Origin of the sequence: Pseudacidovorax intermedius (assembly GCF_003350475.1) — a bacterium.
Lineage (GTDB): Bacteria > Pseudomonadota > Gammaproteobacteria > Burkholderiales > Burkholderiaceae_C > Xenophilus > Xenophilus intermedius.
The window spans coordinates 205,892-260,598 of the sequence record NZ_QQAV01000003.1 but is presented as its reverse complement, the minus strand read 5'-3'; the positions used below and the strand labels follow the sequence as shown (position 1 = coordinate 260,598).

Genomic DNA, 54,707 nt, shown 5'->3' with positions numbered 1-54,707 from the left:
GGCACGGTGCCGCCATCGCTCTCGGTGCGCAGGGCGACCCGGCGGCGCAGGTCGGCAAAGAGGCGGCCACTGTCGAGGGCCGACTGGGCCAGGGTGAGGGCATCGTTTCGGTGCATGGGTGATCCTGTGCCGGCGATGCATGCAAGGGGAAGGCCGGAAACCCGTTGCCTGGCCTATCGTTTTGTCGCGGGCGTATTGCCTGGCAGGCAATGGTGGCAGGCGCAGAATCGGGCGCCATGGCCCGTGCTCCCCAACTGCTCAGCATCCCGATGCGCCACTTCCTGGAGGTGGCGCAGACCGGCTCGGTCAACCAGGCGGCCGCGCGCCTGCATGTGGCGCCCTCGGCCGTGAGCCGGCAGATCGCCCGGCTGGAGGACGAGATGGGCACGCCACTCTTCGAGCGCCGCACCCGCGGCATGACGCCCACCGCCGCCGGCGAGCGCCTGGCCGCCTACCTGCGCCATGCGGTGGCCGACGGCCTGCAGGCGCTGGAGCAGGCGAGCGCGCTGGGCCGCGTGCAGGCGCAGCGGGTGTGCGTGGCCTGCACGGAAGGCTTCGCGCCGCAGTTCATGCCGGGCGTGATGCAGTCGTTTCGCGATGCGTACGGGGATGCGCGCCTGGAGCTGCGCGTCGGCTCGCCCGACGAGGTGGCACGCTGGCTGCTGCGGGGCGAGGCGGACCTGGGCCTCAAGTACAGCGTCGCGCCCGAAGCGGAACTGCATGTGGAATACGAGGCGCCCGCGCCGGTCTATGCCGTGCTGGCGCCCGAGCATCCGCTGGCGCGCCACATGGCGGTGGAGGTGGCGCAGGTGGTGGCCTTTCCGCTCTACCTGGGCAGTCGCGGCATGACCACGCGCCAGCTCTTCGACCAGGCCTGCAGCCTGCAGGGGCTGCGCTACGTGGCGGCCTTCGAGAGCAATTTCTCGTCGGTGCTGCTGCCCTTGCTGCGCATGCCGGGCATCGTGCTGTCGGGGCATCTGACGGTGGCGCACCTGATCGCCGACGGCACGGTGGTGGCGCGGCCCTTTGCCGAGGCGCCTCTGCAGCAGCGGCGGCTGCGGCTGCTGTCTTTGCCCGGCCGCACGCCCACCGAGCCGGTGCGGGCCTTTGCCACCCACCTGGCGCAGGCCATCCAGGCGGTCGGGCGGCGCAAGCTGGGGCGGGCGAGGCGGGCGGCGTCGGCGCGAGTCTCGGTCTCATCCAACCGGTCAGGCTGAGCGCGTGGAGGCCCCGGGGCCGGCGCTTCGACAGGCTCAGCGCGAACGGGTGTGGGGGCATCAGGCCCGCGCGGATCGCTCTGGCATCGGGCTCACCGCCGCCAACCTGCAAGGCTATGCTCGCCGCTCCTCGTCCCGCCCTCTTGCCCATGGCCCTGCACGTCTGGCTCGTCTACACCCTCGCCGCCCTCGGCCTGTCGCTCTCGCCCGGTCCCAACAGCCTGCTGGCGCTGACCCATGGCGCCCTGCATGGACGCCGCCGCACGCTCTACACGCTCTTCGGCGGCAGCGCCGGGTTCCTGCTCGTCATCGCGCTGTCGATGTTCGGCATCGGCGCGCTGCTGAAGGCATCGCTGGTGTGGCTGACGGTGCTCAAGTGGCTCGGCGGCGCCTACCTGGTGTGGCTGGGCGTGCAGGTGTGGCGATCGCCGCCCATCCAGATGGCACGGCCGGCGGGCGCGGTGCAGGCGCGGGGCGCCACGCTGTTCCGCCAGGGCTTCCTGGCGGCGGCGACCAACCCCAAGGGCATCCTGTTCTTCGCCGCCTTCCTGCCGCAGTTCGTGGACCCGGCCCGCAACGTGGCCGTTCAGTTCGCGGTGATGGCGGGCACCTTCCTGCTGATCGAGTTCCTGACCGAACTGGTGCTGGCCAGTCTGGCCCAGCGCATCACCGCCTGGCTGGCGCGTGTGGGCCGCGGCTTCAACCGGGCCTGCGGCGCGCTGTTCGCGGCCATCGGCGTTCTGCTGCCGTTGCGCGGCTGAGCGCTTTCAGGCCAGCAGGTCGGCCAGCGTGCGCGCGATCACCTTGGTGGCGCGGCGCAGGTCTTCCAGCTCCAGGCGCTCGTCGGCGCGCTTGGCGTGGGACTCCAGCACGGTGCGCGGCCCGGCACCGTAGATCACGCCGGGAATGCCCGCCTCGCCGTACAGCCGCACGTCGGTGTAGAGCGGCGTGCCCATGGCCGGAATCGGCTGGCCGAAGAGCTGTTCGCCATGCTTCTGGATGGCCTCGACCAGCGGCTGGTTGCCCGCCAGCGGCTTCATCGAATTGGCCAGCAGCAGGCGCTTGACTTCGACCTCGATGCCGCCCGCCGGCGTCTTGAACTCGGCCGCGGCCTTGGCGATCACGTCGCGGATGGCGGCCTCGACCTCGGCCGGGTTCTCCTCCGGGATCATTCGGCGGTCGAGCTTGAACACCACCTTGCCGGGCACGACGTTGGTGTTGGTGCCGCCTTCGATGCGGCCCACGTTGAGGTACGGATGGCTGATGCCTTCCACCTTCGACGTGACCTGCTGGTAGAGGGTGTTCTGCGCATAGAGCGCGTTGAGGATGTGCACCGCGCCCTGCAGCGCATCCACGCCGGTAGTGGGAATGGCCGCATGGGCCATCTTGCCGTGCACCGTCACTTCCATCTGCAGGCAGCCGTTGTGGGCCGTGACCACCTCGTAGCTGAAGCCGGCGGCGATCATCAGGTCGGGCTTGGTCAGGCCGTTCTTCAGCAGCCAGCCGGGGCCCTGGATGCCGCCGAACTCCTCGTCGTAGGTGAAGTGCAGCTCGACCCCACCCTTGGCCGGCTTGGCCACCGCCTCCAGCGCGCGCACGGCGAAGGTGAAGCTGGCGAAGTCGCTCTTGCTCACGGCCGCAGCGCGGGCGTAGAGCTTGCCGTCCACGATCTCGCCGCCGTACGGGTCATGCGTCCAGCCTTCGCCGGGCGGCACCACGTCGCCGTGCGCATTGAGCGCCACGGTGCGGCCGCCGTCGCCATAGCGGCGGCGCACGATCAGGTTGGTGATCGACTCCAGGCCGTAGTCCTTGACCTCCTGCGCGGGCACGGCGTGCTTCTCGGCCTCGAAGCCGAAGCCGGCGATCAGCTCGGCGGTGCGCTCGGCATGCGGCGCGTTGTTGCCCGGGGGGGTGTCGGTGGGCACGCGCACCATCTCCTGAAGGAACTTCACCTCCTCGTCGAAATGGGCGTCGATCCAGGCGTCGAGCTGGGCGTAGTGGGTCATCGTTGTTCTTTCGCGAGGTTGTCCAGCAGCTTCTGCGTGGCGAGCACGGCCAGTTGCATGTCGTCGCTGGTGGTGGATTCGAGCGGGTTGTGGCTGATGCCGCCGTTGAGGCCCCGCACGAAGAGCATGGCCTGCGGCATGACCTCGTGCAGCTTCATGGCGTCGTGGCCGGCGCCGCTGGGCATGCGGAAGAGCGGCACGCCGAGCGATTCGACAGCGGTCTCCCAGCGGGCCTGCCAGTCGGGATGGCTGGGCGCGGCGGCGGCGCGCATGGCTTCTTCGAGCGTGTAGCGCAGGCCGCGGCGGGTGCAGATCTCTTCCAGTGCGGCCAGCACGTCGGCGATGACGGCATTGCGCTGGTCGTCGCGCGGCGCGCGGATGTCCAGGCTGAACTTGGCCAGGCCCGGCACCACGTTGATCGAGCCGCCCGGCACATTCAGCATGCCCACGGTGGCGACCGAGTCGGCGTCCTGGCGGGCGCGCTTCTCGGCCGCGAGGATCAGCTCGGCCACGGCACAGGCCGCATCGCGGCGGCGGTCCATGGGCGTGGTGCCCGCATGGCTGGCCATGCCGTGGATCTCGCCCACGTAGCGCACGCCGCCGTTGATGGAGGTGACGATGCCCAGCGGCAGGTTCAGCTCATTGAGCACCGGGCCCTGCTCGATATGCACCTCGATGAAGCCCAGGTATCTGGCCGGGTCGCGCTGGATCTTCGGGATGTCCTCGATCTTGAGGCCTGCCTGCTGCATGGCCTCGCGCATGGTGATGCCGTCGGCATCGGCCTGGTCCAGCCAGGCCGGGTTGAAGTGGCCGGTGAGCGCGCCCGAGCCGATGAAGGTGGCCTTGTAGCGCTGGCCTTCCTCTTCCGCGAAGCCCACCACCTCGAAGGCGAAGGGCAGCCGGCGGCCCTGGCGGGCCAGTTCCTTCACACACGCCATGGGCACGAAGATGCCCAGCCGGCCGTCGTACTTGCCGCCGTTGCGCACCGTGTCGTAGTGCGAGCCGGTGAGCAGCGTGGGCGCGCCGGGCACGGCACCGCCGCTGGTGACGAAGCCCTCGGCCTCGTAACGGCCAATGACGTTGCCGACCGCATCGATCTCCACCGAGTCGAAGCCAACCTCGTGCATCCAGGTGCTGATCTGCAGCGCGCAGGCGCGGTGTGCCTGGGTGAGGTAGGTGACGGTGAGCTGGCCCTGTTCTGCGAAGCCGGGGTCGCTGTGCACGGCCAGCTGTTCCTGCCAGTCCCACACCTGGTTGCCCAGTTCGGGCGAGACGCCGAACTTGTCGTTCAGGCGGATCTCGGCAATGCGGTGGATGTTGCGCAGCGCCTCGGCCCGCTCGTAGTCCGGATGGTTGTTCAGCCGCCGCGCGAAGGTGGTCAGGATCTCGGCCTTGGGCAGGCCGGTGCCGCGCGGGCCGCGCACGGCCAGGATGAAGGGAAAGCCGAACTTCTGGCCGTAGGCGGCGTTGAGTTCGCGGATGCGCGCCAGCTCTTCCGGCGTGCAGGCGGTGAGGCCCGCCTTGCTCTGTTCGTTGGTCGATTCGGCGGTGAGCGCGTTGCTCTCCATCGCCTTGCCGGCCAGCTCCGGGTGCATGCGGATCAGGGCGAGCTGCTGCTCGGCCGGTGCGCGCGTCACGACCTGGGCCATGGCGGCCTTGAGGTGTTGCAGCGAGCGGAAGGGCCGCTCCGCCAGTGCGCCTTCGGCCACCCAGGGCGAATGCTCGTAGGTGCCGTCGAGCAGTGCGACGGCATCGGTGGCGGAGGCGGCGTTGAGTTGTTCGATGGTCAGGGCCATGGTCGTGTCTCCTCAGGCCGCGTCGGTGAAGGAGTGTGTCTGGCGCCAGTGGCGCGCGATGTCCACCCGGCGGCACACCCACACCTTGTCGTGGCGGCCGATGTGGTCCAGAAAGCGCTGCAGCGCCGTGATGCGGCCCGGGCGGCCCAGCAGCCGGCAGTGCATGCCGATGCTCAGCATCTTGGGCCGGTCCAGCCCCGCTGGATCGCCTTCGGCATAGAGCGCGTCGAAGCTGTCCTTCATGTACTGGAAGAAGGGGTCGGCATGCGAATAGCCCTGCGGCAGCGCGAAGCGCATGTCGTTGCAGTCCAGCGTGTAGGGCACGATCAGCTGTGGCACCACGCTGCCGTCGGTCTTCTGCACCTTCATCCAGAAGGGCAGGTCGTCGCCGTAGTAGTCGCTGTCGTATTCGAAGCCGCCGTCGTCGGCCACCAGGCGGTGGGTGCGCGGGCTGTCGCGGCCGGTGTACCAGCCGACCGGGCGCTCGCCGGTGAGCTTTTCGATCGCTTCCATGCCAAGGCGCATGTGCTCGCGCTCCAGCGACTCGTCGGCGCTCTGGTAATGGATCCAGCGCCAGCCGTGGCAGGCGATCTCGTGGCCCAGCTCCTTGAAGGCGATGGCCAGCTCGGGGTAGCGCTGCAGCGCCATGCCCACGCCGAAGACGGTGAGCGGCAGGCCGCGCTGCTCGAACTCGCGCAGGATGCGCCACACGCCGGCGCGCGAGCCGTATTCGTAGATGCCGTCCATGCTCATGTGCCGGTCGGGATAGCTCGCCGGGTTGAACATCTCGGACAGGAACTGCTCCGAGCCCGGATCGCCGTGCAGCACGTTGTTCTCGCCGCCCTCTTCATAGTTGAGGACGAACTGCACCGCGATGCGGGCACCGCCCGGCCAGCGGGCATGTGGCACGTCGCGGCCATAGCCGACGAGGTCGCGCGGATAGGGAAGGGTGGCGTCGTAGACGGTGGGCATGGGGGTCTCAGGAAAGCGCCAGCGTGATGTCGCTGGTGGGAACCTTGCGGTCCAGGGTGAGGTTGTCCTCGACGTGCTGCAGGTGCTCGGTCATCAGCCGGGCGGCCTTGTCGCCCTCGCGCGCCGCCAGGGCGCGGACGATGTCGGCATGCTCGTCGTTGGAATGCGCAGCCTCGGCGGCGCTCTGGTACATGAGCGTGATCAGGGCGCAACGCGAGATCAGATCGCTCAGGATCTGCGCCAACACCTGATTGCCCATCAGCTCCGCCATGCGCACATGGAAGTCGCCGAGCAGCTCGGTTCGACCTTCCACGTCCTCCCCGGCCACGGCGGCCTTCTCTTGTGCAACGTGTTCCTTCAGGGCCTTGATCTGCGCGGTGGTGGCCTGGCGCGCGAACTCGCGCGCCATCTCGGCCTCCAGCATGCGGCGCACGCCGAACACCTGGCGGGCCTCGTCGGCCGAGGGCGCGGCCACGAAGGCACCGCGTGCCGGCTCCAGGCGGATCAGCCCATTCTGCGAGAGCTGGAACAAAGCTTGCCTCACCAGCGTGCGCGAGACGCCGAAATGGTCGGCCAGCTTCTGTTCGGCCAGCTTGCTGCCCGGCTGCAGCCGGTGTTCGACGATGGCCCGAGTCAGGGCATCGACGATCGCGCGTGTCGTGGTCGGCTCCATGATGGCAGGCATGATAGCTTCACGGCACAAATGTGTATACACTTTTGTGGACGGATCGCCCGGTCCTGCCCCGGTCCCACCCCGGTGCGTTTTGCCGTCCATTTCAACGACTCGCAAGGAGATGCCCCATGGGCTTGAGCACCCACGTACTGGACACGATGCACGGCTGCCCCGCCGCCGGCATGGAAGTGGCGCTCTACACCACGGACGGCGAGGCGGCCACGCTGGTGCGGCGCTTTACGCTCAACCACGACGGCCGCAGCGACGGGCCGCTGTATGACAACAGCAGCCTCAAGGTCGGCACCTATCGCCTGGTGTTCGATGTGGCGGGCTATTTCAAGGCGCGCGGTGTCGATCTGCCGCAGCCCAACTTCCTCAACCGCGTGGCGCTGGACTTCGGCGTGGCCCACACCGACCAGCACTACCACGTGCCCTTGTTGGTGAGTCCGTGGAGCTACTCCACGTACCGGGGTTCCTGAATGCATCGCCCGCCCCTGCATGACTGCGGGGCGAAAGCCCCTCTCCCCTTGCGGGAGAGGGGTTGGGGAGAGGGGTGTGCGCGCATAGGACCCAATGGGGCTGCACAGGCCGCTGCCCCCTCTTCCCGACCCTCTCCCGCGAGGGGAGAGGGAGAAAGACCCTGGCTACTGCTGCAACTGGCCTTCGCTCAGCGTGTCCAGCTGGAAGCGGCCGCTCCGGTCCCAGAGCCAGGTGTCGGTCCACACGACGGACCCGAGCCGCGTGGCAACCGGATAAGGCGCGGCGGCCAGCACGGTGCGCTCGATGCCGGCGATGGCGTCGGGCGCGTGCTTCGGCGCCCGCAGCCAGTGCATGCCGGTGACCTGGCCGCGCGCGTCGAGCTTCACTTCCAGCACGCCGACGGCGTAGAGCATGGGCGGCAGCTTGCCCGCGTAGATGCGATCCGCGTTGCGCGCATAGACATGACGGGCGGCATCCTGCCGGTACTCGCGCGGTGTGCGGGCGCGGGAACTGCCCGCCGGCTCGGCAGCAGCCACCGCTTCGCGCGGCGCCGTGGCGTCGGAGATCTGGCCCGGCACCGTGGAGCCGGTGCTGCCGCAGCCGGCCAGCCATGCAGCGGCCATGGTGCAGGCGGCCAGCAGGCCCAGGCGCGAGAAGGTGTTCTTGATCATGGCGCGGCTTTATACCTGCGCGCTGCCGTGGCCGTGTTTCCATCCATGACGGCGTCTGAGCGCGGCAGTGGGCGGGACCCATATCGTGCCGGACGGCCGCAGGGGGACACGCCGCGCGCATCGCCGGCAGAACTCGAAGGATGCCTATGAGCATCGGCACCCTCGACGACGCACTGGCCCGCCTGGCCCATGAAGACGGCGTGCTGGTGCGCGTCGAGGCCACCGAAGGCTCGGCCCCGCGCGAGGCCGGCACCTGGATGCTGGTCTGGGCGCAGGGCCTCACGGCCACCATCGGCGGCGGCCAGCTCGAATTCCAGGCCATCGACGAGGCCCGCGGGCTGCTCAAGTCACCGGCCGCCGAGCCGCTGCGCAAGCGCTACCCGCTCGGCCCCAGCCTGGGCCAGTGCTGCGGCGGCGTGGTGCACCTGTCGATGCGCCGCGTGGGCGCGGCCGATGCCGCCGAGCTGCGACGGCAGCTCACCGAGCACCTGGCCCCGGTCGCAATCTTCGGCGGCGGCCATGTGGGCCTGGCGCTGGCGCGGCTGCTGGCCACGCTGCCTTATTCGGTGCGCTGGATCGACAGCCGGGACGGCGTCTTTCCCGATGCCCTGCCGGCCCAGGTGCACACCGAGCACAGCGAGCCGGTGCAGGACGCCGTCGCCACGCTGCTGCCCGGCACGCATGTGCTCATCATGAGCTTCAGCCATGCGGAAGACCTGGACATCGTCATTGCCTGCCTCAGGCGCCTGCGCGAGCGTGGCGATCTGCCTTATGTCGGCCTGATCGGCAGCAAGACCAAGTGGGCCACCTTCCGGCATCGGCTGGAAGCGCGCGGCTTCGCCGAGGCCGAGATGGCGCGCATCACCTGCCCCATCGGCGTGCCGGGTGTGACGGGCAAGGAGCCCGAGGTGATCGCCGTCGCCGTGGCGGCGCAGCTGCTGCAGCGGCGCGCGGCCGCGGGCTGAACGCCGCTGGCGTCGGGCACTGGCCGCATGACCCAACGCCACCCAACGCCAAGGCCGGGAGCCCCCGCTCAGGCCGCGCGTTCGGCGGTTTCCCGCGCCACCGAATAGCGCTCCAGCGTCTGCTGCCGCGCCTCGCCGTGGTCGACCACCGGGGCCGGATAGTCGTGGCCGATGCGCAGCCCGGCGGCTTCGAGTTCCACCGGCTTGGCGAGCCACGGCGCATGGATCATCTTGTTGGACAGCCTGGCGAGCTCGGGCACGTAGCGGCGGATGAACTTGCCCTCCGGGTCGAAGCGCTCGCTCTGCGTCACCGGGTTGAAGATGCGGAAGTAGGGCTGCGCGTCGCAGCCGCTCGAACTGGCCCACTGCCAGCCGCCGTTGTTGGACGCAAACTCGAAGTCGTTCAGGTGCTCGGCGAAAAAGGCCTCGCCCCGGCGCCAGTCCAGGCCCAGGTCCTTGCACAGGAAGCTGGCCGTCACCATGCGCAGCCGGTTGTGCATGTAGCCCGACTGCACCAGCTGGCGCATGCCGGCGTCCACCAGCGGATAGCCCGTGCGGCCCTCGCACCAGGCGGCGAAGAGCTGGTCGGCATGCTTGCCGTGGTGCCAGCGGATGCGGTCGTACTCGGGCTTGTAGCTCTTGCCCTCGGCCAGGTCGGGACGATGCGCCATCACCTGGGCATAGAAGTCGCGCCAGATCAGCTCGCCCAGCCAGGTGGCGGCGCCGCGGCTGCCGTTGCCGGCCAGCGCATGGGCGGTGGCCGCCGCCTCGCGGATGGAGAGCGTGCCGAAGCGCAGGTGCACGCCCAGGTAGCTGGGCCCGCGCACGGCGGGAAAGTCCCGCGTGCTGTCGTAGCGGTCGATGCGACCGACGAATTCATCGAACAACTGGCGCGCGCCGGCCATGCCGCCGCCCAGGCCCAGCTCGTGCAGGTTGGTGGGCTCGAAGCCCAGCTCGGCCAGCGTGGGCACTTCGGTGCGGTGCTCGGCCGGCGTGGGGATGAGGGCGTCGGCGTAGCGCTCCACCGGGTAGGGGCTCAGGTAGAAGGCGTCTTCGGCCTTGGCCATCCAGGCGCGCTTGTAGGGCGTGAACACCGAATAGACGCCGCCGGCCTGGGTCAGTACCTCGTCCCGCTCGAAGACCACATGGTCCTTGAAGGTCTGGAAGCTCACGCCCGCATTGGCCAGCGCGCCCAGCACCTGGGCGTCGCGGTCCAGCGCGGCGGGCTCGTCGTCACGGTTGGCGAAGACGGCCTGCACCTCCAGCTGCCGGGCGAGGGGGGCGATCTCTTCCTCGGCCACGGCATGGCGCACCACCAGGTCGCCGCCCATGCCGCGCAGGGCGGCCTGCAACTGCAGCACCGACTCCTGGATGAACTCGACGCGGCGGTCGCGCTGGGGCAGGGCGTCGAGGATCGCCCGGTCGAACACGAAGGCGCAGACCACCTCACGGCAGCTGCGCAGTGCGTGGTAGAGCGCCGCGTTGTCCTGCACCCGCAGGTCACGCCGGAACCACATGAGCCCTCGGGCGAAGGGCTTGTCGACGGCCACTAAAATTGGAGGCATATGTCCGTCGATTCTGCCCTGACCAATCTCACGCATCACTTCCTCATCGCGATGCCGGGCATGCAGGACCAGGCCTTCAGCCGCAGCGTCGTCTACCTGTGCGAGCACGGCGAACGCGGCGCGCTGGGGTTGATCATCAACAAGCCGAGCGACATCGACCTCAAGGGCCTGTTCCAGAAGATCGAACTGCGTCTGGCGCGCCCCGACCTCGACGATGCCCCCGTCTTCCAGGGCGGACCGGTGCAGACCGAACGCGGCTTCGTGCTGCACGAGCCCGTCGTGGGCGAGGACACCACCGGCGCCCCGCCGGCCGACGACGGCAAGCCGCACTCGGTCTACGCCTCCACCATGACCATCCCCGGCGGCCTGGAGATGACCACCTCCAAGGACGTGCTGGAGGCCATGGCCACCGGTGCCGGCCCACGCAAGGTGCTGGTCACCCTGGGCTATTCGTCGTGGGAGCAGGGCCAGCTCGAATCCGAGATCGCCGAGAACGCCTGGCTCACCGTGGGCGCCGACCCGGCCGTCATCTTCGACACGCCGGTGGAGCAGCGCTATGACAAGGCGCTGTCGCTGCTCGGCCTGGCCGCCTGGACCCTGTCGCCGGAAGCCGGCCATGCCTGAGAACGTTGACGTCCCCGCGCACTTCCAGAGCTTCCTCGCCTTCGACTTCGGCCTCAAGCGCACCGGCGTGGCCAGCGGCAACCGCCTGCTGCGCAGCGCCACGCCGCAGGCGACGATCAAGGCCGAGGGCGATGCCCGCTTCGCGCAGATCCAGGCCCGCATCCGCGAATGGCAACCCGACGCGCTGGTGGTGGGCGTGCCTTACCACCCGGACGGCGCCGCGCACGACAACACCCGCGCCGCCCAGCGCTTTGCCCGCCAGCTGCATGGCCGCTTCGGCCTGACGGTCTACCAGGTGGACGAGCGCTACAGCACCACCGAGGCCATCTCTTCCGGCGCGCGCGACGCCGACGCGGCGAGCGCCTGCATCATCCTTGAACAATTCCTGAGGAACCTTCCGTGAACGCATTGCCCGATGCCGAGGGGCTCTACCAGACGCTGCTGGCCGGCGTGAAGCCGCTGATGCGCGAGCACACCCGCCTGGTGGGCGTGACCTCCGGCGGCGCCTGGCTGGTCGAGCGGCTGCAGAAAGACCTGGGCCTGCCTGGCACGCCCGGCGTCATCTCCTCCGCGATGCACCGCGACGACTTCGCCCGCCGCGGCATGGCCGCCAGCGCGCAGACGCAACTGCCCTTCGACGTCGACGGCAGCGATGTGCTGCTGCTGGACGACGTGCTCTACACCGGCCGCACCATCCGCGCGGTGCTCAACGAGCTGTTCGACTTCGGCCGTCCGGCCTGCGTGCGGCTCGCGGTGATGGTGGACCGGGGCGGGCGCGAGCTGCCGGTGGCGGCGGACTTCGCGGCGGCCCATCTCACGCTGCCCGACACGCAACTGCTGGCGCTCGCCCGGGGCAACGATGGCAGCCTGCGTTTCAACGTCGAGGAGCAGGCCTGATGCTCTACAAACGCAACCCCCAGCTCAACAAGAACGGCGAGCTGATCCACCTGCTGTCCATCGAGGGCCTGCCCAAGTCCATCGTCACGCAGATCCTGGACACCGCCGCCAACTTCGTCAGCGTGAGCGACCGCGAGGTCAAGAAGGTGCCGCTGCTGCGCGGCAAGAGCGTGTTCAACCTCTTCTTCGAGAACAGCACGCGCACCCGCACCACCTTCGAGATCGCGGCCAAGCGGCTGTCGGCCGACGTCATCAACCTCGACATCGCCCGCAGCTCCACCGCCAAGGGCGAGACGCTGCTGGACACCATCGCCAACCTGAGCGCGATGGCGGCCGACCTGTTCGTGGTGCGGCACAGCGAATCGGGCGCGCCCTACCTGATCGCGCAGCATGTGGCGCCGCATGTGCACGTCATCAATGCGGGCGACGGCCGGCATGCGCACCCCACGCAGGGGCTGCTCGACATGTACACCATCCGCCACTACAAGAAGGACTTCTCCAACCTCACGGTGGCCATCGTGGGCGACGTGCTGCATTCGCGCGTGGCCCGCTCCGACATCCATGCGCTGACCACGCTGGGCGTCGCCGAGGTGCGCGTGGTTGGCCCGCGCACCCTGGTGCCGGGCGACCTGGCGCCGATGGGCGTCAAGGTCTTCCACAAGCTCGAAGAGGGCATCAAGGACTGCGACGTGGTCATCATGCTGCGCCTTCAGAATGAGCGCATGAGCGGCGCACTGCTGCCGTCGAGCCAGGAGTACTTCAAGACCTACGGCCTCACGCCCGAGAAGCTGCAGCTGGCCAAGCCCGACGCCATCGTGATGCATCCGGGGCCCATCAACCGCGGCGTGGAGATCGCCTCCGAGGTGGTGGACGGCAAGCAGAGCGTGATCCTGCCGCAGGTGACCTTCGGCATCGCGGTCCGCATGGCCGTCATGAGCATCGTGGCAGGTAACGAAGCATGAAATGGCGCCCGCTCGGCTACTGCGCGCGCCGATCTTGCGCCTGCGCTGCTCGCCGTACGTGAGTACGGCTGCGCTGCTCGGCACAAGCTCGACGCGCTCGCTACGCCGCTCGGACGCCATTTGCTGATGGGAAGAATGATGAATACGTTGATCCAAAACGGCCGGGTGATCGACCCCGCCTCCGGCTTCGATGGGGTGGCTGCCGTGGCCATCGCGGACGGCCGTATCGCCGCCATCGGTGACCTGCCCTCCGACTTCACGGCCGAGCGCACCATCGACGCCACCGGCTGCCTGGTGCTGCCCGGTCTGGTCGACTTGGCCGCGCGTCTGCGCGAGCCCGGCTACGAGCACGAGGGCATGCTCGAAAGCGAAATGGCCGCGGCCGTGGCCGGTGGCGTGACCAGCCTGGTCTGCCCGCCCGACACCGACCCGGTGCTCGACGAGCCCGGCCTGGTCGAGATGCTCAAGTTCCGCGCCGAGAAGCTGCAGAAGGCGCGCCTCTTTCCGCAGGGCGCGCTCACGCGCGGCCTCAAGAGCGAGGTGCTGACCGAGATGGCCGAGCTGACCGAGGCCGGCTGCATCGGCTTCGGCCAGGCGGAGGTGCCGCTGTCCGGCAACGTGGTGCTGCAGCGCTCGCTGCAGTACGCCAGCACCTTCGGCTACACCGTGTGGCTGCGCCCGCAGGACCGCGACCTGGGCAAGGGCGTGGCCGCCAGCGGGGCCCTGGCCACGCGCATGGGCCTGTCGGGCGTGCCCGTGGCCGCCGAGACCATCGCCCTGTTCACCATCTTCGAGATGATGAAGACCACCGGCGCCCGCGTGCACCTGTGCCGCCTGTCCAGCGCGGCCGGCGTGCAGCTGGTGCGCGAGGCCAAGGCCGCGGGCCTGCCGGTGAGCTGTGACGTCAGCATCAACTCGCTGCACCTGGCCGACACCGACATCGGCTTCTTCGACAGCCGTGCGCGCCTGACGCCACCGCTGCGGCAGCAGCGCGACCGCGATGCGCTGTCGGCCGCGCTGGCCGACGGCACCATCGACGCGCTGGTCTCCGACCACACGCCGGTCGAGGCCGATGCCAAGACCCTGCCCTTCGCCGAGAGCGAGCCCGGCGCCACCGGCCTGGAGCTGCTGCTGCCCCTGGCCCTGCTGTGGGCGGAGCGCAGCGGCGCCGGACTGTCGCGCGCCGTGCAGGCCATCACCCAGGCGCCGGCACGCCTGCTGGGCGAGACCGGCGCGCAACTCGGCCGCCTGGCCGTGGGCGGCCCTGCTGACGTGGTGGTGGCCGACCCGCGCCGCGAATGGCAGGTGCTGCCCGAGGCGCTGCGCAGCCAGGGCAAGCACACGCCCTTCGCCGGCCACGCGCTGGTGGGCGCCGTGCGCGCGACCTTCGTGGGCGGACAGCTGGTGCACGAGGCCGCCTGAGCGGCCCGCCGGCCTCCTTCGCGTTCGTCGACACCCATGCCCCGATCCCTTGTCGCGCTTGGCCGCCTCGTGCGGCTGCTGGCCCATGCCCTGCGGGGCTGGTGGATCATCCGCCGCCGCTTCGACGCGCTGGACGCGCCGACGCGGGCCGATCATGTGGAGCGCTGGGCCCAGCACGCGCTGCAACTGCTGGGCATCCGGCTGGTGGTGCGCGGGCCCGTGCCCCAGACGGGGCCGGTGCTCGTGGTGGCCAACCATGTGTCGTGGCTGGACATCATGACCTTGCATGCCGCCCGCCATGTGCGCTTCGTCTCCAAGTCGGCCGTGCGGCACTGGCCGCTGATCGGCACGCTGGCCACCGGCGCCGGCACGCTCTACATCGAGCGCGAAAAGCGCCGCGACGCGCTGCGGGTGGCTCACCACATGGCCGAGGCGCTGCGCGCGGGCGACCGCATCGCCGTCTTCCCCGAGGGCACCACCAGCGACGGCCGCGGCCTGCTGCCCTTCCATGCCAACCTGCTGCAGTCGGCCATCTCGGCCGATGCGCCGGTGCAGCCGGTGGCGCTTCGTTTCCTGGATGCCGCCACCGGCGAAGTGAGCTTCGCGCCCGTCTACGTCGACGACGACACCCTGATCAGCTCGCTGTGGCGCACCCTGCGCGCGCCACCGCTGGTGGCCGTCGTGCAGTTCGGCGAGCCCCAGAGCCCCGAGGGCCGCGACCGCCGCGGCTGGGCCCAGAGCCTGCATGCGGACGTGCTGGCCCTGCGCGGCGAGGCCGGCCGCTTGGGTTAAAGTCGCGGGCCTGCCGCCGGCCTCCCACGGCCCGCGGCCAGTGCCCCGGTCCCTATAGTTCAATGGATAGAACGGCCCCCTCCTAAGGGGCAGATGCAGGTTCGATTCCTGCTGGGGGCACCACCTTCAAGCCCGCACATGCCCACGCGTGTGCGGGCTTTCTCTTTGGGGTCGGCATTGCGCGATGCAAGCTTGTAAAGCCGTTGACATACACCCCCCAGCCGCGTTCCTAGACTGGCTGCGCCGCCCCCGGGCGTCTACAGCTTCGGCGCCAGTCGCCGCAACCCCTGCATGTCGCGGATCACGCAATGGGACTTCGCCATCTCGATCAGCCCCTGGCCCTGCAGCTGGCTCATCACGTTCGAGGTCATCACGCGGCTCAGGCCGGTGATGTTGGCCATCTCCTGGTGCGTGAAGGAGACGCCGATCGCCATGCCCGTGGCCTGCGTCTCGCCATAGGTGTCGGCCAGCTGCAGCAGGTGGTGCACGACGCGTTCGGCCGCGCTGGTCTGGCTCAGCAGCAGGTTCTGCTGCGCCAGCACGCGCAGCTTGGTGCCCATGAGCCACAGCACCTGCCGCAGACAGGTGGCGTCGGCCTGCATGCAGCGCAGCAGATGCGTGCGCTCGATCTGGCGTGCCACGCCGTCGCACGAGGCCACGGCCGTCATCGACTGCCGGCCGTCCAGGAAGGCGCTGCACTCGCCCACCAGGCCGTGGCGGCCGACGATGGCCAGGTGTTTCTCATGACCGGATTCGGACCACAGCATCAGCCGGACGCGCCCCTGCTCGATGAGCTGCACATGGGTGGCGGCATCCCCCTGCGAGAACAGCGTCTGGCCCTTGCGGAACGCCACCGCAGGCAGGGCGCCGGCTGCCGTCAGTGCCTGCCAGTCGAACTGCGGCACCTCGATCCAGGCCGAGGGCGAAGCCGCCGCGCCGGCGTGCGGATTCATCGCTTCAAGCACCCCAAGGCCTCCACAACAACAGCGTCATGACTCATCCATTTTCTTCATACCGAAAGCTTTTCCCCATCCTGGAGAACACCGTCCAGTTGTCGAGCTGCTCGCAGAGTGCGATGAGCCTGCCGGTCAGGCAGGCCATCGACGACTACCTGGCGGTGTGGACCACACGTGGCGCCGACTGGGGCTACTGGATGGAGCAGGTGGCGCTGGCGCGTGCCGAGTTCGCTCGCATGATCCATGCCGATGCCGACGATGTGGCGGTGCTCGGCAGCGTGTCCGATGCCGCGTCCAGCATCGCCTCGGCACTGCGCTTCGACGACGGGCGCGACGGCATCGTCACCGGCAGCCTGGACTTTCCTTCGGTCTGCCACGTGTGGCTGGCGCAGCAGTCGCGGCGCGGCGCCCAGGTGCGTTTCGTGCAGGCCCGACCCGGCGCGAGCGACACCACGGCCCGGCTCGTTCAGGCCATCGACGCGTCCACCGCGCTGGTTTCGGTGTCGCAGGCCTGCTTCTACGACGGGCAGCTCGTGGACATCGCCGCCACGGGCGCCGCCGCGCGCGCGCAGGGCGCGCTGCAGTTCGTCGATGCCTACCAGTCGGCCGGTTCGCGGACCATCGACGTGCGGGCCCAGGGCGTCGACATGCTCGCCGCCGGCGCCCAGAAGTACCTGCTGGGCATTCCGGGCATCGCCTTTCTCTACGTCCGGCCCGAACTGGCTCGCCAGCTGGAGCCGGCCGTCACCGGCTGGTTCGGCCGGGTGAATCCCTTTGCCTTCGATCCCGCCCGGCTGGACTTTGCCGCGAGTGCGCAACGCTTCAACACCGGCACGCCCCCCATGATGTGTGCGAGCGTGGCGCGCGCCAGCATCGGCCTGCTCAACGAGATCGGCGTGCCGGCCATCGAAGAATGGCTGGGCCTGCTCTCGGCCGTGGCGCTGGAAGAGGCGCCCCGTCTCGGACTCGAGGTGGTGAGCCCCACGGTCCCCGGGGCCAAGGGGGCCAACACCGCGATCCGCGTGCGCAACGCCGCCGAGGTGGAGGCGCGGATGCTGGCCGCCGGCTTTGTGGTGTCGGCGCGCAACGACGTGATCCGCATCGCGCCGCACTTCTACAACACGGCCGAAGACGTGGTCGGCGCGCTGCGTGAGCTGGCGCGGCTGACGCGCTGACCGACATCGCCATGGATGCCATTCCCGCTTCCATCCATTGCGCGTCGGTGCTGTGCGCCGCGCCCGCCGACCGCGCGCTGGCCTTCCTGGCCGACGGCCTGGAACTCGGCCGCTGGGCGCTGGGCTGCTGGCAGACCCGCGACGCCGGCGATGGCGTGGTGCAGGGCCATTCGCTGTTCGACGGTTCCGAAGGCTTTGTGCGGCCGGTGCTCGACGCGGCGCGCGGCCGGGTCACCTATCACGTCGGCAGCGCGCCCGACGCGCTTGCGCCGCGCATCCACGCCACGGTCGAGTCCGCACCCCTGCCCGACACGACGACCCCCGGCTGCCGCATCAGCCTGCATGCGGCCCGCACGCCCGACATGGACGACGCACGCTGGCTGCGCCTGGTGCGATGCCACGAGGTGGAAGTGCTGCTGATCCAGTCGCTGCTTGCCCGATGAGCCTTCTTTTCCACGACGCCATGAACCGAGGACCCCTGCCATGAACCGACGCCAGTTCAGCCGCCTCTTTCCCGCCGCCTGCGCGCTGCCCGCGCTTTCGTCATTGCCGCTTGCCGCGGGCGCCAAGCCCTACAGCGGCCCGGTGCGCGTGCTGGTGGGCTTTCCGCCGGGAGGCGCCACCGACGTGGTGGCCCGCGCCATCGTCGACCGCCTGGGCAAGGCCATGAACGGGCAGGTCTTCGTCATCGACAACAAGCCCGGCGCCGGCGGCCAGATCGCGGCGCAGGCGCTGAAGGCCGCAGCGCCCGACGGCTCGACCATCATGCTGTCCATCGATCACACGCAGGTCATCGTGCCGCTCACGATTGCGGCGGCAGGCTATGACGCCGTGCGCGACTTCACGCCGCTGGCCGGCGTGGCCAGCTACTACAACGTGCTGGCGGTGAGCGCGGCCACGGGGGTCACCTCGATGGCCGAACTCGGCAGTTGGGTCAAGGCCCGGCCCACCGAGGCCAACTACGGCATCCCGGCCGCGGGCAGCGTGCCGCAGTTCATCGGTCATGTGATCGGCCAGTCCTTCGGCGTGCCGCTGAACTCCGTGCCCTACAAGGGCGGCGCGCCGATGGTGCAGGACCTGCTCGCCGGCCAGATCCCGATCGGCATCGCCTCGATGACCGAGTTGATCGAGCACCACCGGGCCGGCAAGGTGCGCATCCTGGCCAGCTCGGGCGAGACGCGCAGCCGCACCGCACCGGACATTCCCACCTTCCGCGAGCTGGGCTTTGCGGGCATCGACAAGAACCCCTGGCTCGCCTTCTTCGGCCCCAAGGGCGTGCCGCCCGAGGTGGTCGAGCCCTTCGAGCGTGCCGTGCGCACCGTGCTGGCGCAACCGGACCTGCAGGAGCGACTGGCCAAGATGGGCAACGAGGTCACGCCCGCGTCCTCCGCCGAGGTGGGGCGCTGGGTGGTCGATGCCAACGCCACCTGGGGCAAGGTGATCCGCGATTCCGGCTTCAAGGCGACATGAACGGCCGCCGCTTCATCCAGAGCGGCTCGCGCTGGGAAGAACTGGCCGGCTACGCACGGGCGGTGGTCGATGGCCGCTGGGTCTTCGTCTCCGGCACCGTGGGGCAGGACTTCCGCACGGGCCGCTTTCCCGAGGGCGCCGAAGCCCAGGCCGAACTGGCGCTCGACACCATCGGCAGCGCGCTTGCCGAGGCGGGCGCCGGCTTCGATGACGTGGTGCGCGTGCGCGTCTACGTGCCCGACCGCGGCGATGTGGTGGCCGTCAGCCAGGCGCTGCGGCGGCGCCTGGGCGACAACCGCCCGGCCAACACCACCGTGTGCAGCCCGCTGGCCGTGGAGGGCGCACGGGTTGAGATCGAAGTGACCGCCCGACGCAACGCCTGACCTTCTCCATTCCAACCAGGACCACCGATGAGCCTACTGACCCAGCTTGCCGCGGCGATGCGCGCGCAGACCATCCGCACCATCGACCTCACCCACACGCTGAGCGAAGACTTTCCGCCGCTTCAGCTGCCGCCCCAGTTCGGCCAGGTGGCGGCCTTCAAGAAGGAACGCATCTCGCGCTACGACGAAGCCGGCCCGGGCTGGTACTGGAACAACTTCTCCTGCGGCGAACACACGGGCACGCATTTCGACGCGCCCGCCCACTGGGTGAGCGGCCGCGACCATGCGGGCAACACCGTCGACACCATCGCACCCGAGCAGTTCATCGCGCCCGCCGTAGTGGTCGACGCCAGCGCGCAGGTGGCCGAGAACGACGACTGGCTGCTGACGGTGGAGTTCCTGCAGGAATGGGAGTCGGCGCACGGCCGCATTCCGAAGGGCGCCTGGGTGCTGCTGCGCACCGACTGGTCGAAGCGTCTGGCGGACCCGGCCGCCTTCGTCAACATGCGTGAGGACGGCGCGCACACGCCCGGCCCCACGCAGGCGGCGGTGGAATGGCTGATCCGCGAGCGCGAGGTGCACGGCTTCGGCGTGGAGACCATCAACACCGACGCCGGCCAGTCCTATGCCTGGCCGCTGGCCTACCCGTGCCACACGCTGATGCACGGCGCCAACCGCTACGGCCTGCAATGCCTGCGCAACCTCGACCAGCTGCCGCCCACCGGCGCGCTGATCATCGCGGCGCCGCTCAAGATCGAGGAAGGCTCGGGCAGTCCGCTTCGGGTGCTGGCGCTGGTCGAGGCGCCCGCCGCAGCGGCTGCGTAGCACCACCCAGCGCCCGCGCCCGCAACTGCCCACAGCCGCCATCCACATCCTGCCCCGCGGAATGTCGCAGCTTGGTCAGGATGCCGCGCTCGTGCAGCGTGCGCGCCATGCGCTCGCAGCGCTCCAGCGTGGGCCGGGCGAAGCCGCTGCCTTCCACGCTGTTGAAGGGGATCAGGTTGAGCACGCCCCAGCGGCCGCGCAGCAGTCGTACCAGGCCCTCGATGTCCTCGGACCGGTCGTTGATGCCTTCCAGCAACGTCCACTGGTACTGCACCGGGTAGCCGCTGGCGCGGGCGTACGCATCGGCCGCGTCCACCAGTTGCTCGGGCGTGAGGTCGGGCGCGCGCGGCAGCAGACGGCGGCGCAGCGCGGCATCGGTGGTGTGCAGCGACAGGGCCAGCGCCGGCCGCACCGTCTGCCGGTGCAGCCGCTCGAAGGCACGCGGATCGCCCACGGTCGAGAAGACCAGGTTCTTGTGGCCGACGTTGCCCACGGTGCCCAGGAAGTCGATGGCCTCCAGCACGCCGTCGAGATTGTGCGAGGGCTCGCCCATGCCCATGAACACCACGCGGCTCACCGGTCGCCGGGCCCGCGCCAGGGCCACCTGGGCCACGATCTCGGCGCTGCGCACCTGGCGCAGCAGGCCGGCCTGGCCCGTCATGCAGAACTGGCAGCCCACCGCGCAGCCGACCTGCGACGAGACGCACACGCCGCCGCGCGGCAGCAGCACGCTTTCCACCGTCTGGCCATCGGCCAGGCCCACCAGCAGGCGCTCGGAGCCGTCCTCACCGGGGTGCACCGTCTGCACGCGCGCCAGCGCCGCCAGCTCGGCATCGATGGCGGGCAGTTCGGCCAGCAGGCCGGCGGGAAAGTAGTTGGCGGTCGGTCGCTTGCCGCCATCGCGCGGCAGCGCCTGCGACCAGGTGCGCAGGATGCGGTGCTCGTGGCTGGGGCCCGCGCCGGCGGCGCGCAGGCGAAGGCGCAGGTCGTGGAGATGCATGGGGTGGGTACGAAGGCGGCGATGCTAGCGCGCCCGCCTTCGACCCTGCCCCGCGCGGCCTATCCGCCGGTCACCGACATGTGCCGCACCAGCCGCACGGGATGTTCGCGCCCGGTGATGCGGAAGTCGTGGCCCTGCGGCTTGCGGGCGATGGCGCCGTCGATGGCGGCGTGCAGCGCATCGTCGCTTGCCGAGGCACGCAGCGTGCTTCGCAGGTCGGTGCCGTCCTCGTGGCCCAGGCAGGTGTGGAGCAAGCCCATGGCGGTGACGCGCACGCGGTTGCAGTCGCCGCAGAAGTGCTGCGTGAGCGGTGTGATGAAGCCCAGCAGGCCGCCGGTCTGCGCCACGCGCGCATAGCGGGCCGGGCCGCCGCTGCGTTCGGCCACGTCGGCAAGCGTCCAGCGCTGCGCGATCTGCCGGCGCAGCGCCGCCAGGCTCAGGAAGCCGTCGGCCCGGTCCATGCCGGTGTCGCCCAGCGGCATGGTCTCGATCAGCGTCAGCGCCATGCCCCGGCCATGCGCGAAGGCGATCAGGTCATGGATCTCGTGCTCGGTGCTGCCGCGCAGCGCGACGGCATTGAGCTTGACGGCCAAGCCCGCGTCCAGCGCGGCGTCGATGCCGTCCAGCACGGCCTGCAGCGAGCCGCCGCGCGTGAGCTGCGCAAAGCGATCGGCATCGAGCGTGTCGAGCGAGATGTTGATGCGGCGCACGCCGGCAGCGGCCAGCCCTTGCGCCAGCTGCGGCAGGCGGGTGCCGTTGGTGGTGAGCGTCAGCTCGTCCAGCGAGCCGTCCCGCAGGCCATCGGACAGGCCCTCGAACAGCGAGAGGATGCCGCGGCGCACCAGCGGCTCGCCGCCCGTGATGCGCAGCTTGCGCACGCCCTGGCGCATGAAGGCACGCGCCACGCGCTCCAGCTCCTCCAGCGACAGCAGCGCCGGGCTGGGCGCGAAGCGCATGTCCTGCGGCATGCAGTAGACGCAGCGCAGGTTGCAGCGGTCGGTGACCGACAGGCGCAGGTAGCGCACCGCGCGGCCGAAGGGGTCGACCAGCGGCGGCAGCGCGCCCCGGCAGCGGGTGTCCATCAGCATGCGGCGGCCTCCAGGCGGGCGGCGGCCCGCATCGCGTCCACGTCGACGAATTTCTCGCGCGGCTTGCCCACGGCGGTGCCGCGGGCCAGTTCCGCGCGATCGATGCGCTGCCAGGCGCCATGGTCCACGGCGCGTTCGCAGGCGGCCTGCATGGCGGGGGTGGTCGACACCGGCCGCTCGCGCAGCAGGGGCAGGTCGGCCAGCACCGCTTCGGCCGTCTGCACGCCGCAAGCGCGGTTGCTGCCGATGGTGCCCTGCGGCCCTCGCTTGGCCCAGCCGCAGACATACAGGCCGGCGACCGGGCGGCCGGCGTCGGTGATGCGTCCGTGCGCGTTGGCATGCACGCCTCGCCCGGCGTCGTAGGGCACACCGGGCAGCGGCAACGCGCGTCGGCCCACGCTGGCGAAGACCAGGCCGCAATCCAGCGTCAGCTCGCCGCCGGCCGGGGCCGCCGGCGGGCGGACGAAGTGCATGGCCTGCACCCGGCCGTGGCCGCTGATGGCCGCAGGTGCCAGATGGAAGCGGAACACGCAGCGCCTCGACTGCGCAGGCGCATGCGTCGAAAAGCCTTGCAGCAGTTGGATCGCCGCGCGGCCTTCGGCATCCACGCTCGGCGGCGGATCGAAGCTGTGCGCCGTCCAGTCGCTGCCGTCCAGCAGCGCATCGCAGCCGGCCAGGGTGCCGAACTCGTGCAGCTCCTTGAGCGAGAAGCGCGTCTGCGCCGGCCCGCGGCGGCCTACCACCACCACCTCGCGCACGCGGCTGTCGGCCAGCGCATCGAGCGCATGGGCGGCGATGTCGGTGCGGCGCAGTTCGTCCACCGGCCGCAGCAGGATGCGCGCGACGTCCAGCGCCACGTTGCCGTTCCCCACCACCACCGCCCGTTCCGCCGAGAGGTGGAAGTGGCAGTCGCGCTGGTCGGGGTGGCCGTTGTACCAGCCGACGAAGTCGCCGGCCGCATGGCAGCCGGGCAGGTCCTCGCCGGGTATGCCAAGGCGCCGGCTCTGCGCGGCGCCGGTGGCCAGCACCACCGCGTGGTAGCTGCGGCGCAGGTCTTCCAGCTTCACATCCTGGCCCAGCGCCACGCCGCCGACGAAGCGCAGGCCCGGCATGGCGGCGATGCGCTCGAACACGGCGCTCACCTGCTTGAGCTTGGGATGGTCGGGCGCCACGCCGTAGCGCACCAGGCCGTGCGGCACGGGCAGGCGCTCGATCAGGTCCACCTGCAGGCCGGGGGTGCCGGCGCGCAGCAGCGCCTCGGCGGTGTAGAAGCCGCTGGGGCCGGCGCCGACGATGGCGATGCGAGGGGCGATGGGCGGGGCACTCATGCGCCTGCGCCCTGCGGCAGCGCTGGCGCGCCCGGCAGCGGCGGCAGGCGCTGCGTGAGCACCGGCGTCAGCGCGGCGCGCTCGCGGTTGATGCCGATCCACGCCTTCTTGTCCGCAGCCAGCAGGAAGTCCGCCTGGATGGCGCCGACCGGGCAGATGGGCGCGCAGCCGCCGCAGTCGATGCAGTTGTCGGGGTCGATGTAGGTCATGCGCTCGTCGACGTGGAAGCACTCCACGGGACAGACGGTGACGCATTCGGTGTAGCGGCAGCCGCTGCACAGGTCGGTGACGACGTAGGCCATGGGGGTGTCTGTCTCCAATCAGAGGGCCGCGACCTGGACCAGCGTGTCCGAGAAGGTCGGCGCGCGCCCGAGGTCCGCGAACACGGTCGGCGTGATTGCATGCACGTTGCCGGTGCCACGGCTGCTGCGGTGCCAGTAGCCCGAGGGCGCCACCACCAGGCCGGGCATCACGTCGGCCGACAGCGTGGCCTTGGCCTCGAAGGCACCGCGGTCGTTGAACACGCGGATGGGCGTGCCGGCCTCGATGCCGCGCCGGCCGGCGTCTTCCGGATGCAGCAGCACCAGCTGTTCCTCGCCGGCCTGCATCTGCTGCGCCGGCAGGTTGCCGAAGTTGGAGTTGAGGAAGGCATGGCTCTTGGGCGAGATCAGGCTCAGCGGGTAGCGCTCGGCCAGCGCCGGCGCGGTGGCTGGCGTCTCGTTGGGACGGATGTAGTGCGGCAGCGGGTCCACCGGCTCGCCGGACTGGTCGGCGCCGTAGCCCTGGCGGAACAGCGGCGCGACGAAGTTGCCCCCTTCGGCCAATGAGGACTTGAATTCGCACTTGCCCGAAGGCGTCGGAAAGTTGCCCTCGCGGTGCGGCGCCCAGTCGGCCGCGGCGGGCATGGTCAGGCGCATGTAGCCGCGCGCCTTGAGCTCGTTCAGCGTGATGCCCTGCATCACGGGGCTGCTCCAGTCCATCGACTCCGCGATCATCTGCGCGTCGCTGCGCTGGAAGAAGGGGTCGTCCATGCCCAGCGCCTTCGCCAGCCGGCGGAAGAGTTCGGTGTTGGGAATGGCCTCGCCCAGCGGCGCGATGGCCTGGTTGTTGTAGCTGAGGTAGAGGTGGCCCCAGGAGAACATGATGTCCTCCTGCTCCAGCTGGGTAGTGGCGGGCAGCACGATGTCGGCATAGCGTGCCGTGTCGGTCATGAAGTGCTCGCTGACCACGGTGAACAGGTCCTCGCGCATCAGACCCTGCGCGATCCTGTCCTGTTCGCACACCATGGCCATGGGGTTGGCGTTGTAGACGAAGAGGGCGCGGATGGGCGGCCCCGACGGCAGCTCGCCATTGAGCGCCGGGCCCAGTCGCCAGCTGTTGATCACGCGCATCGAGGTCGGCTGCAGGTCCGGTCGCATCAGGCCCGGCCAGTTGACCGGGAAGGCCCAGATGGGCAGCTGCAGCAGGCCGCCGCCCACATGCTTCCAGGCGCCGATCAGCGCCGGCAGGCAGGAGATGGCGCGCACCGTTTGCCCGCCGCCGGCATGGCGCTCCACCGCCACGCCGATGCGGATCACGGCCGGCGGCGTGCTGGCGTATTCGCGCGTGAGCTTGAGGATGTCCTCGACCGGAATGCCCGTTTCCTCGGCCGCGAACTCGGGCGTGTACCGCGCCACCCGCTCGGCCAGCTCGTCGAAGCCGACGGTGTGCTGCGCGATGTAGTCGCGGTCCAGCCGGCCTTCCTTGATCAGGATGTGCGCCATGGCCAGCGCCAGTGCGCCGTCGGTGCCGGGGCGGATGGGGATGTGCCAGTCGGCCAGCCGCGCGGTGCGCGTGCGCACCGGGTCGATCACCACCAGCTTGGCGCCGTTCTTCCTGGCCTGCTCGATGAAGGGCCAGTGGTGCGAGTTGGTGCTGAGCGTGTTGCAGGCCCACAGGATGATGTAGCGCGCATGCACGAAGCTCTCGGGGTCCACGCCCGGCGTGTGGCCGATGGTCATCATGTAGGCGGTGCACGAGCCCGAGTCGCAGAAGGTGCGCTCGCACACGGTGGCGCCCAGCTTGTTGAACAGCGGATCGCCCACGTTCAGGCCGTTGAGGATGCCCTGCGTGCCCAGGTAGCTGTAGGGCAGGATGGCCTGCGGCCCGTCCTGCGCGATCACGTCCTGGAAGCGCGCGGCGATCTCGGCAATGGCTTCGTCCCAGCCGATGCGCTCGAACTGGCCGCTGCCCTTGGGGCCGGTGCGCCGCATGGGGTAGAGCAGGCGCTGGTCGCTGTAGACACGGTCCTGGTAGTTGTTGACCTTGACGCACAGCCGGCCGCGGGTGAAGGGATGGTCGGGATTGCCGCGCACGGCGATGGCCTTGCCATCTTCCACCGTGGTGATGAGGGAGCAGGTGTCGGGGCAGTCGTGCGGGCAGGCGCCCATCACGGTGGTGCGGGTCATGGGGTTCCTTTCGCTCGTCGGCGCATCGGTGGGATGCATCGAGTCTGGCGAGCCCGTGCCCTGAATCCCTTGTCCGGGTTTGCTCTGTTCTTGTCCCGCTCGGCCATGTCGACCATTGGCATGGAAACTGCGTGCGGCGCCCCCCGCCCACCGCCGCGGCGCATCGACAACCCCGCCAGCACCATGTTGGGACATTCGGTCGACAAGTACGTCAACAGCACGATGCACCAGACCTCCAACGCGCAGGGCTGGCGTCATGTGCTGGCCGAGCGCTGGAGCCATGCGGCGGGCGAGCTGCCGCGGCTGGTGCCGCGTGACACCGAGGTCGCCATCCAGCTTGGCGGCCACACCCGCGTGGACCGCCGGGGCGGCGGCCGGCGCGAGAACACCGTGGGGCGGCCGGGCACCATCTGGCTGTGCCCCGCCGGCATCGAAGAGGAATACATCAACGTGGTCGAGCCTATGGCCGACTGCCTGCACCTGTTCCTGCCGGCCCGGCCCTTCGCCGACACGGTGCAGCGCGAGTTCGACATCGACCCTGCGCGCGCCGTGCTGCGCTACCAGACCATCGAGCACGATCCCTTCGTGGCGGCCGTCGCGCAGCAGATCGTGGCCGAGCTGGACCAGGAGTCGGGCGCCGGCCGGCTATTGGTGGAAAGCCTGTCGGTGGCGCTCAGCGCCCACCTGCTGCGCCACTATGCCGAGGAAGGGCCCGCCCGGCCGTTGGTAGAGAAGGCGGCGCGCCCGATGGACAGCCGACGGCTGGCCCGGGTGCTCGATGCCATCGATGCGAGGCTGGACCTGGAGCTCAGCGTGGCCGAGCTGGCCGAGGTCGCCTGCATGAGCGTGGGCCACTTCACCCGCAGCTTCCGCGCCGCGACCGGCCAGCCGCCCCATGCCTTCGTCGCCGAGCGGCGCATCGCGCGGGCCAAGGCCTGGCTGCGCGAACGCGAATGCCCCATTGAGGAGATCGCCTATGCGGCGGGCTTCTCCACGGCCGCGAGCTTCTCCAAGGCCTTCCGCCGCGCCACGGGCTGCACGCCGCGGGAGTACCGGCTGCTCGGCCGGCGCTGAGCTGCGCCGGGCGGATGGCTCAGGCGGTGGCGAGCTGACGCGCTCCGGGCACCGGGTCTTCGTCCCACCCCTTCCACCGCCGCAGCCACCGCACGAAGCGCGGCAGCCCCTCCGCCAGCGGCGTGACCGCCCAGGGGCCGATGGCCGCCTCCAGCCGAGACGGGTCGGCGCAGGTGAGCGCGACATCGCCCACTGGCCGCGGCGCGAAGTTCACCACGGCGCGGCGGCCCAGCGCCGCTTCGAGCTGCGCCACGAAGTCGACGACGCGCACCGGCTGTCGGTGGCCGAGGTTGAACACCTCGCAGGGCACGCCCTCCGCATCGGGCACCGGCGGGCCGCGCCGCACCAGGCGCAGCAGCGCATCCACCACGTCATCGATGCAGGTGAAGTCGCGCTGCAGCAGGCCGTGGCCATACAGCGTGATCGGCCGGCCCGCCTGGATGGCTTCGGCAAAGCCCCAGTAGGCCATGTCGGGCCGGCCCCAGGGCCCGTACACCGTGAAGAAGCGCAGGCTGGTGGCCGGCAGGCCGTGCACGGCCGCCGTGGCATGGGCCATCAGCTCGTTGGCCTTCTTGGTGGCGGCATAGAAGGAGGCCGGCGCATCGGTGCTGTCCTGCTCGCGGAAGGGCGCGTCGGCCCGCTGGCCATACACGCTCGATGAGCTGGCGTGGAGCAGGTGGCGGACGCCGTTCAACCGGCAGGCCTCCAGCACCGAGGCGAAGCCCACCAGGTTGGCCGTGGCGTACTCCAGCGGCCGCTGCACCGAATGGCGCACGCCGGCCTGCGCGGCCAGGTGCAGCACCACCTCGCAGCGGTGGCGGGCCCAGAAGGCCTGGGTGGCGGACACGTCCGACAGGTCCAGCGGCGCCACCTCCACGCCCAGCGGCGCCAGCAGGGCCTGGACGCGGGCGTGCTTGAGCCGCGGGTCGTAATAGCTGTTGAAGCTGTCGCAGCCCACGACGCGGTGGCCGGCCCGCGCCAGGGCCGCCGCGGCATGGGCGCCGATGAAGCCGGCAGCGCCGGTCACGAGCACGGAGGTCATGGGCCGCAATGTGACGCCGCCACAAGTCAGCCATGTGGCATTCAGCTTTCCGTCGCACCGCTGACATGGAGCCTGCCTACCGTCATGCCGTCCGCGTTGACCGTTGCCCCGCTGCGCCATGTCCTCGAACACGAATTCCGTCTCCCCAGCGTCTCCGGCGCCACCGATGCGCCGGCTGTCCTTCGCGGTGGCGGCCCTGCTGCTCGGCGCGCTGCTGCTGCGCCTGACCGAGGCCGACCTGCCGCTCTTTCGTGGGCTCAATGCGCTGGCGGCTGCGCTGCCCGACACGCTCTGGTCGGGCCTGAGCGTGCTGGGGCTGGGCCTGTCCATCGGGCTGGTCGGCCTGGCGCTGTCGCCGGGCCGCGAGCGTGGGGCGATGCGGCTCATCAACGCGCTGATGTGGGCCTTTCCGCTGGGCGGGCTGCTGTCCCATGTGCCCAAGCGCGTGTTCGTGCAGCTGCGCCCGCCGGGCGTGCTGCCGCCGGAACAGCTGCATGTGATCGGCGATCCGCTGGTGCACCTGGCCATGCCCTCGGGTCATGCACTGGCGGCCTTCGCCTTCGTCTGGGTGCTGCTGCACACGCGCCAGTGCACCGCGGCGCAGCGCGCGCTGCTGTGGGGCACGGCCGCGGCGGTGGGGCTGTCGCGCATCGCGGTGGGCGCGCACTGGCCCAGCGATGTGCTGGCGGGCGCGGCACTGGGCCTGGTGGCGGCGGCGCTCAGCCTGCGGGCGGCGCAGCGCTGGGACCTCAGCGGCCTGCTCACGCGGCGCCGGGCCCAGGCGGGGATGGCCCTGGTGCAGGTGGGTGCGGGCCTGGCCATGCTCTGGACGACGACCGGCTATCCGCTGGGCGCGCCGCTGCAGTGGGCCCTAGGCCTGGCCGGCGTGGCCGGTGGCCTGCTGCGCCTGCGCTGGGTGGCGGTGCCTGCCGTGTCGGGGCGCCGCTCCGGCTGGATGGCGGAACGGGCGGGGTGAGCCCCATGCCGCTGCGTGCCGGTTCCGCGATTCGCCGAGCGATGCAGGCCCTGTCGGCGCTGGTTGCGCTGCTGCTGCTGGCCTGGCTGCTCAGTGACGTGGATGCCCGCGCCTTGGCCGGCACCGCTCGGCGCATGCCGGCCGCGACCTGGGCCCTGGCGCTGGCGGGCGTGCTGGCCACCTACGGGCTGCGTGCAGCACGGCTGCATGCCGAATGGCGCGCCCGCACCGGCGCGCGCTTCGTCGACTGCCTGGTGCTGTTCGCCTGGCACAACGCGGCCGTGTCGCTGCTGCCGCTGCGCACCGGCGAGGCGGGCTATGCCTGGTGGCTGCACCGCCGCTGGCAGGTGCCGCTGGCCCAGTCGCTGCCCAGCCTGCTGTGGCTGCGCCTGCAGGACGCGGCCGTGCTGGGCACGATGGTGCTGGCGCTGCTGGTGTCGCCGGCCCTGGCGCTGGCCGCCGTCGCCGCGCTGGTCCTGTTGACGGCCGTGGTGCTGCGCAGTGGCTGGGTCGGGCGCGTGGGCGACGTGATCGAGGCCGACGGCGCGCCCCGGCTGCAGCGCCTGCTGCAGGGGCTGTATGGGGGCCGGGGCGGCTGGCGCTCCTGGGTCTTCTGCGCGGCCAACTGGGCCATCAAGCTGGGCGTCTCGGCCCTGCTGCTGCATGCGGCGGGGCTGCATCCTGCCGCGCTCGGCTGGTGTGGCGCGGCCGGGGCCGAGGCCGGTGCGGCCCTGCCGCTGCAGGCGCCCGCCGGGCTGGGCGTGTTCGAGGCCGGCGCGTTGGCGGGCGTGCATGCCTGTGCCGCTGGCGCGGGGCCGGTGGACGCAGGCGCCGTCATCGGCGCCGCCCTGCTGGTGCATGCCCTCTGGCTGCTAGTGAGCGTGGGCGCAGCGCTGCTCGTGCTGGCGGCGCGCCGCGGCTTTGCAGCGCCTGCTCGGGCGCTGTCGTGAATCCCAACCCTTGCCCTGCCATGGACCGCACCGACCCCACCCATCTGCTCGCGCGCGACACCGCGCTGATGCCGCCGCACCGGCTTTCCGTCGTCGTGCCCATGTACAACGAGGTCGAGAACGCCGCCGCCCTGGTCGACGCCGTGCAGGCGGCGCTGGCCCATTACCCCGCGCCCTGGGAGCTGATCGTGGTCGACGACGGCAGCCAGGACGGCACCGGCCCCGCGCTGGAGCGCCGCGCCGCCGAGCTGGGCCCGCATGTGCGCGTGCTGCGCCTGGCGCGCAACTTCCGGCAGACGGCCGCCATGCAGGCGGGCATCGACGCGGCGCGCGGCGACGTCATCGTCACGCTCGACGGCGACCTGCAGAACGATCCGCGCGACATCCCGCGCCTGGTGCGCCGCCTGCTGGCCGAGGACCTGGACATCGTGGCCGGCTGGCGCCGCGACCGGCAGGATGGGCTCTGGCTGCGCAAGCTGCCTTCGCACCTGGCCAACCGGCTGATCCGCCGCGTGACCGGCCTGGACTTCGAGGACCTGGGCTGCAGCCTCAAGGCCTTCCGCGCCGAGACGCTGCGCGAGGTGCGGCTGTATGGCGAGATGCACCGCTTCATCCCCGCGTGGCTGGCGACCGTGACCTCGCCCGCGCGCATGGCGCAGGAGCCGGTGGCGCACCATCCGCGCCGTGCGGGCCAGTCCAAGTACGGCCTCTCGCGCACGCTGCGGGTGGTGGTGGATCTGCTGGCCATCACCTTCTTCATGCGCTTCGCGGCGCGGCCGGGGCACTTCTTCGGCGTGCTGGGGCTGTCGGTGGGCGGGGCGGGCGCGCTCATCCTGACGTACCTGGCGGCACTCAAGCTGGCGGGCCACGACATCGGTGGCCGGCCACTGCTGTCGCTGGGCTTCTTCTGCCTGCTGGGCGGGCTGCAGCTGCTGATGACGGGCGTGCTGGCGGAGCTGGTCACCCGCATCTACTACGGCGGCCAGCACGGCTCGCCCTATGTGCTGCGGCGCGGGCAGGCCGAGGCACCGCCGGCCGCCGAGGGCTGGTGCACCGGGAGCGCCGATGCGCGTGGCTGAGTTCATCGCGACGCGGCCCGCCGACGAGCGCCGGACGATGGCGCTGTGGGCCCTGGCCATGGGCCTGGTCGCGCTGCTGGGCCTGGGGCTGGCGCCGCTGTTCGACGTGGACGAAGGCGCCTTCTCCGAGGCCACGCGCGAGATGCTGGCCAGCGGCGACTGGGGCCACACCACGCTGAACGGCGAGCCGCGCTTCGACAAGCCCATCCTCATCTACTGGCTGCAGGCGGCGAGCGTGCAGCTTTTCGGCCTGAACGAGGCGGCCCTGCGCCTGCCCTCGGGCCTCGCCACCTGGGCCTGGATGCTGGCCGTGGCGGCCTTCGCCTGGCCGCGCTGGGGCCAGCGTGCCGCCATGCTGGCCGGCACGGTGCTGGGCACCAGCGCGGGCGTGCTGCTGATCGGCCGCGCAGCCACGGCCGATGCGCTGCTCAACCTGTGGCTCGCGCTCACGGCGCTGGAGCTGTGGCGCCATGCCGAAGGCGAGGGCGATGCGCGTGGGGCCTTGAGACGAGCCGCGCTGTGGTGCGGCCTGGGCGTGCTCACCAAGGGCCCCGTGGCGCTGCTGGTGCCGGGTGCGGCGCTGCTGCTGTGGATGGCCTTCTCGGGCCGTGCGCAGCTGGCGGCACGGCTGCGGGCACTGCTGGGCGACGGCTGGGCGTGGCTCATCTTCGCGGCCGTCGCGTTGCCCTGGTATGCCTACGCGCTGCACCGGCATGGCATGGCCTTCGTCGACGGCTTCCTGTTGCGCCACAACCTGCAGCGCTACGGCGGATCGCTGGAAGGCCATGGCGGCAGCCTGCTGTATTACGTCGTGCTGCTGCCCCTGCTGATGCTGCCGTGGACGCCGCTGCTGGTGCCGCTGCTGGCCCGCCTGCGCGCCACCTGGCGCGAGCCGCTGGGCCGCTACCTGCTGCTGTGGGCAGGCTTCGTGCTGGTCTTCTTCAGCTTCTCGGGCACCAAGCTGCCGCACTATGTGCTGTACGGCTTCACGCCGGTGGCGCTGCTCGCGGGGCGCGAGGCGGCGCGCTGGCTGGAGAGCGCGGGCGGCGCGCGCTGGGGACTGCGCATGCAGGCGGGCCTGCTGGCGATCTGGCCGGCCGCCGCCGTTGCGGTGACGGCCTGGATCGCCCTGCATACCGCGGGCATCGCCAACCCGCTGTATCGCGCGCTCATCGGCCAGCCGGCTGCGCTGGCGCCGCTGGGCGCCGCTGCCCTGGTGGCGGTGATAGGCGTGGCGATGCTGGTGAATCTGCGGCGGCTGCCGGCCTCTGCGCGATGGAGCGCGGCGGGCGTGGTGATGGCCCTCGTGATGACGCTGGCCGTGGTGCCCTGGTGGGGCCGGCAGCTGCAGGCGCCGGTGCGCGAGGCCGGCCAGCGGGCCGCGGCCGTGCTGGCGCAGACCGCGCCCCCCGCCGGCGCGACGCTGGTGCAGTGGGGCCTGCACCTGCCCAGCGTGGCCGTCTATGCCCGGCGCGAGGCGCCGCGGCGCCCGCCCCGGCCGGGCGACCTGGCCCTGGCGCGCGAGGACCAGATCGACAGCCTGGCCTCACAGCTCGCCGCCTTGCCGGCGGGCCGCCGACCGCCCGGTGCGGACGGCACGCTGCCCACCTGGCAGCCGCTGATGCGCATGGGCGGCATGGTGCTGCTGCGATGGAACGGCGCGCCATGAGTCCGCGCCAGGCCGCCTGGCTGGGCTGGCTGGCCGCCGTGCTGCTGTGCGGCCTGGTCTTTCGCACCTGGCCGGTGCTGGACCTGGCCGCGTCCGCGCCCTTCTACCTGCCGCAGATTCCCACCGGCTTCATCGGCAACCTGTACCACGGGGTGCTGGACCTCTGGCGGCTGGTGCCGCAGGTCGGTCGCGTGCTCGGCGTGGCGGGCCTGCTGGTGCTGCTGGTGCCCGCGCGCCGCATTCCCTGCGGCGCGGCGCGGCGCTGGCGTGGCCGGCTGCTGGCCGCCGTGGCGTTGCTGATGCTGGGCGTGTGCCTCGTCGTCAACCAGGGCCTGAAGGAGCATGTGGGCCGTCCGCGGCCGCAACAGGTCAAGCCCTTCGGCGGCCCCAGCGACTATGTGCCGGTGGGCAGCCTCTCGCGGGCCTGCGAGCGCAACTGCTCCTTCGTCAGCGGCCATGCGGCCACCGGCTTCGTGATCGCGGGCTTCGGCCTGTGGGGCGTGCGGCGGGTGCGCCGGCGCTGGTGGGCGGCTGGCGCGCTGCTGTGCCTGCTCCTGGGCGCGGCGCGTGTGGCGCAGGGCGGGCACTTTGCCAGCGACGTGGTCTTCAGCCTGCTGGTGATGACCGGCGTGGCGATGGCCGTGCGCTCGGCGATGGTGCAGTGGCGTGGCCTGCGACGGCGCCTCGCGCTACGGCAGGCCGTGCGCCCGATCGTGCCGTCAGGCTTCGGGTTGCCAGCCCGGCCGATCATGGCGCGGTCATGAGCACCGTCCTTCGCTTCCTGCCCGAGCTGGGCCACTGGATCACCCACAACCTCGATGCCGGCGCGCCGCCCGATGGTCTGGTCGACGCGATGGTGGGCCAGGGCATGGCGGCCGGTGCGGCGCGGGCCATCGTCGCGGCCTTCGTGGACGCCCGCCAACGAGGAGTGGCCCCGCCGGTGGACAGCGTGGCCCTGCCGGACGACGAGTCGGCACGGCCCTTCATCGCCCGGCCGCGACTGGCGCCGGGCCACCGCATCGCCGCGGTGGACCGCGAGGTCACCGTCCACGCGCGCGGTCGCGATCCCGTGTGGGCCGCGCTGGGCCCGGTGCTGGATGCCGACGAATGCCGTGCCCTCATCGACATGGCACGCCCGCGGCTGCGGCCGTCCACGCTCGTCGATCCGATGAGCGGCCGGGACGTGGTCAGCGAGCACCGCACCAGCTGGGGCATGTTCTTCCGCCTGGGCGAGAACGACCTGGTGGCGCGGCTCGACCGTCGCCTGTCGGCGCTGATGAACCTGCCGCTGGAGAACGGCGAGGGCCTCCAGGTGCTGCACTATCCCGCCGGTGCGGGCAGCGAACCGCACCACGACTACCTGGCGCCCACCAATGCCGCCAACCGCGAGTCGGTGGCGCGCAGCGGCCAGCGCGTGAGCACGCTGGTGACCTACCTCAACGACGTGCCGGCGGGCGGCCAGACCGTGTTTCCCCACCTGGGACTGGCCTTTTCGCCCGTGCAGGGCCATGCCTGCTACTTCGAGTACGGCGACGGCCAGGGCGGCGTGGACCCGCGCTGCCTGCATGCCAGCAGCCCCGTGGAGCAGGGCGAGAAGTGGGTCGTCACCAAGTGGATGCGCGAGCGCCGCTTCGTGAGTGCGGGCGAGGCGCTGGGAGGCTGAGCGCTTGCGTCAGTCCCCGCCAAAGAGGTCGCGGGTGTAGACACGGTCCTGCACGTCCTGCAGTTCTGGCGTGCTGCGATTGGCCACGATCAGCGCAGCCTCGCGCTTGAACTGCGCCAGATCCCGCACCACCGGCGAGCCGAAGAACTGGTCGTCGGCGAGCGTGGGCTCGTACACGATCACCGGCACGCCCTTGGCCTTGATGCGCTTCATGATGCCCTGCACGCTGCTGGTGCGGAAGTTGTCCGAGCCGGCCTTCATGGTCAGCCGGTAGATGCCAACCGTGCGCGTGGCGCCGTTCATGCGGGCCAGGATGTCGCGCGCCAGGAAGTCCTTGCGCGTGGTGTTGGCGGTGACGATGGCCCGGATCAGGTTCTGCGGCACGTCGGCATAGTTGGCCAGCAGCTGCTGCGTGTCCTTGGGCAGGCAGTAGCCGCCGTAGCCGAAGCTGGGGTTGTTGTAGTGCAGGCCGATGCGCGGATCGAGCCCCACGCCGGTGATGATCTGCCGCGGGTCCAGTCCGTGGCTGAGGGCGTAGGTGTCCAGCTCGTTGAAGAAGGCCACGCGCATGGCCAGGCAGGTGTTGGCGAAGAGCTTGATCGCCTCGGCCTCGGTGCTGCCGGTGAGCAGCAGCGGCACTTCGGCCGCGAGGGCACCTTCGCGCAGAAGGCCGGCCACGCGCTGGCCGCGCGGGCCGGTGTCGCCCACCACGATGCGGCTGGGGTGCAGGCTGTCGTGCAGCGCGCGGCCCTCGCGCAGGAACTCCGGCGCGAACACGATGGCCTCGTGGCCCAGGCGCGCGCGCAACGCCCGCGTGTGGCCCACGGGCACGGTGGAGCGGATGACCACCAGCGCCTGGGGCGCCCAGGCCAGCGCATCGGCCGTCACGGCGTCCACGCTGCGGGTGTCGAAATGGTTGGCCACCGGGTCGTAGTCGGTGGGCGTGGCGACGATCACCAGCTCGGCGCCGTCGTAGGCCAGGTTGCGGTCCAGCGTGGCGCTGAGGTCCAGGCCGCCGCCGGCCAGCTGCGCCTGCAGCTCGGCGTCGACGATGGGGCTCAGGCCGGCGCGCAGGGCCTCGACCTTGCGCGCATCGGTGTCCAGCACCACCACATGGTGCCGGCGCGCCAGCATCACGGCATTGGCCAGGCCGACGTAGCCGGCGCCGACGACGGCGATCTTCATGGCGGAGGCTCCGCGGTGGCGATCAGGCAGTGGTGGCCGCGGCCACGGCCACGGCGGTGGGCCCGCTGCCCTGTGCGGCCCCGCCGTTGCCGGCGCGGTCGTCATCGACTGCGGCCGTGCCCTCGGCAGCGATGCGTTCGGCGGCGGCCAGCGCGACGGACTTGTCGCCACGCCGCGGCGCCAGCGCCTGCAGCATCTGCCGCGTGGCCGCCGGCCAGCTGTAGCGCTCGGCAAAGCGGCGCACGCCCTCGCGCGGCTTGTGCAGCGCGGCCAGGCAGGCGGCGCGCAGGTCCTCGTCGAGAACGCCGCCGGGCGAAGCCATGCCCACCACGTCGATGGGGCCTGGAACCGGGTAGGCGGCCACCGGCGTGCCGCAGGCCATCGACTCGGCCATCACCAGCCCGAAGGTGTCGGTGACGCTGGGGAAGACGGTCACGTCGGCCGTGCGGTAGAGGCTGGCCAGCGCCTCCACGTCCAGCAGGCCCAGCCAGCGGGCCTCGGGGAAGCGGGCCTTCAGCTTGGCCAGCGCCGGGCCTTCGCCGGCCACCCATTTCTGGCCGGGCAGGTCGAGTTCGAGGAATTTGTGCACCTGCTTTTCCACCGCGATGCGGCCCACGTACAGGAAGACGGGCTCGGCCGGTCGCTCCATGCGCGGGCCCTCGGGATGCATGGCCGCCAGGTTGACGCCGCGCGACCACAGCCGCGCCTGCGTGAAGCCGCGCTGCTTCAGGTCGTCCACGATGGCGGGCGTGGGCGCCAGCGTGGCCCGTGCCGCGTTGTGGAAGCGGCGCAGCACCGCATAGCTCCAGGCCAGCGGCAGGCGCACGCGGGCGTGCATGTATTCCGGAAAGCGGCTGTGGTAGGCCGTGGTGAAGGGCCAGCCGCGCGACAGGGCGATGCTGCGCGCCGCCCAGCCCAGCGGGCCTTCGGTGGCGATGTGCAGGCAGTCGGGGTCGATGGCGTCGATGCGGCGAGCCACGCCGGCGCGCGAGGTCAGCGCCAGCGAGATCTCCGGGTACGTGGGGCAGGGCACCGACCGGAAGTCCAGCGGCGAGAGCACATGCACCTCCACGCCCAGGCGCTGCAGCTCGCGGCGCGTCATCTTGAGTGTGCGCACGACGCCGTTGACCTGGGGTTCCCAGGCATCCGAGACGATCAGCAGTTTCATGGCAGGTCCCTGGTGGAAGAGGTGACGGACAGAGAGGGGGCGTGGGGCGCGCTGGCGCAATGAGGCCGTGCTGCGCTGCGCCGTGCATACAGGCCCGCGGCCAGAAGCGTGCCCAGCGCCACGCAGGCGCCCAGTGCGCTCGTGAGCAGGGCGATGGACTGGTCCAGGCCGAGCAGGGCGGCATAGACGCCCAGCATCAGCAGCACGCCCAGGTTCTCGTTGAAGTTCTGCACGGCGATGGATTCGCCCGGCCGCAGCAGCACATGGCCGCGGTGCTGCAGCAGCGCGTTCATCGGCACCACCAGCAGGCCGGCCAGGGCGCCGATCAACGTGAGCAGGACGACGGCCACGGGCAGCGTGTCCACGCCCACCATCAACGGCACGCCGGCGCCCATCAGCACGCCCAGCGGAAGCACGCGGATGGCTTGGTGCAGACGAACGAGGCGCCCGGCCAGCGCCGCGCCCGCCACGATGCCCAGCGCCACCACGGCCTGCAGGTAGGCCGCCTGGTCCAGGCCCAGGTCCAGCGCGTCCTGCGCCCAGGCCAGCACCACCAGCTGCAGCGTGGCGCCCGCGCCCCAGAAGAGCGTGGTGATGGCCAGCGACAGCCCGCCCTGCGGATCGCGCCACAGCGTGGCGTTGGCGTTGGCGAAACGGCCCACCAGCGCGGCCGGCGCCCAGCCCACGCCACTGCCGTGCGACACGCCGCGCGGGATCAGCAGGTTGAGCAGGCCTGCCAGCGCGTAGGTGGCCAGCACCACGGCCAGGGCCGTGTCCACGCCCGGCATGCGCGCGCTGACGAGCAGGCCGCCGAAGCCCGTGCCCAGCACGATGGCGCACACGGTGCTGACCTCGATCCAGCCATTGGCGCGCACCAGCATCGCGGGCGGCACCTGCTCGGTGATCAGTCCGTACTTGGCCGGCGAATAGACCGCGGCCCCGAGCCCTGCCAGCGCAAAGGCGAGCAGGGGGTGCAGCCCCAGCACCATGCCGCAGGCCGCGCCCGCCTTGAGCAGGTTGGCGGCCAGCATGACCAGGGCCTTGGGCCAGCGGTCGGCCAGCGCGCCCACCCAGGGCGCGAGCAGCACATAGGCCAGCGTGAAGCAGAACTTGAGCATGGGCGCCATCCACACCGGCGCGCCCATCGCCATCAGCTGCGCGATGGCGATGACCAGCAGCGCGTTGTCGGCCAGGCCCGAGAAGAACTGTGCGGCCAGCAGCCAGTGCATGCCGCGGTTCACGCGTGGTTCCGGCTCGTGCTGTGCATGGCCGGCATTGGAGGCGGCGAACGTGTCGCTGCGGTGACGGTGGGGTGGGGCGCTGTCTATGCTCGGGGCATGTCCGACGCTTCCGCTTTGCCTGCCTCGCCGACTTCGCCACCTGCTGCCCACTGGCGGCCGATGCAACGCCAGGATCTGCCCGCCGTGCTGCAGATCGCGGCCGAGGTCCATCCCGACTATCCGGAGGACGAAGCCGTCTTCGCCGAGCGCCTGACCCTCTTCGCCGGTGGCTGCCTGTGCCTGGCCACGCGCGAAGGCACGCTCGCCGGCTATGTGCTGAGCCATCCCTGGCAGGCCGATGCGCCGCCGGCGCTGGACACGCTGCTGCAGCGCCTGCCGAAGCCCGCCCCGGCCTACTACCTGCACGACATGGCACTGCTGCCCGCCGCCCGCGGCCTGGGGGCGGCCGGGCGCGCCATGCCGCTATTGGCTGCGCAGGCCGTGGCGGCCGGCTGCCGCGAGATGGCACTGGTGGCCGTCAACGGCTCGGCCGGCTTCTGGGCGCGGCAGGGCTTCCGGGTGCGCGAGGTGCCCACGCTGGCGGCCAAGCTGGCCAGCTACGACGCGGCCGCGCGCTTCATGGTCCGGCCGCTGTAGTCTGACGACGCCGCGCGGATCGCCCGCGTTCACGGGTGGCCGCGCGCTGCCATCCGGTGGCACCCTGCCTTCAGCCGCCCTCGCGCAGTGGCACCGCAGCAGCGGGGCCGGCGGCGCCGTCATGGCGCCGTCCCAGCCAGCACAGCAGCGGCAGCATGAGTGCCCATTCGACCGCCAGCCAGCCCAGGGCCAGCGGCGCATCGACGAACTGCGCGCCGCCCAGCCGCACGCCCGACGAGAAGGCGAGCGGCCCCGCCACCGCACCCAGCAGTGCCGCCAGCACGGGCCGGCCGTGCAGCCAGCGCAGCGTGAGGTTGATGGAGGTGGCGAAGGCGGCCCACAGGCCGCTCAGCCAGAAGGGCGGCAGCGCCGCCGTCCACTGGCCACTGGGGTAGGCCACGGCGCCCAGCAGCACCGGGCCGGCATCGGCCAGCGTGCCCAGCAGCACGGCGTAGAGCACCAGCCGCGCCTCGGGCTGCGCGCGCCGGGCCGTGCACAGGTGCCAGGCCAGTCCGGCCACCAGCGGCAGGCAGCCCAGCATCGGCCAGCCGTGCGCCGCGCCCAGCACGGCGGCGAACCAGGCGATCTGCGTCCAGGCGAAGTTGGCCCACAGCAGCCGGCGCGGCGGCAAGGGTGCCACGGCTTTCGCTGCTGCGCTCTGGCTGGGGGAGGGAGGGGATGCTTGGGTGGCCATGTCGCTTCTACGGCGCGTGCAGCGGGTTGGATGAGAGACAACCGTGCCTGCAGGTGCGGCTTGCTCAGCGCGGCGATCTGCGCAACCGTTGGATGAGGAACGCTTCAAGAAGCTCCACCGCCCTGCGTCCTGGCAAGGGCGCGGCCGCCAGCCAGACTTCGCATTCCGGCATGGCGGGCATGCCCTCACGTCCGCCCAGCACCTTGAGCCGCTTCGAGATCGTGGCCTCGCGGAACACGCCGATGGCGATGCCCGCGCGCACCGCCGCTTCGAGCCCCGTGACCGTGGTGCTCGTGTAGGCGATCCGCCACGCGATGCCCGCCCGGTCGAGCGCATGCGTCGCCCAGTCACGCAGCATCGCGCCCTCGGGATTGAGCGCGAGCGGCAACGGGCGTTGCAGATGGGTGGTCGAGCCTGGCGTCGATGCCCACACCACGCGCGACTTCGACAGGCGTCGACCCTCCCCCGAGCCGACCGGCCCGATGCCCACCACAAGGTCATAGCGCGCACCCAGTTCCGCGTGCATGAGCGATGACACGCCGTGCTCCAGCTCGACATGGATCCTCGGATACAGGCGGCAGAACTCCGCGATCAGCGCCGGCAGCACGCGCGTGGCGTAGTGCTCGATGGCACCGATGCGGATGCTTCCCGACACCTCGGCGATGTCGATGTCGTTGAAAAGCTGGTCGTTCAGTCCGAGCATCTGCCGCGCCAGCGGCAGCAGTTGAAGGCCCTCGGGCGTGGCGTTCAGCCGCCGCTTGCTGCGGTCAACCAATTGGACGCCGAGCTGATCTTCCAGCCGCTTCAGCTGCATGCTGACCGCCGATTGCGTGCGCGACAGCGCCTTGGCGGCCGTGGTGAAGCTGCCGACGCGCAGCAAGGTGTCGAACACGCGCAGCAGGTCGATGTCGACGGTGTGGCTGCGGGGCGTGCGCGGTGGGGTGGGTGGCGGCATGGCGTTGTCTCCTCCAGGTCATCACGAAGCGTGATGCGAAGAATGACGAAGTATCACGCTCGCCGCGGTGCGCCGGCTCAAGAATGGGGGGAACGACAAACGCGGACAGACCGGAGACACGCATGCAAGCCCCTATCGACTTCTCATCCCGACGGCGCCATCTGCTGCGCGGTGCGCTCGCAGCGTCGCTGGCGCCGGCCCTCGCGCACGCAAGCTCTGCATGGCCTCAGAAGCCTTTGCGCCTGATCGTCGGCTTTCCGCCAGGCTCGTCGCCCGACGCGCTGGCGCGCCTGATCGCCGATCCCCTCGGTCAGGCCCTCGGCCAACCGGTGGTCGTCGACAACAAGGTCGGCGCCACCGGCAGCATCGGCGTTACCGCGGTGGCGCGGGCAACGGACGGGCACACCATCGGTCTCACCGGCAACGGTCCGCTCACCACCGCCAAGGCGCTGACGCCTTCCACCCCCTACGACGTGGCGCGCGACCTGCGCCCCATCTCGCTCGTCGCGAGCAGTCCCTTCGTGCTCGTGGGCAGCAATGCGATGCCGGCGACTGATCTGCGCGGCTTTCTCGACTTTGCGAAGGCCCGGGGTGACAAGCTCAGCTATGGGTCCATCGGGCCAGGCTCGGGTTCGCACCTGACCATGGAGCTGCTCAAGGCCCACACCGGCATCCGCGCGGTGCATGTGCCCTTCCCGGGCTTTCCGCAGGTCGCGACGGCGCTCATGGGCCAGCAGATCGACCTGGCGTTCATGATTCCCTCCATCGCCGTGCCGCAGGCGAAGAACGGGCGCCTGCGGCTCTACGGAATCAGCTCGGCCCAGCCTTCTCCGGGCGCGGGCGATGTGCCGCCGATCCAGTCGGCGCTCGACGCCTCGGGCGGCGCGTTCGACGTGACTTCGTGGAACGCCATCTTCGGGCCGGCCGGCATGCCCGCGTCCGTGGCAGACCGCCTGTCGGAGGAGATCGCCCGGATCCTGCGCACCCCCGCGGTGAAGCAGGGCCTGCAGGACCAGGGCTGGCTGGCCATCGGCAGTGCGCCCGATGTGCTCGCCCGTCAGATCGTGGAGGACACCGGAATGTGGGGCCGCGTGATCAAGCTGACCGGCGCACGCAACGAATAAGGAGCGGACATGCAACGCAGAGATCTCTTCGCTGCCGGCCTGGCCGCAGCCAGCCTCACCGGCCCGCTGCGCGCTTCGGCGCGCTCGGATTCACCCCCCTTCGTCCTCGTGCATGGGGCCTGGCACGGCGGCTGGTGCTGGAAGCACGTGGCTGCCTCGCTGCGCGCCGCGGGACATCTGGTGTTCACGCCGACGCTCACGGGGCTCGGCGAGCGCCGGCACCTCCTGTCGCCCCAGGTCAACCTCGACACGCACATCGACGACATCGTCAATCTCCTCGAGTACGAGGAGCTGGAAGACGTGGTGCTGGTGGGTCACAGCTACGCCGGCATCGTCATCTCCGGCGTCGCCGATCGTGCGCGCGCCCGGCTGAGGCAGCTGGTGTTCCTGGATTCGCTGCTGCTCGAATCCGGCAAGAGCCTGTTCTCGGACTTCCCGCAGTCCGTGGTCGACCAGCGTCTGAAGACCATCCGTGAGACCGGTGCCGGCGTGGGCGCCGCGCCTGCGCTGCCGCCGTCGGCATTCGGGGTCACGGCTGCGGCAGATGCAGCATGGGTCCAGCGCCGCATGACGCCGCAACCCGTGGGCACCTACCTGCAGCCGCTGCAGCTCAAGTCCTCCTTGGGCAACGGCCTGCCAAAGACCTACATCGAATGCACCGCCGATCCGATCGCCACGCTGGAGCCGACCAAGGCCCGCGTCCGCGCGGACGCGGGCTGGCAGACGCGAAAGCTCGCGACAGGCCATGACGCTATGGTGACCGCACCCGGGCCCTTGAGCGCGCTCCTTCGCGAACTGGCCGCCTGACATCCACTTCTCCTTCTCGAAAGCTGCACGATGGGAACCCTCACCGCGGAAGACCGCCACTTCTTCCAATCCGACGTCAACCTGCGCCAGAGCCAGCGCACGCAGCGGGCGCCGCAAGGCCACATTGCCGAGGCCGCACGGCACACGCCGGTGCACACCCGCTGCGATGTGCTGGTGCTGGGCGGCGGCCCGTCCGGCGTCGCGGCGGCAGTTGCCGCTGCGCGTTCCGGCGCGCGGGTGGTGCTGCTCGAACGCTACAACCACCTTGGCGGCCTCTCCACCGGCGGCCTCGTGATCTGGATCGACCGGATGAGCGACTGGCAGGGCGAGCCGGTGATCCAGGGGCTTGCCGCCGAGATCATGGAGCGGCTGGGTGCCGATGCCGTCGCGGGGCCGCCGCGAGAGGCATGGGGATCGAAGGATCCGGACCAGGCCGCGCATTGGGCGCTGCGCACCGCGGCCTTCCACGGCGTGGTCACCCATTCGCCGACCATCGATCCCGAGAGGCTGAAGGGCGTGTACCACGAGATGGTGCGCGAGGCGGGCGTCGACCTGATCCTGCACGCCTGGATGGTCGCGCCGGTGGTCGAAGATGGCCGCGTGACCGGCGCCATCTTCGAGAGCAAGCAGGGCCGCCGCGCCATCCTGGCGCACGTGGTCGTCGACACGACGGGCGAGGGCGACCTCTATGCCGCGGCCGGTGCGGCCTACGACTCGGACATCGACGCGCGCGAGATCCATCACTGCATCAACACCTCCTGGCTGTTCGCGGGCGTGGACATGCAGCGCTGGCTCGAATTCCGCGCCCACGAGCCCGAGGCCTTTGCCGCGTTCATGGCGCGCGGCCGCGAGACGGTCGGCAGCTTCGAGAAGCCCCTCGTGTCGTGGCGCAACGACGTTGCCACCTTCCTCGGCCCGCGCAAGGCGGGCTTCAGCGCGCTCGATGTCGACGACATGACGCAGGTCGAATGGGAATCGCGCCGGAGCATGGAAGACCATCTGGCGTTCTACCGCGCACATGCACCGGGTTTCGAGCGCGCCTGGATCATGCTCATGGCACCGCAGATCGGCACACGGCACGGACGCCGGCTGGTGGGCGTGAAGCGGGTGCTTCGCGGTACGTGGGACGCCGGTGCCATCGAGCCCGACGAGATCGGCATCAGCCCCAGTCCGTCGCCGCGCTTTCCCAACATCTCCGTGCCCTACGGTGCGCTCGTGCCCGAGACGCTGGACGGCGTGCTGGCGGCGGGCAAGCACATCGCGTGCGATGCGAACTCCCACGGCTTCCTGCGGGAGATTCCCCAGTGCTGGCTCACTGGCCAGGCCGCCGGTACGGCCGCGGCGCTGGCGGCCGACCACAACATGCTGCCGCGCAACGTGGACCTGAAGCGGCTGCAGGCGGCGCTGACGGCGCAGGGCGTGCCGCTACGCCAGGCGCGTGCGGCGGTGCCGGCATGAGCTTCACGCTCTCGCTCGCGCACCTGGGCATGCTCGATGCGTCGCCGCCGCAGTTGGTGGAGGCGGCCCATGCGGCGGGCTTTCGCGGTGTCGGGATGCGGCTGCATCCTGCGCGTCCCGGCGAGGCGCCCTTTCCCATGCACGAGGGCGGCCCGATGCTGCGCGAGACGCTCGCGCGCCTTCACGAGCTGGGGCTCGAGGTACACGATGTCGAGATCGTGCGCATCCGGCCTGCGTTCGACGCGCGGGCGTTCGACGGCGTCCTGGCTTCGGCCCAGGCGCTGGGCGCACGGCGCCTGATGGTGAACGTGGACGACGTCGACACCGGCCGCGCCACGGCCCACATCGGCATGCTGGCCGAGCGTGCCGCCTCGCACGGCCTGAATCTCGGCCTCGAGTTCATGGTCTACACGGCGGCGCGCTCGCTGCAGGTGGCCCGGGAACTGGTCCGGCCCTTCGCGCACGATGCGGTGCGCGTGGTGGTCGACGCGCTGCATTTCTTCCGCGCGGGCTGCACGCCGGAAGACATGGTGGACCCGTCCATTGACCACCACTTCATGCAGATCAACGACGCACCCGCGCAGAGGCATCCCGGCCTGTCGGCCAGCGAAGAGGGCCGGGCCCACCGGCTGTTTGCCGGCGAGGGAGCGTTGCCGGTCCATCGTCTGCTGCCTTATCTGGCCGGCGGCGCGGTGCTGTCGGTGGAATCGCCGAGTGCGATCCGAACGGCCACGCTCGACATCCATTCGCGCGCCGCCGCCGCCTGGCGCAGCGCCCATCACTTCCTGCAAGGACATGGCCATGACCACGAATGAAAGCTGGGAGGGGTTGCGGCTCGACGGCCGCACCGTCGTGCTCGGCATCATCGGAGACCCCGTTGCCCAGGTGAAGGCGCCGCTCCCACTGACGCGCCTCCTTCAGGCGCGGGGAACGAACGCGGTGCTGGTGCCGATGCATGTGCGGGGAGAGGCGGTAGGCAGCCTGCTCGACGCCCTGCATGTGGTGCACAACTTCGCGGGCATCGTCGTCACCGTCCCCCACAAGCAGCGCGTGGCTGCGCTGTCGATGGAACTACTGCCGGCCGCGCAGCGGGCGCGCGCCGTGAACGTGGTCCGGCGCACACCGCACGGTTGGCAGGGCGACCTGCTCGACGGTGCCGGCTTTCTGCGCGGGCTGGTACGCAGCGGCTTCGACGTCGAGGGCCGGCGTGTGGGCCTGGTCGGCGCGGGTGGGGCGGGCTGCGCGATCGCCCTGGCGCTGGCGGAGGCGGGCGCGGCGGCCATCGACGTGCACGACGTCGACGAGACGAAGCAGCTTGCCCTGGTCGATCGCCTGCGTGCGCTTGGGCATGCCGCCGGCCGGTGGGACGCTGCCAGTCCGCGCGATCTCGTCGTGAATGCGACGCCCGCGGGCATGCGGCCCGATGATCCACTGCCCATCTCGCCGTCGGCCATCCTGCCCGGCCACACGGTGGCCGAGGTCATCATGGAGCCGTCCATCACGCCGCTGTTGGCGCATGCACGGCAACTCGGTGCGCGTGTGGTGCCAGGCCGGCACATGATGGACGAGCAGCTCGAAGCGATGGCCGATTTCTTCTTCGACGGAGACCAGCGATGAGCACGCCTTTCTTTCCCGGTTTCGACGTGCGTCGCTTCGCACTCGGTGACGCAACCATCCATGCAGAGGTGGGCGGCAGCGGGCCGCCGCTGTTGCTGCTGCATGGGTATCCGCAGACCCATGTGGCCTGGCACCGCATCGCGCCGACGCTGGCGCGGCATTTCACCGTCGTGGCCCCGGATCTGCGCGGCTACGGCGACAGCGTCGGGCCGGGCGGCGATCCGCTGCATATCCATCATTGCAAGCGCACGCTGGGGGGCGATCAGGTGGCCCTGATGCGGGCCCTTGGCTTCGAACGCTTTGCGGTCATGGGCCACGACCGCGGCGCGCGCGTCGGCTATCGCCTGTGCCTGGATCGTCCGGAGGCTGTCAGCGCCTTCGTTTCGTTGACGGTGGTCCCGACCGAGACGATGTGGCAACGCGCCGGCATGGCCTTCGGGCTCAAGGCCTTCCACTGGTACCTGTTCGCGCAACCTTTCGATCTGCCCGAGCGCATGCTGCGCGCCGATCCGGGCTACTTCCTCGACTGGGCGCTGCGCAATGCGGTGCTCAAGGTCGGCGCCGTCACGCCCGAGGCCTTGGCCGAGTACCACCGGGCATTCGCCAAGGAGTCGGTGCGACATGCCATGGTCGAGGACTACCGCGCGGCGGCCTCGATCGACCTGCAGCACGACCGCGACGATCTCGCGGCCGGCCGCCGCATCGCCTGCCCCCTGCAGGTGCTGTGGTCTGCATCGAGCGCAGGCGCACCGGATCCGGTCGAGACCTGGCGGGCCTGGGCCGACGATGTCGAGGGCGCGGCCGTCGACTGCGGTCACCTGATGGCCGAGGAGGCACCGGACGAGGTGCTGGCGCATGTCCTGCCCTTCCTCCAACGCCACGCCTGAACGCCGAGAACAAGGAGACATGACATGCGACCGATGATTCTGCTGGCGGGGCTCGTGCTGGCGCTGCAGGCCCACGCGCAGACGGCGCCCATGCGGCTGAGCCAAATCGGCGATGCCGCACCGGCGCGCCAGCAGGAGTTCTTTCCTGCACCTTCCTTCGAGCTGGTTCACGCGGGCGGCTGCGGCGTGATGGAAGGCATCGCCAGTGCGTCCGACGGCAGCGTCTACTTCACCGAGATCACACGCTCGGTCGGCTGCAGCGATGCGGCCGGTGTGCAGGGCGGTCGCATCTGGGTGGTGCCGCCCGGTGGCACGCCGCGCATCTTCCGCGAGCCCAGCAACATGGCCGCCGGCCTGGCCATCGACGCGCAGGATCGGCTGATCGCCGCGGAAGGGGCCGACTACGGCGGCCGTCGCGTCTCGGTGACCGACCTGCGCAGCGGCAGCTACCGCGTGGTTGCGTATTTCCACGAGAACCGGCAGTTCAATGCACCGAACGATGTGGCGATCGACCGCGCCGGCCGCATCTTCTTCTCGGACCTTCGCCTGTTCGGACCCGAGACCATCGAGCAGCGGATCAACGCCGTCTACCGGCTCGATCCGCCCGAGGCCAATGCGAAGGGCCTGTGGCCGGTGTCGCGCATCCTCGGCAACGACGCCAAGATGAACGGCATCGAGCTGTCGCCGGACGGGCGGACCTTGTACGTGGGCCATTGCGATCCCGGGACCAATGCGCTCGGCGAGCAGGGCAAGCCGGCCCTGGACCGCACGGGGGCGGGCGGCCTGGTGGCGTATCCGCTGGATGCCGCCGGTCGGCCAGGCGCACCCCGGGTCCTGCTCGACCTGGAGAAGGCCGGCTGCGTGGACGGCATGACGACGGATGTGGATGGCAACCTCTATCTCGCCCTGCCGAGTGCGCCGTCGGGGCCCGGTATCTACGTGTTGACGCCGGATGGCGCCCTGGTGGCGCGACTCACCCTGCCGAACCGTGAAAGCCCCGTCAACGTGGGCTTTGGTCGCGGCCCGGAGGCGGGCACGCTGTATGTCGCGACGGTGGGCGTGGGCAAGGTCTATCGCCTGCGCACGGGCAAGGTCGGGTTCGCGCCGTCGCGCTGACGCGTCTTGCCGGGCCGTCGACCGGCGTGCTGTGCACGCGTCCGTCAGTCGTATTGCACGGTGTAGATCAGATCGATCCCGCTCTGAATTCCCGCCTGCCCGCGCAGCGTGAGGTTGCGCGTGAGGTCGTAGAAGAAGTACAGCGTGCCCAGCGTGCCCGCCAGGCTGCGCTCGTAGGTGACGTAGAAGTCGTCCGAGAGCCGCTTGCCCAGCGTGATGGCCGAGCCGGCCACGTCGCCGTTGCCGCCGCCCTTGAAGCCGATCTCGTCCAGGCCGAAGCGGCTGGCCAGGCTGCCGCCTTCGCCGCCCGCACCCAGACGGCCCAGCAGCGCCAGGGCGGCCTGCTGCATCAGTTGCGCCTCGCCACCGCTGGCGGCGGAGGCCCGGCCCAGCACGACCCACGACAGCACCTCGGCATCCGACAGCGGCGGGTCGGAATAGAGCTTGACCCGCGGCGCCTGCGCCGAGCCGGTGATCTGCACGCCCGCGCGCTGGCTGATGTTGGGCCGCAGGGCCAGGATGTCCAGCTGCGGGTTGTCCACCGGACCGTTGAAGCGGACGATGCCGCTTTCCACGTCCAGCGCTTGGCCGTAGGCGCGGTACTGGCCCTGCACGGTGCGGATCTCGCCGGTCACACGCGGGGGCGCCGTCGTGCTGGTGGCACGGATGTCCAGCTTGCCTTCCAGCCGCGTGGTGATGCCGCGGCCCTGCACCGCGAAATCGCGGCCCAGGTCGAAGCCGACCTGGATGTCCGGCGGCTTGGCGGTGGTGGGCTGCTGGGGCGACACCTCGGCCGCCTCGGCCTTCTTGCGTTCCTGCGCGTCGCGGGCGGCGGAATGCACCACCACATCGCTGCCCAGGCCGGGCGCGCTCTCGTCGGGGAGGATGATCACGGCGCGGTCGGCCGTGAGGTCGCCGCGCAGTCGGATCTGGCCGTCCTGCAGGCCGGCCTGCAACTGGCCCGACAGCGTGAGCTGACGGTCGGAGCGCACCAGCGCGCGCAGGCTGCGGATCTCGCCGCGCATCGACATCGACAGCCCCGAGCGGCCCGCGCTGGCCGGGCCCCAGCCCAGCTCGCCGCTCATCGTGAGGCTACCGCCGTCCTGCGCGGCCTGGCTGGCGACGGTGCTCAGGTTGCCGCTGCGGCCGGGAATGCGCACCCGGCTGCCGGGGCCGCCCTGAAGGCGGAATTCCTCGATCACCACGCGGTTGCCGGCCAGCGTGGCGCGCAGTCGGCCGTCGCGCAGGTCCAGGCCCTCGACCGCGGCCTTCAGCGCCAGCTGGTCGGCGCGGACGGTGCCGTTCCAGCGCGGGTCGTTGCGTTGGCCGGCCAGGGTGGCGTCGGCCTCCAGCGTGCCGGCGATGCGCCAGCCCGGCGGCGCCAGCATGGACCAGACGCCCAGCTGCGGCAGGCTGGCCTGCAGCCGGCCGGCGAGCGGGGCGTCGGCCGGCCATTGCCAGCCCTCGCCCTGGCGCTGCAGGCGGGTCGACGCATTGGCCTGGATGCGGCCGGCGCGCTGGCTGTCCCAGTCCAGGCTGGCGCGCACGGTGTCGCCTTCAGCGTCCAGGCGCAGCTCGGCCTGGCGCAGGCCGGCGGGGGTGGAGGGCGCGCTGTCGCTGGAATCGGTCTTGACCTCGCCGGGTGCGCCGGTGCCGTGGCTTTCGAGCTTGCGCACGAGGGCGGCCTCGCCGGCCTGCACGCGCAGGTCGCCGCTGGCACGGCCCAGGCGCACACGGGCGCGCAACTGGTCGAGGGCGGCGATGTCCCAATCGCCATCGAAGACCAGGTCGCCGCTGATGCCCAGCTCGCGCAGGCTGGTGTCGCCGCCGAAGGCACGGCTCCAGGTCATGGGCAGGCCCTGCAGGCGGCCCTTGGTCTGCAGTTGCACGCCGTTATTGCCTGAGCTGAGGCGGATCGGCTCCCACGACAGCCGCGCGGTGCCGGGCACCGGACCACGCACGGTGGCGCTGCCGGCGGTGGTCTCCACCTGCAGTCGGTCGCCAGACTGGCGCACGCGGGTCTCGAAGCCCTGGCCCAGTTCCAGCACCCAGGGCGTGTCGCCGCGGCCGCCGTCATCGACGTCCGCACGCAGGCGGGCCAGCGCCAGTCGCCATTGGCCGGCGGCTTCGAGGCCACCGTTCGCGGTGGTGTCGAGTCGTGCCCGGCGTTCGCCCTGACGCACGTCGCCCGACAGCGCGAGGTTGGCGCGCGCGAGGCTGCCGTCGACCGTGGCGGAAAAGGCCGTCAGCTGGAGGGGCGCCGGCCGAGTGCCGTCCGCGGCCGGGCCCGGCTTGAGCAGCAGTTGCGGCGTGCTCAGCCTGGCATTGAGGCTGGGCTCGGCGCTGCCGCGGGGCAGGGGGGCCGTCGGCTTGGCGATCCGTTCCTGGAAGCTGCGCCACCCGCCGCTCCAGCGGGCATCCAGGCGCGCACCACCTTCGGCCGTCATGGCCTTGTCGATGTTGGACAGGCCGGGCAGTTTCTTGAGCCAGGCTTGCAGCCGGGCGGCATCCTGCAGCGTGACCTCAGCTTGGCCGGTGCCGCGGGTTGGCGCCATGTCGGCCTGCAGCCTTGCGTTGACGCCGGGCAGCACAAGGCGCAGATCGCCGCTGCCGGCCTGCTCGGCGACACGGGCGCGCACCTGACCCTCGATGCTGGCGCCCTCGGCCTCCACACGAAGGGTCGGCAGCTCGGCCAGCTGCGTGCGCAGGTTGTACTGGCCCTTGGCCAGCAGACGTTCCAGGCCGAAGCCCTGCAGGCCCTGGGCGCTGGCCCGGCCGCCCTGGGCGCGGAGGTCGGTGTCGAAGCGCAGCACATCGCCTTCCTGCCGGGCGGTCACGGGGCCGCTGATGGCACCGCCTTCCAGCGCGGTGTGCAGCTCGCCGGGTCGCACGCCGTCGATGCGGGCCTGCACCTGCCAGGGGGCCGGCGCGGGCTTCCAGCTGCCCTGGGCGTCGATGCGGCCATGGCCGGCCTCGACATGGGCCTCGTCCACCGTCCAGGTGCCGTCGGCCGGGCCGGCATAGCCGATGCGGGCGCGCAGGCGCTCCACCGGCAGGCGCTGCTGGTCCCAGGGGCCGGGCATGGCATTGCGAAGGTCGGCGCGCAGACGCCAGGCCTGCTCCCCAGTCGGCGGATCGGGCTGCACGGCGACCTCGCCGCTGAGGCGGGTCAAGGGCCCGGTCTTCCAGAAGGTGGCGACATTGACGTCGCGCAGCGTGGCCAGGGCGTCGATGACGGGCTGCGGCGCCCAGGGTGCCAGGTTCGCATCGAGCTTGGCGTACAGCGCGCCGGCCTTGTCGTCGGTCTGCTCGGCGCGGGCCTCGGCCTGCACGGTCAGCCGTGCATTGGCGCCCGCCAGGTTGCCCTTGGCCGTGGCGGTGGCTTGAACGGGCAGGGTGCGGCCGTCGCCCAGCGGGGCCTGCAGGTGGCCCTGGAGCGCGGCATTCAGCGCCATCTGCCCGTCGCCCTGCAACTGCACCTGGCCGCTGTAATGGCCGCCTTCGAGGTCGACGCCGTCCAGGTCCAGCCGGTGCTCGGCCTTCTGGTAGCGGTAGTGGCCGGCCAGTTGCTGCGCCACCACCGGTGGCGGGCCCGCCCAGCGGACCTCGCCGATGCGGAAGGGCACGTCCACCTCCACCACCGGCAACACGAGGCGCTCCAACGGTTGCAGCGGCTTCTTGGGCGCATCCGCGGGGGCGGGCTTGGCCTCGATGAGCACCTGCGCGGCACGCACTTCGCCCAGCTGCACCCGGCGGTCGAACAGCGGGCGCAGCTGCCAGCCGATCTCGGCCTGGTGCACCTCGACCGTGAGATCGGGCGTGCGGTAGCGCAGCAGGCCGATGCGGCCGCCTTTGCGCAGCGAGCCGGTCACCGCCTGTGTCTCCAGCGTCTGGCCGGCGGGCAGGTACCGGGCGGCGCGTGTCAGGACGGTGGCGAGCGAGCTGTCGCTGCCGGCCCACCACCAGGCGCCGCCCAGCAGCACCAGCACCAGGGCGAGCAGGCCGACGACGGTCCAGGCCAGGCCGCGCAACACCCGGCGCGTGCGGGAGCGAGTGGGCGGCGTCGTGGGGCGCTGCGGCGTCGGGGGCTGCGGGGTGTCGGTACTCACGGCGGCGTCAGAAGCTGAAACCCAGGCGCAGGTGCAGCCGGAACTTGCGCGTTTCCACGCCATAGCCCAGGTCGGCCTGCACCGGGCCCACCGGGCTGCGCCAGCGCGCGCCCACGCCCACGCCCACCTGCGGCTTGTTGAGCTGGCTCACCTGGTCGGCCACGCTGCCGGCGTCGACGAAGACCACGCTTTCCCAGGCGGAGACCTTGTTGTCGAAGACCAGCGGCTTCTGCCATTCGGCGCTGAGCACGGCCAGGTAGCGCCCCGCCACCGTGGCGCCACTGGCATTGGTGGTGCCGATGGAGCGGTAGGCATAGCCGCGCACGCTGGTGTCGCCGCCGGTCAGGAAGAGCAGGGTGGAGGGGATCTGCGCATCGTCCTTGGCCGTTACGGCGCCGACCTGCGCCCGCAGCGCCAGCCGCGATTGCCGTGCCAGGCCGGCCGTGTCGCCCTCGGCCACGCGGCCCAGCGGCAGGATGTAGAGCGAGCGCACGTCGGCGCGGGTGAACGGCCGCTGGGCGCCGCTCAGGGTGTAGCCGGCACCCAGCTCCAGGCCCAGGCCCCAGCCGCGTCGCGGCGCGCCCGCATCGTCGAAGTAGCGGCCCGTCCACGACCAGTTGGCGCTCAGGGCCGAGGCCGAAGGCGGCGCGCCCACGCCGCGGTTGAGCGCGTAGTCGTACTGCAGGTAGTAGGCGCGGTCGATCTTGGGGTCGGACTTGCTGCGGCCGAAGCGGGCCCGGCCGCTGTCGACCTCGTAGTCGCCCGACAGGTCCTGCTTGAGCTCGCCGGAGGTGATCCAGCGCCAGCCGTCGTCGCCCGGGATCGCACTCCATTCGGTGTTGAGCGAACGGGTATTGCGGTCCACCGAGAGCTTGGTCACCGCGCGCCAGTCCAGCAGCGGCATGCGGTTGTGGATGTGGTCGGCCGACAGCCGCGGCCCGGAGTCGGAGGTGAAGCCCGCCCCCAGCACGATCTTCTGCAGCTTGGCCTCGCGCACTTGGGCGACGACGGTGGCGGCCTGCGGGTCGGCGTCGGTGTCGAGCGTGAGGAAGACCGAGTCGTAGTAGCCACTGCTGGCCATGCGGGCCTGGGCGTCGAGCAGCTCCTGCTGGTCGTAGGGCTGGCCGGAGGGCACGCGGGCGATGCGCCGTGCGCCGTCCACGCTGTAGCGCTCGGCGCCGCGCACCTCCAGCGGCCCGAAGCGGTAGGCCGGGCCCGACTGGTAGGTGACCGACAGCCGCGCCGTGCCGGCATCGGCGTCCACGTCGGCGCGGCTCAGCGAGATGCTGCCGGTGGGAAAGCGCTGTGCCACCAGCTTGCGCAGGCCGGCGTTCTTGGCGCCGTCCCAGGCGGACTGGGTGAAGTCCTGGCCGGCCGACAGCGTCCAGCCGTCGCGGATGGCCTTGCGCTGGGCGGCGGTCTTGTCGTCGGTGTCCGTGGCGATGGGGCCGGCGAAGTCCACCTGCGCCGCCGTCACCTTGGTGCGCGGGCCCGGGTCGACCTGGATGCGGACCTCGTAGGGCACGGCGGCGTCGGCCGGCAGGTCCACCAGTTCCATCTTGAGCGTGGGCGTGAAATAGCCCAGCGTGCCCAGCAGCTCGCGCGCATTGGCGTCGGCGGCCACCATCAGGCGGGAGATCTCGGCCAGCTGCAGGTCGTCGAGGCGGCGGTAACGCTGCAGCTCCAGGTGTTGCTCCAGCAGCTCGCGGGCCTCCTTGGGGCCTTCGACGCGCACGTTGAAGCCGTGCCGTCCGCCTGCATCGTCCTTGCCGTTGCTCGTGAGGGCCGAGGGCGCATCGTCGGCCCCCGCCTTGTCGTCCTTGTGGCGGCCGGGCAGCAGGCTGCAGCCCTGCAGCAGCAGGGCGGCGAGAAGCAGCAGAACAAAAAGAAACGCCGGCGTGCCTGCCGGCGTCGGTCGACGGGAATCCACCCTGGGCATGGGGCGCCATTCTGGCATCGGCCCCCGGGCCACCTTGTCGGAATGCCGCCCGTCCTGCGGGGCCTTGCCGATATGCCGTCGGCTGGCTTGTGCTACTTGGACAGCAGCCGCATCGCGTCTTCCAGCCCCTTGAGCGTGAGCGGGAACATGCGCTGGGACATCAGCTGCTGGATGACCGAGATGCTCTGGCGGTACTGCCACACGCCCTGCGGCTCGGGATTGATCCAGGCGAACTTGGGGAAGGCATGCGTCAGGCGCTGCAGCCATTCGGCGCCGGGCTCCTCGTTGTTGTATTCGACGCTGCCGCCGGGCTGCAGGATCTCGTAGGGACTCATGGTGGCGTCGCCCACGAACACCAGCTTGTAGTCCTTGTTGTACTTGCGGATGATGTCCCAGGTCGCGAACTTCTCGCTGAAACGGCGGCGGTTGTTCTTCCACATGAAGTCGTAGACGCAGTTGTGGAAGTAATAGAACTCCAGGTGCTTGAACTCGGTCTTGACGGCCGAGAAGAGTTCTTCGACGCGCGCGACGTGCTCGTCCATGGTGCCGCCCACGTCCATCAGCAGCAGCACCTTGACGTTGTTGTGGCGCTCGGGCCGCATCTTGATGTCGAGGTAGCCGGCATTGGCGGCGGTGCGGCTGATGGTCTGGTCCAGGTCCAGCTCGTCCTCGTGGCCCTCGCGCGCGAAGCGGCGCAGCCTGCGCAGCGCCATCTTGATGTTGCGCGTGCCCAACTCCTGGGTGTCGTCGTAGTCCTTGTAGGCGCGCTGCTCCCACACCTTCACGGCGCTCTTGTTCTTGCCGACGCCACCGATGCGGATGCCCTGGGGGTTGTAGCCGCCATTGCCGAAGGGGGAGGTGCCGCCGGTGCCGATCCACTTGCTGCCGCCCTCGTGGCGCTCCTTCTGTTCCTCCAGACGCTTCTTGAGCGTCTCCATCAGCTCATCCCAGCCCATCTTCTCGATGGCCGCCTTCTGCTCGGGCGTGAGCTCCTTCTCCAGCACCTGGCGAAGCCAGTCGAGCGGCACTTCCTTGGTGAAGTCGGTGAGCATCTCCACGCCCTTGAAGTAGGCGGCGAAGGCGCGGTCGAACTTGTCGTAGTGCTTCTCGTCCTTCACCAGCGCGGTGCGGCTGAGGTAGTAGAAGTCGTCCATGCCGAAGGCATCGTCCGAGTTCGGGCCCACCACGTCGGCCTGCAGGGCCTCCAGCAGCGTGAGGTATTCCTTGACCGACACGGGCAGCTTGGCCGCGCGCAGGGTGTAGAAGAAGTCGATCAGCATGGGTCAGGCTCCTGGCCAGCGCTCGGGACTCTGGCGGAAATGGACGCACGCCAGCACATGGACATGCTGGCCTTCGATCCGATAGTGCATGGCGTAGGGAAAGCGGCGCAGCTTGGCGCTGCGATAGGCGCCAGGCCCGTGGCGGAAGTGCTGCGGATCGCGCGAAAGCAATTCCACCAAAGCGGCGACACTGCGCAGGAGTTCGGCGCCAAGGCCCGTTTGCTTCGCTTCGTACCACTCGAAGGCCATGCGCAGGTCTTGTTGCGCGGGCTTCTCGAGATGCACTTCGAACTGCATCGATTCAGAGCCGGACGCCCAGCGATG

54 protein-coding genes and 1 tRNA gene (2 of these 55 running past the window's edge) are annotated in these 54,707 nt (G+C 70.9%); 31 read left to right on the top strand and 24 right to left on the bottom strand.

All coding sequences use genetic code 11. The features are described from left to right. Positions 1-116, bottom strand: the 5' end (the start) of a protein-coding gene (locus tag DFR41_RS10720) for a M20 family metallopeptidase (protein ID WP_114802679.1). Its footprint begins 1,303 nt before the window's first position; only the first 116 of its 1,419 coding nucleotides appear in the window; the start codon lies at positions 114-116; its stop codon lies off the left edge, out of view. Between the two features lie 120 nt (positions 117-236). On the opposite strand from DFR41_RS10720, the gene DFR41_RS10715 reads away from it, so the two are divergent. After that, positions 237-1,217 carry a LysR family transcriptional regulator gene (locus tag DFR41_RS10715; protein ID WP_244917715.1) on the top strand — a complete coding sequence of 327 codons (981 nt, stop codon included), beginning with the start codon at positions 237-239 and terminating at the stop codon, positions 1,215-1,217. Positions 1,218-1,366: 149 nt separating this feature from the next. Further along, complete coding sequence (locus DFR41_RS10710; protein ID WP_114802677.1) at positions 1,367-1,978, top strand: LysE family translocator; 612 nt, start codon at positions 1,367-1,369, stop codon at positions 1,976-1,978. 6 nt (positions 1,979-1,984) lie between these two features. Here DFR41_RS10710 and DFR41_RS10705 read toward each other — a convergent pair whose 3' ends face one another. From DFR41_RS10705 to DFR41_RS10690, 4 genes are read right to left on the bottom strand one after another with little or no spacing between them, the layout of a single operon-like run. Continuing rightward, on the bottom strand, positions 1,985-3,223 hold the full coding sequence (locus tag DFR41_RS10705; protein WP_114802676.1) for a M20 family metallopeptidase: 1,239 nt from the start codon (positions 3,221-3,223) through the stop codon (positions 1,985-1,987). Beyond that, positions 3,220-5,019 (bottom strand): 2-oxo-4-hydroxy-4-carboxy-5-ureidoimidazoline decarboxylase, encoded by a 1,800-nt coding sequence (gene uraD, locus DFR41_RS10700; RefSeq protein WP_114802675.1) that lies wholly within the window; start codon positions 5,017-5,019, stop codon positions 3,220-3,222. Before uraD ends, DFR41_RS10705 begins: the two co-directional genes overlap by 4 nt. Positions 5,020-5,031: 12 nt before the next feature. Next, positions 5,032-5,991 (bottom strand): allantoinase PuuE, encoded by a 960-nt coding sequence (gene puuE, locus DFR41_RS10695; RefSeq protein ID WP_114802674.1) that lies wholly within the window; start codon positions 5,989-5,991, stop codon positions 5,032-5,034. A gap of 7 nt (positions 5,992-5,998) precedes the next feature. Further along, entirely contained in the window at positions 5,999-6,664 is a 666-nt protein-coding gene (locus tag DFR41_RS10690; RefSeq protein WP_114802861.1) for a GntR family transcriptional regulator, read from the bottom strand. A gap of 128 nt (positions 6,665-6,792) precedes the next feature. On the opposite strand from DFR41_RS10690, the gene uraH reads away from it, so the two are divergent. After that, the gene (gene uraH / locus DFR41_RS10685; protein ID WP_114802673.1) at positions 6,793-7,143 is read left to right on the top strand and encodes a hydroxyisourate hydrolase; all 351 of its coding nucleotides are present in this window, start codon (positions 6,793-6,795) and stop codon (positions 7,141-7,143) included. A gap of 165 nt (positions 7,144-7,308) precedes the next feature. On the opposite strand, the gene DFR41_RS10675 is transcribed toward uraH, so the two are convergent. Beyond that, complete coding sequence (locus DFR41_RS10675) at positions 7,309-7,815, bottom strand: hypothetical protein (protein ID WP_017760994.1); 507 nt, start codon at positions 7,813-7,815, stop codon at positions 7,309-7,311. Positions 7,816-7,955: 140 nt separating this feature from the next. On the opposite strand from DFR41_RS10675, the gene xdhC reads away from it, so the two are divergent. Further along, positions 7,956-8,780, top strand: coding sequence for a xanthine dehydrogenase accessory protein XdhC (xdhC, locus tag DFR41_RS10670; RefSeq protein WP_114802672.1), 825 nt, complete (start codon positions 7,956-7,958; stop codon positions 8,778-8,780). A 68-nt stretch (positions 8,781-8,848) separates the two neighbouring features. On the opposite strand, the gene DFR41_RS10665 is transcribed toward xdhC, so the two are convergent. Continuing rightward, a complete protein-coding gene (locus DFR41_RS10665) occupies positions 8,849-10,345 on the bottom strand; it encodes a cryptochrome/photolyase family protein (protein ID WP_043114392.1) in 1,497 nt (498 codons plus the stop codon). On the opposite strand from DFR41_RS10665, the gene DFR41_RS10660 reads away from it, so the two are divergent. The 7 genes from DFR41_RS10660 (at position 10,346) to DFR41_RS10630 (ending at position 15,165) form a co-directional block, all read left to right on the top strand. Continuing rightward, positions 10,346-10,969 (top strand): YqgE/AlgH family protein, encoded by a 624-nt coding sequence (locus DFR41_RS10660; protein WP_017757870.1) that lies wholly within the window; start codon positions 10,346-10,348, stop codon positions 10,967-10,969. Continuing rightward, entirely contained in the window at positions 10,962-11,372 is a 411-nt protein-coding gene (gene ruvX / locus DFR41_RS10655) for a Holliday junction resolvase RuvX (RefSeq protein ID WP_017757869.1), read from the top strand. Before DFR41_RS10660 ends, ruvX begins: the two co-directional genes overlap by 8 nt. Then, on the top strand, positions 11,369-11,866 hold the full coding sequence (gene pyrR, locus DFR41_RS10650) for a bifunctional pyr operon transcriptional regulator/uracil phosphoribosyltransferase PyrR (RefSeq protein WP_017757868.1): 498 nt from the start codon (positions 11,369-11,371) through the stop codon (positions 11,864-11,866). Before ruvX ends, pyrR begins: the two co-directional genes overlap by 4 nt. Then, on the top strand, positions 11,866-12,828 hold the full coding sequence (locus tag DFR41_RS10645; protein WP_114802671.1) for an aspartate carbamoyltransferase catalytic subunit: 963 nt from the start codon (positions 11,866-11,868) through the stop codon (positions 12,826-12,828). Before pyrR ends, DFR41_RS10645 begins: the two co-directional genes overlap by 1 nt. A 138-nt stretch (positions 12,829-12,966) precedes the next feature. Beyond that, positions 12,967-14,250, top strand: a complete 1,284-nt coding sequence (locus tag DFR41_RS10640) for a dihydroorotase (RefSeq protein WP_114802670.1) — start codon at positions 12,967-12,969, stop codon at positions 14,248-14,250. Between the two features lie 36 nt (positions 14,251-14,286). Next, positions 14,287-15,042: a lysophospholipid acyltransferase family protein gene (locus DFR41_RS10635; protein ID WP_114802669.1), complete on the top strand. Its 756-nt coding sequence runs from the start codon at positions 14,287-14,289 to the stop codon at positions 15,040-15,042. Positions 15,043-15,090: 48 nt separating this feature from the next. Further along, positions 15,091-15,165, top strand: a tRNA-Arg gene (locus DFR41_RS10630). Positions 15,166-15,299: 134 nt separating this feature from the next. On the opposite strand, the gene DFR41_RS10625 is transcribed toward DFR41_RS10630, so the two are convergent. Then, positions 15,300-15,995, bottom strand: a complete 696-nt coding sequence (locus DFR41_RS10625; protein ID WP_017756901.1) for a Crp/Fnr family transcriptional regulator — start codon at positions 15,993-15,995, stop codon at positions 15,300-15,302. 122 nt (positions 15,996-16,117) lie between these two features. Here DFR41_RS10625 and DFR41_RS10620 point away from each other — a divergent pair, with 122 nt between their 5' ends. From DFR41_RS10620 to DFR41_RS10600, 5 genes are read left to right on the top strand one after another with little or no spacing between them, the layout of a single operon-like run. Then, positions 16,118-17,173: an aminotransferase class V-fold PLP-dependent enzyme gene (locus tag DFR41_RS10620; protein ID WP_211322574.1), complete on the top strand. Its 1,056-nt coding sequence runs from the start codon at positions 16,118-16,120 to the stop codon at positions 17,171-17,173. 11 nt (positions 17,174-17,184) lie between these two features. Next, complete coding sequence (locus DFR41_RS10615) at positions 17,185-17,616, top strand: hypothetical protein (RefSeq protein ID WP_114802667.1); 432 nt, start codon at positions 17,185-17,187, stop codon at positions 17,614-17,616. Positions 17,617-17,656: 40 nt separating this feature from the next. Then, entirely contained in the window at positions 17,657-18,643 is a 987-nt protein-coding gene (locus DFR41_RS10610; RefSeq protein ID WP_114802666.1) for a Bug family tripartite tricarboxylate transporter substrate binding protein, read from the top strand. Beyond that, complete coding sequence (locus DFR41_RS10605; RefSeq protein WP_114802665.1) at positions 18,640-19,026, top strand: Rid family hydrolase; 387 nt, start codon at positions 18,640-18,642, stop codon at positions 19,024-19,026. Before DFR41_RS10610 ends, DFR41_RS10605 begins: the two co-directional genes overlap by 4 nt. A gap of 27 nt (positions 19,027-19,053) precedes the next feature. Continuing rightward, positions 19,054-19,851, top strand: a complete 798-nt coding sequence (locus DFR41_RS10600; RefSeq protein ID WP_114802664.1) for a cyclase family protein — start codon at positions 19,054-19,056, stop codon at positions 19,849-19,851. Here the strand turns inward: DFR41_RS10600 and DFR41_RS10595 are convergent. From DFR41_RS10595 to DFR41_RS10575, 5 genes are read right to left on the bottom strand one after another with little or no spacing between them, the layout of a single operon-like run. After that, positions 19,775-20,851 (bottom strand): RNA methyltransferase, encoded by a 1,077-nt coding sequence (locus DFR41_RS10595; protein ID WP_114802663.1) that lies wholly within the window; start codon positions 20,849-20,851, stop codon positions 19,775-19,777. The genes DFR41_RS10600 and DFR41_RS10595 overlap by 77 nt on opposite strands. Positions 20,852-20,910: 59 nt before the next feature. After that, positions 20,911-21,939 carry a GTP 3',8-cyclase MoaA gene (gene moaA / locus DFR41_RS10590; protein WP_114802662.1) on the bottom strand — a complete coding sequence of 343 codons (1,029 nt, stop codon included), beginning with the start codon at positions 21,937-21,939 and terminating at the stop codon, positions 20,911-20,913. Next, a complete protein-coding gene (locus DFR41_RS10585) occupies positions 21,933-23,267 on the bottom strand; it encodes an FAD-dependent oxidoreductase (RefSeq protein WP_114802661.1) in 1,335 nt (444 codons plus the stop codon). Before DFR41_RS10585 ends, moaA begins: the two co-directional genes overlap by 7 nt. Beyond that, positions 23,264-23,569, bottom strand: coding sequence for a ferredoxin family protein (locus DFR41_RS10580; RefSeq protein WP_114802660.1), 306 nt, complete (start codon positions 23,567-23,569; stop codon positions 23,264-23,266). The genes DFR41_RS10585 and DFR41_RS10580 overlap by 4 nt, the downstream gene beginning before the upstream one ends. A gap of 18 nt (positions 23,570-23,587) precedes the next feature. Further along, positions 23,588-25,714, bottom strand: a complete 2,127-nt coding sequence (locus DFR41_RS10575; protein ID WP_114802659.1) for a molybdopterin-containing oxidoreductase family protein — start codon at positions 25,712-25,714, stop codon at positions 23,588-23,590. Between the two features lie 183 nt (positions 25,715-25,897). On the opposite strand from DFR41_RS10575, the gene DFR41_RS10570 reads away from it, so the two are divergent. Beyond that, the gene (locus tag DFR41_RS10570; protein WP_114802658.1) at positions 25,898-26,788 is read left to right on the top strand and encodes a helix-turn-helix domain-containing protein; all 891 of its coding nucleotides are present in this window, start codon (positions 25,898-25,900) and stop codon (positions 26,786-26,788) included. Between the two features lie 19 nt (positions 26,789-26,807). Here DFR41_RS10570 and DFR41_RS10565 read toward each other — a convergent pair whose 3' ends face one another. Further along, positions 26,808-27,830, bottom strand: coding sequence for an NAD-dependent epimerase/dehydratase family protein (locus DFR41_RS10565; protein WP_114802657.1), 1,023 nt, complete (start codon positions 27,828-27,830; stop codon positions 26,808-26,810). Between the two features lie 118 nt (positions 27,831-27,948). Here DFR41_RS10565 and DFR41_RS10560 point away from each other — a divergent pair, with 118 nt between their 5' ends. The 6 genes from DFR41_RS10560 to DFR41_RS10535 are packed head-to-tail and all read left to right on the top strand — an operon-like array spanning position 27,949 to position 34,167. Continuing rightward, the gene (locus tag DFR41_RS10560; RefSeq protein WP_147284335.1) at positions 27,949-28,806 is read left to right on the top strand and encodes a phosphatase PAP2 family protein; all 858 of its coding nucleotides are present in this window, start codon (positions 27,949-27,951) and stop codon (positions 28,804-28,806) included. A 41-nt stretch (positions 28,807-28,847) separates the two neighbouring features. Next, complete coding sequence (locus tag DFR41_RS10555; RefSeq protein WP_170159347.1) at positions 28,848-29,756, top strand: lysylphosphatidylglycerol synthase domain-containing protein; 909 nt, start codon at positions 28,848-28,850, stop codon at positions 29,754-29,756. 20 nt (positions 29,757-29,776) lie between these two features. Next, on the top strand, positions 29,777-30,835 hold the full coding sequence (locus DFR41_RS10550) for a glycosyltransferase family 2 protein (protein WP_114802654.1): 1,059 nt from the start codon (positions 29,777-29,779) through the stop codon (positions 30,833-30,835). Continuing rightward, positions 30,828-32,504: an ArnT family glycosyltransferase gene (locus DFR41_RS10545; RefSeq protein WP_170159346.1), complete on the top strand. Its 1,677-nt coding sequence runs from the start codon at positions 30,828-30,830 to the stop codon at positions 32,502-32,504. Before DFR41_RS10550 ends, DFR41_RS10545 begins: the two co-directional genes overlap by 8 nt. Continuing rightward, positions 32,501-33,268, top strand: coding sequence for a phosphatase PAP2 family protein (locus tag DFR41_RS10540; RefSeq protein WP_170159345.1), 768 nt, complete (start codon positions 32,501-32,503; stop codon positions 33,266-33,268). Before DFR41_RS10545 ends, DFR41_RS10540 begins: the two co-directional genes overlap by 4 nt. Further along, positions 33,265-34,167: a 2OG-Fe(II) oxygenase gene (locus DFR41_RS10535; protein WP_114802651.1), complete on the top strand. Its 903-nt coding sequence runs from the start codon at positions 33,265-33,267 to the stop codon at positions 34,165-34,167. The genes DFR41_RS10540 and DFR41_RS10535 overlap by 4 nt, the downstream gene beginning before the upstream one ends. 9 nt (positions 34,168-34,176) lie before the next feature. Here the strand turns inward: DFR41_RS10535 and DFR41_RS10530 are convergent, their stop codons facing one another. From DFR41_RS10530 to lplT, 3 genes are read right to left on the bottom strand one after another with little or no spacing between them, the layout of a single operon-like run. Next, entirely contained in the window at positions 34,177-35,352 is a 1,176-nt protein-coding gene (locus DFR41_RS10530; protein ID WP_114802650.1) for a nucleotide sugar dehydrogenase, read from the bottom strand. A gap of 22 nt (positions 35,353-35,374) precedes the next feature. Then, a complete protein-coding gene (locus DFR41_RS10525; protein WP_114802649.1) occupies positions 35,375-36,520 on the bottom strand; it encodes a glycosyltransferase family 4 protein in 1,146 nt (381 codons plus the stop codon). Continuing rightward, a complete protein-coding gene (gene lplT / locus DFR41_RS10520) occupies positions 36,517-37,761 on the bottom strand; it encodes a lysophospholipid transporter LplT (protein WP_114802648.1) in 1,245 nt (414 codons plus the stop codon). The genes DFR41_RS10525 and lplT overlap by 4 nt, the downstream gene beginning before the upstream one ends. A gap of 159 nt (positions 37,762-37,920) precedes the next feature. Here lplT and DFR41_RS10515 point away from each other — a divergent pair, with 159 nt between their 5' ends. Then, on the top strand, positions 37,921-38,397 hold the full coding sequence (locus tag DFR41_RS10515) for a GNAT family N-acetyltransferase (protein ID WP_114802647.1): 477 nt from the start codon (positions 37,921-37,923) through the stop codon (positions 38,395-38,397). A gap of 70 nt (positions 38,398-38,467) precedes the next feature. On the opposite strand, the gene DFR41_RS10510 is transcribed toward DFR41_RS10515, so the two are convergent. Further along, positions 38,468-39,037: a DUF2878 domain-containing protein gene (locus DFR41_RS10510; protein ID WP_170159344.1), complete on the bottom strand. Its 570-nt coding sequence runs from the start codon at positions 39,035-39,037 to the stop codon at positions 38,468-38,470. A 118-nt stretch (positions 39,038-39,155) separates the two neighbouring features. Then, positions 39,156-40,046 (bottom strand): LysR substrate-binding domain-containing protein, encoded by an 891-nt coding sequence (locus DFR41_RS10505; RefSeq protein WP_114802645.1) that lies wholly within the window; start codon positions 40,044-40,046, stop codon positions 39,156-39,158. Positions 40,047-40,168: 122 nt separating this feature from the next. On the opposite strand from DFR41_RS10505, the gene DFR41_RS10500 reads away from it, so the two are divergent. From DFR41_RS10500 to DFR41_RS10475, 7 genes are read left to right on the top strand one after another with little or no spacing between them, the layout of a single operon-like run. Next, positions 40,169-41,170 (top strand): Bug family tripartite tricarboxylate transporter substrate binding protein, encoded by a 1,002-nt coding sequence (locus DFR41_RS10500; protein WP_114802644.1) that lies wholly within the window; start codon positions 40,169-40,171, stop codon positions 41,168-41,170. 9 nt (positions 41,171-41,179) lie between these two features. Next, positions 41,180-41,977 (top strand): alpha/beta fold hydrolase, encoded by a 798-nt coding sequence (locus DFR41_RS10495; protein ID WP_114802643.1) that lies wholly within the window; start codon positions 41,180-41,182, stop codon positions 41,975-41,977. 30 nt (positions 41,978-42,007) lie between these two features. Beyond that, entirely contained in the window at positions 42,008-43,435 is a 1,428-nt protein-coding gene (locus tag DFR41_RS10490; protein WP_114802642.1) for an FAD-dependent oxidoreductase, read from the top strand. Next, positions 43,432-44,250, top strand: a complete 819-nt coding sequence (locus DFR41_RS27675) for a sugar phosphate isomerase/epimerase family protein (RefSeq protein WP_170159343.1) — start codon at positions 43,432-43,434, stop codon at positions 44,248-44,250. The genes DFR41_RS10490 and DFR41_RS27675 overlap by 4 nt, the downstream gene beginning before the upstream one ends. After that, a complete protein-coding gene (locus tag DFR41_RS10485) occupies positions 44,237-45,052 on the top strand; it encodes a shikimate dehydrogenase family protein (protein ID WP_170159342.1) in 816 nt (271 codons plus the stop codon). Before DFR41_RS27675 ends, DFR41_RS10485 begins: the two co-directional genes overlap by 14 nt. After that, positions 45,049-45,939, top strand: coding sequence for an alpha/beta fold hydrolase (locus DFR41_RS10480; protein WP_114802640.1), 891 nt, complete (start codon positions 45,049-45,051; stop codon positions 45,937-45,939). The genes DFR41_RS10485 and DFR41_RS10480 overlap by 4 nt, the downstream gene beginning before the upstream one ends. A gap of 24 nt (positions 45,940-45,963) precedes the next feature. Next, entirely contained in the window at positions 45,964-47,055 is a 1,092-nt protein-coding gene (locus tag DFR41_RS10475) for an SMP-30/gluconolactonase/LRE family protein (RefSeq protein ID WP_114802639.1), read from the top strand. A 44-nt stretch (positions 47,056-47,099) separates the two neighbouring features. Here the strand turns inward: DFR41_RS10475 and DFR41_RS10470 are convergent, their stop codons facing one another. The 5 genes from DFR41_RS10470 to DFR41_RS10450 form a co-directional block, all read right to left on the bottom strand. Continuing rightward, positions 47,100-51,164 carry a translocation/assembly module TamB domain-containing protein gene (locus DFR41_RS10470; RefSeq protein WP_244917713.1) on the bottom strand — a complete coding sequence of 1,355 codons (4,065 nt, stop codon included), beginning with the start codon at positions 51,162-51,164 and terminating at the stop codon, positions 47,100-47,102. 7 nt (positions 51,165-51,171) lie between these two features. Beyond that, positions 51,172-53,103 (bottom strand): autotransporter assembly complex protein TamA, encoded by a 1,932-nt coding sequence (locus DFR41_RS10465; protein ID WP_114802637.1) that lies wholly within the window; start codon positions 53,101-53,103, stop codon positions 51,172-51,174. 92 nt (positions 53,104-53,195) lie between these two features. Next, entirely contained in the window at positions 53,196-54,383 is a 1,188-nt protein-coding gene (locus DFR41_RS10460; RefSeq protein WP_017759649.1) for a vWA domain-containing protein, read from the bottom strand. 3 nt (positions 54,384-54,386) lie between these two features. Then, entirely contained in the window at positions 54,387-54,680 is a 294-nt protein-coding gene (locus tag DFR41_RS10455) for a type II toxin-antitoxin system RelE/ParE family toxin (protein ID WP_114802636.1), read from the bottom strand. Between the two features lie 4 nt (positions 54,681-54,684). Beyond that, positions 54,685-54,707, bottom strand: partial view of an addiction module protein gene (locus tag DFR41_RS10450; protein ID WP_017759647.1) — the 3' portion only. It continues 193 nt past the right edge of the window; 23 of the gene's 216 nt are visible here — the last part of the coding sequence; its start codon lies off the right edge, out of view; its stop codon occupies positions 54,685-54,687.

Bases quoted from the DNA above. Each gene is read 5' to 3' on its own strand.
- DFR41_RS10555 (WP_170159347.1), top strand. From the start codon at position 28,848: ATGCAGGCCCTGTCGGCGCTGGTTGCGCTGCTGCTGCTGGCCTGGCTG.
- DFR41_RS10620 (WP_211322574.1), top strand. From the start codon at position 16,118: ATGAGCCTGCCGGTCAGGCAGGCCATCGACGACTACCTGGCGGTGTGG.
- DFR41_RS10690 (WP_114802861.1), bottom strand. From the start codon at position 6,664: ATGGAGCCGACCACGACACGCGCGATCGTCGATGCCCTGACTCGGGCC.
- ruvX (WP_017757869.1), top strand. From the start codon at position 10,962: ATGCCTGAGAACGTTGACGTCCCCGCGCACTTCCAGAGCTTCCTCGCC.
- DFR41_RS10625 (WP_017756901.1), bottom strand. From the start codon at position 15,995: ATGAATCCGCACGCCGGCGCGGCGGCTTCGCCCTCGGCCTGGATCGAG.
- DFR41_RS10710 (WP_114802677.1), top strand. From the start codon at position 1,367: ATGGCCCTGCACGTCTGGCTCGTCTACACCCTCGCCGCCCTCGGCCTG.
- DFR41_RS10645 (WP_114802671.1), top strand. From the start codon at position 11,866: ATGCTCTACAAACGCAACCCCCAGCTCAACAAGAACGGCGAGCTGATC.
- DFR41_RS10465 (WP_114802637.1), bottom strand. From the start codon at position 53,103: ATGCCCAGGGTGGATTCCCGTCGACCGACGCCGGCAGGCACGCCGGCG.
- uraD (WP_114802675.1), bottom strand. From the start codon at position 5,019: ATGGCCCTGACCATCGAACAACTCAACGCCGCCTCCGCCACCGATGCC.
- DFR41_RS10600 (WP_114802664.1), top strand. From the start codon at position 19,054: ATGAGCCTACTGACCCAGCTTGCCGCGGCGATGCGCGCGCAGACCATC.
- DFR41_RS10605 (WP_114802665.1), top strand. From the start codon at position 18,640: ATGAACGGCCGCCGCTTCATCCAGAGCGGCTCGCGCTGGGAAGAACTG.
- DFR41_RS10595 (WP_114802663.1), bottom strand. From the start codon at position 20,851: ATGCATCTCCACGACCTGCGCCTTCGCCTGCGCGCCGCCGGCGCGGGC.
- DFR41_RS10485 (WP_170159342.1), top strand. From the start codon at position 44,237: ATGACCACGAATGAAAGCTGGGAGGGGTTGCGGCTCGACGGCCGCACC.
- DFR41_RS10480 (WP_114802640.1), top strand. From the start codon at position 45,049: ATGAGCACGCCTTTCTTTCCCGGTTTCGACGTGCGTCGCTTCGCACTC.
- puuE (WP_114802674.1), bottom strand. From the start codon at position 5,991: ATGCCCACCGTCTACGACGCCACCCTTCCCTATCCGCGCGACCTCGTC.
- DFR41_RS10515 (WP_114802647.1), top strand. From the start codon at position 37,921: ATGCAACGCCAGGATCTGCCCGCCGTGCTGCAGATCGCGGCCGAGGTC.
- DFR41_RS10505 (WP_114802645.1), bottom strand. From the start codon at position 40,046: ATGCCGCCACCCACCCCACCGCGCACGCCCCGCAGCCACACCGTCGAC.
- DFR41_RS10455 (WP_114802636.1), bottom strand. From the start codon at position 54,680: ATGCAGTTCGAAGTGCATCTCGAGAAGCCCGCGCAACAAGACCTGCGC.
- DFR41_RS10635 (WP_114802669.1), top strand. From the start codon at position 14,287: ATGCCCCGATCCCTTGTCGCGCTTGGCCGCCTCGTGCGGCTGCTGGCC.
- DFR41_RS10705 (WP_114802676.1), bottom strand. From the start codon at position 3,223: ATGACCCACTACGCCCAGCTCGACGCCTGGATCGACGCCCATTTCGAC.
- DFR41_RS10460 (WP_017759649.1), bottom strand. From the start codon at position 54,383: ATGCTGATCGACTTCTTCTACACCCTGCGCGCGGCCAAGCTGCCCGTG.
- DFR41_RS10490 (WP_114802642.1), top strand. From the start codon at position 42,008: ATGGGAACCCTCACCGCGGAAGACCGCCACTTCTTCCAATCCGACGTC.
- DFR41_RS10535 (WP_114802651.1), top strand. From the start codon at position 33,265: ATGAGCACCGTCCTTCGCTTCCTGCCCGAGCTGGGCCACTGGATCACC.
- DFR41_RS10475 (WP_114802639.1), top strand. From the start codon at position 45,964: ATGCGACCGATGATTCTGCTGGCGGGGCTCGTGCTGGCGCTGCAGGCC.
- DFR41_RS10525 (WP_114802649.1), bottom strand. From the start codon at position 36,520: ATGAAACTGCTGATCGTCTCGGATGCCTGGGAACCCCAGGTCAACGGC.
- DFR41_RS10495 (WP_114802643.1), top strand. From the start codon at position 41,180: ATGCAACGCAGAGATCTCTTCGCTGCCGGCCTGGCCGCAGCCAGCCTC.
- DFR41_RS10540 (WP_170159345.1), top strand. From the start codon at position 32,501: ATGAGTCCGCGCCAGGCCGCCTGGCTGGGCTGGCTGGCCGCCGTGCTG.
- DFR41_RS10500 (WP_114802644.1), top strand. From the start codon at position 40,169: ATGCAAGCCCCTATCGACTTCTCATCCCGACGGCGCCATCTGCTGCGC.
- DFR41_RS10570 (WP_114802658.1), top strand. From the start codon at position 25,898: ATGTTGGGACATTCGGTCGACAAGTACGTCAACAGCACGATGCACCAG.
- DFR41_RS10665 (WP_043114392.1), bottom strand. From the start codon at position 10,345: ATGCCTCCAATTTTAGTGGCCGTCGACAAGCCCTTCGCCCGAGGGCTC.
- DFR41_RS10675 (WP_017760994.1), bottom strand. From the start codon at position 7,815: ATGATCAAGAACACCTTCTCGCGCCTGGGCCTGCTGGCCGCCTGCACC.
- DFR41_RS10560 (WP_147284335.1), top strand. From the start codon at position 27,949: ATGTCCTCGAACACGAATTCCGTCTCCCCAGCGTCTCCGGCGCCACCG.
- DFR41_RS10640 (WP_114802670.1), top strand. From the start codon at position 12,967: ATGAATACGTTGATCCAAAACGGCCGGGTGATCGACCCCGCCTCCGGC.
- DFR41_RS10585 (WP_114802661.1), bottom strand. From the start codon at position 23,267: ATGAGTGCCCCGCCCATCGCCCCTCGCATCGCCATCGTCGGCGCCGGC.
- DFR41_RS10575 (WP_114802659.1), bottom strand. From the start codon at position 25,714: ATGACCCGCACCACCGTGATGGGCGCCTGCCCGCACGACTGCCCCGAC.
- DFR41_RS10580 (WP_114802660.1), bottom strand. From the start codon at position 23,569: ATGGCCTACGTCGTCACCGACCTGTGCAGCGGCTGCCGCTACACCGAA.
- DFR41_RS10550 (WP_114802654.1), top strand. From the start codon at position 29,777: ATGGACCGCACCGACCCCACCCATCTGCTCGCGCGCGACACCGCGCTG.
- moaA (WP_114802662.1), bottom strand. From the start codon at position 21,939: ATGCTGATGGACACCCGCTGCCGGGGCGCGCTGCCGCCGCTGGTCGAC.
- DFR41_RS10660 (WP_017757870.1), top strand. From the start codon at position 10,346: ATGTCCGTCGATTCTGCCCTGACCAATCTCACGCATCACTTCCTCATC.
- DFR41_RS27675 (WP_170159343.1), top strand. From the start codon at position 43,432: ATGAGCTTCACGCTCTCGCTCGCGCACCTGGGCATGCTCGATGCGTCG.
- uraH (WP_114802673.1), top strand. From the start codon at position 6,793: ATGGGCTTGAGCACCCACGTACTGGACACGATGCACGGCTGCCCCGCC.
- DFR41_RS10610 (WP_114802666.1), top strand. From the start codon at position 17,657: ATGAACCGACGCCAGTTCAGCCGCCTCTTTCCCGCCGCCTGCGCGCTG.
- DFR41_RS10715 (WP_244917715.1), top strand. From the start codon at position 237: ATGGCCCGTGCTCCCCAACTGCTCAGCATCCCGATGCGCCACTTCCTG.
- DFR41_RS10565 (WP_114802657.1), bottom strand. From the start codon at position 27,830: ATGACCTCCGTGCTCGTGACCGGCGCTGCCGGCTTCATCGGCGCCCAT.
- xdhC (WP_114802672.1), top strand. From the start codon at position 7,956: ATGCCTATGAGCATCGGCACCCTCGACGACGCACTGGCCCGCCTGGCC.
- DFR41_RS10615 (WP_114802667.1), top strand. From the start codon at position 17,185: ATGGATGCCATTCCCGCTTCCATCCATTGCGCGTCGGTGCTGTGCGCC.
- DFR41_RS10530 (WP_114802650.1), bottom strand. From the start codon at position 35,352: ATGAAGATCGCCGTCGTCGGCGCCGGCTACGTCGGCCTGGCCAATGCC.